This is a genomic window from Spirosoma spitsbergense DSM 19989 (genome assembly GCF_000374085.1).
Lineage (GTDB): Bacteria > Bacteroidota > Bacteroidia > Cytophagales > Spirosomataceae > Spirosoma > Spirosoma spitsbergense.
Genome location: NZ_KB893466.1, coordinates 1 through 57,671 on the forward strand (window position 1 = coordinate 1; position 57,671 = coordinate 57,671).

The 57,671-nt window shown below is 52.2% G+C and carries 48 protein-coding genes and 2 tRNA genes (1 of these 50 running past the window's edge); 25 read left to right on the forward strand and 25 right to left on the reverse strand.

The annotated features are described in order from the left end of the window. The first annotated feature begins 818 nt into the window (after positions 1-818). From B157_RS0109360 to B157_RS0109375, 4 genes are all read left to right on the forward strand, one after another. Positions 819-1,541, forward strand: coding sequence for a 2Fe-2S iron-sulfur cluster-binding protein (locus B157_RS0109360; RefSeq protein WP_020603081.1), 723 nt, complete (start codon positions 819-821; stop codon positions 1,539-1,541). Positions 1,542-1,606: 65 nt separating this feature from the next. Further along, positions 1,607-2,593 (forward strand): FAD binding domain-containing protein, encoded by a 987-nt coding sequence (locus B157_RS0109365; protein WP_020603082.1) that lies wholly within the window; start codon positions 1,607-1,609, stop codon positions 2,591-2,593. A gap of 17 nt (positions 2,594-2,610) precedes the next feature. After that, on the forward strand, positions 2,611-4,791 hold the full coding sequence (locus B157_RS0109370; RefSeq protein ID WP_020603083.1) for a xanthine dehydrogenase family protein molybdopterin-binding subunit: 2,181 nt from the start codon (positions 2,611-2,613) through the stop codon (positions 4,789-4,791). A gap of 420 nt (positions 4,792-5,211) precedes the next feature. Further along, positions 5,212-7,503, forward strand: coding sequence for a DUF5916 domain-containing protein (locus B157_RS0109375; RefSeq protein WP_020603084.1), 2,292 nt, complete (start codon positions 5,212-5,214; stop codon positions 7,501-7,503). 143 nt (positions 7,504-7,646) lie between these two features. Here the strand turns inward: B157_RS0109375 and B157_RS0109385 are convergent, their stop codons facing one another. After that, a complete protein-coding gene (locus tag B157_RS0109385; protein WP_026308606.1) occupies positions 7,647-10,346 on the reverse strand; it encodes a TonB-dependent receptor in 2,700 nt (899 codons plus the stop codon). 185 nt (positions 10,347-10,531) lie between these two features. Further along, positions 10,532-11,758, reverse strand: coding sequence for an aspartate aminotransferase family protein (locus tag B157_RS0109390; protein WP_020603086.1), 1,227 nt, complete (start codon positions 11,756-11,758; stop codon positions 10,532-10,534). A gap of 55 nt (positions 11,759-11,813) precedes the next feature. Between B157_RS0109390 and B157_RS0109395 the strand changes: the two genes are divergently transcribed. Further along, complete coding sequence (locus B157_RS0109395; protein ID WP_020603087.1) at positions 11,814-13,028, forward strand: hypothetical protein; 1,215 nt, start codon at positions 11,814-11,816, stop codon at positions 13,026-13,028. Positions 13,029-13,243: 215 nt separating this feature from the next. Continuing rightward, positions 13,244-18,700 carry an ExeM/NucH family extracellular endonuclease gene (locus B157_RS0109400; RefSeq protein ID WP_020603088.1) on the forward strand — a complete coding sequence of 1,819 codons (5,457 nt, stop codon included), beginning with the start codon at positions 13,244-13,246 and terminating at the stop codon, positions 18,698-18,700. A gap of 76 nt (positions 18,701-18,776) precedes the next feature. On the opposite strand, the gene B157_RS0109405 is transcribed toward B157_RS0109400, so the two are convergent. After that, positions 18,777-19,442 carry an SGNH/GDSL hydrolase family protein gene (locus B157_RS0109405; RefSeq protein ID WP_020603089.1) on the reverse strand — a complete coding sequence of 222 codons (666 nt, stop codon included), beginning with the start codon at positions 19,440-19,442 and terminating at the stop codon, positions 18,777-18,779. Between the two features lie 100 nt (positions 19,443-19,542). On the opposite strand from B157_RS0109405, the gene B157_RS37370 reads away from it, so the two are divergent. Together B157_RS37370 and B157_RS0109410 are read left to right on the forward strand one after the other, a co-directional pair. After that, positions 19,543-19,791 carry a GDCCVxC domain-containing (seleno)protein gene (locus B157_RS37370; protein ID WP_084761787.1) on the forward strand — a complete coding sequence of 83 codons (249 nt, stop codon included), beginning with the start codon at positions 19,543-19,545 and terminating at the stop codon, positions 19,789-19,791. Positions 19,792-19,877: 86 nt separating this feature from the next. Then, positions 19,878-20,606 carry an SDR family oxidoreductase gene (locus B157_RS0109410; protein ID WP_020603090.1) on the forward strand — a complete coding sequence of 243 codons (729 nt, stop codon included), beginning with the start codon at positions 19,878-19,880 and terminating at the stop codon, positions 20,604-20,606. Positions 20,607-20,625: 19 nt separating this feature from the next. On the opposite strand, the gene B157_RS0109415 is transcribed toward B157_RS0109410, so the two are convergent. The 3 genes from B157_RS0109415 to B157_RS0109425 are packed head-to-tail and all read right to left on the reverse strand — an operon-like array spanning position 20,626 to position 24,016. Further along, on the reverse strand, positions 20,626-21,942 hold the full coding sequence (locus tag B157_RS0109415; protein ID WP_020603091.1) for a gluconate:H+ symporter: 1,317 nt from the start codon (positions 21,940-21,942) through the stop codon (positions 20,626-20,628). 4 nt (positions 21,943-21,946) lie between these two features. Further along, a complete protein-coding gene (locus B157_RS0109420; protein ID WP_020603092.1) occupies positions 21,947-23,248 on the reverse strand; it encodes an McrC family protein in 1,302 nt (433 codons plus the stop codon). 6 nt (positions 23,249-23,254) lie between these two features. Continuing rightward, positions 23,255-24,016: an HpcH/HpaI aldolase family protein gene (locus tag B157_RS0109425; protein ID WP_020603093.1), complete on the reverse strand. Its 762-nt coding sequence runs from the start codon at positions 24,014-24,016 to the stop codon at positions 23,255-23,257. 247 nt (positions 24,017-24,263) lie between these two features. Between B157_RS0109425 and B157_RS0109430 the strand changes: the two genes are divergently transcribed. From B157_RS0109430 to B157_RS0109470, 9 genes are all read left to right on the forward strand, one after another. Next, the gene (locus tag B157_RS0109430; protein WP_020603094.1) at positions 24,264-24,833 is read left to right on the forward strand and encodes a gluconate 2-dehydrogenase subunit 3 family protein; all 570 of its coding nucleotides are present in this window, start codon (positions 24,264-24,266) and stop codon (positions 24,831-24,833) included. Between the two features lie 33 nt (positions 24,834-24,866). Beyond that, entirely contained in the window at positions 24,867-26,600 is a 1,734-nt protein-coding gene (locus B157_RS0109435) for a GMC oxidoreductase (protein ID WP_020603095.1), read from the forward strand. A 52-nt stretch (positions 26,601-26,652) separates the two neighbouring features. Beyond that, positions 26,653-29,196 (forward strand): family 20 glycosylhydrolase, encoded by a 2,544-nt coding sequence (locus tag B157_RS0109440; protein WP_020603096.1) that lies wholly within the window; start codon positions 26,653-26,655, stop codon positions 29,194-29,196. Between the two features lie 88 nt (positions 29,197-29,284). Then, positions 29,285-30,457, forward strand: a complete 1,173-nt coding sequence (locus B157_RS0109445; RefSeq protein ID WP_245565051.1) for an acyltransferase family protein — start codon at positions 29,285-29,287, stop codon at positions 30,455-30,457. Positions 30,458-30,740: 283 nt separating this feature from the next. Beyond that, positions 30,741-32,234 (forward strand): putative Ig domain-containing protein, encoded by a 1,494-nt coding sequence (locus B157_RS34865; RefSeq protein WP_020603098.1) that lies wholly within the window; start codon positions 30,741-30,743, stop codon positions 32,232-32,234. A gap of 207 nt (positions 32,235-32,441) precedes the next feature. Continuing rightward, positions 32,442-32,567 carry a hypothetical protein gene (locus B157_RS40055; protein WP_020603099.1) on the forward strand — a complete coding sequence of 42 codons (126 nt, stop codon included), beginning with the start codon at positions 32,442-32,444 and terminating at the stop codon, positions 32,565-32,567. Then, complete coding sequence (locus B157_RS0109460) at positions 32,564-34,252, forward strand: sodium:solute symporter family protein (RefSeq protein WP_020603100.1); 1,689 nt, start codon at positions 32,564-32,566, stop codon at positions 34,250-34,252. The genes B157_RS40055 and B157_RS0109460 overlap by 4 nt, the downstream gene beginning before the upstream one ends. 138 nt (positions 34,253-34,390) lie before the next feature. Beyond that, positions 34,391-34,879 carry a GtrA family protein gene (locus B157_RS0109465; RefSeq protein WP_020603101.1) on the forward strand — a complete coding sequence of 163 codons (489 nt, stop codon included), beginning with the start codon at positions 34,391-34,393 and terminating at the stop codon, positions 34,877-34,879. Between the two features lie 67 nt (positions 34,880-34,946). Further along, positions 34,947-35,138 (forward strand): hypothetical protein, encoded by a 192-nt coding sequence (locus B157_RS0109470; RefSeq protein ID WP_020603102.1) that lies wholly within the window; start codon positions 34,947-34,949, stop codon positions 35,136-35,138. A gap of 208 nt (positions 35,139-35,346) precedes the next feature. Here the strand turns inward: B157_RS0109470 and B157_RS0109475 are convergent, their stop codons facing one another. After that, complete coding sequence (locus B157_RS0109475; RefSeq protein WP_020603103.1) at positions 35,347-36,105, reverse strand: bacteriorhodopsin-like; 759 nt, start codon at positions 36,103-36,105, stop codon at positions 35,347-35,349. Between the two features lie 211 nt (positions 36,106-36,316). Next, a complete protein-coding gene (locus B157_RS0109480) occupies positions 36,317-37,276 on the reverse strand; it encodes a Brp/Blh family beta-carotene 15,15'-dioxygenase (protein WP_020603104.1) in 960 nt (319 codons plus the stop codon). Between the two features lie 630 nt (positions 37,277-37,906). Here B157_RS0109480 and B157_RS0109490 point away from each other — a divergent pair. After that, positions 37,907-39,307, forward strand: a complete 1,401-nt coding sequence (locus B157_RS0109490) for a PQQ-dependent sugar dehydrogenase (protein WP_020603106.1) — start codon at positions 37,907-37,909, stop codon at positions 39,305-39,307. 110 nt (positions 39,308-39,417) lie between these two features. Here B157_RS0109490 and B157_RS0109495 read toward each other — a convergent pair whose 3' ends face one another. Next, a complete protein-coding gene (locus B157_RS0109495; RefSeq protein WP_020603107.1) occupies positions 39,418-40,317 on the reverse strand; it encodes a DUF2911 domain-containing protein in 900 nt (299 codons plus the stop codon). 76 nt (positions 40,318-40,393) lie between these two features. Here B157_RS0109495 and B157_RS0109500 point away from each other — a divergent pair, with 76 nt between their 5' ends. Both B157_RS0109500 and B157_RS0109505 read left to right on the forward strand, forming a co-directional pair. Further along, positions 40,394-40,966, forward strand: a complete 573-nt coding sequence (locus B157_RS0109500; protein WP_020603108.1) for an NUDIX hydrolase — start codon at positions 40,394-40,396, stop codon at positions 40,964-40,966. 85 nt (positions 40,967-41,051) lie between these two features. Then, positions 41,052-41,465, forward strand: coding sequence for a hypothetical protein (locus B157_RS0109505; protein ID WP_020603109.1), 414 nt, complete (start codon positions 41,052-41,054; stop codon positions 41,463-41,465). Between the two features lie 127 nt (positions 41,466-41,592). Here B157_RS0109505 and B157_RS0109510 read toward each other — a convergent pair whose 3' ends face one another. Further along, complete coding sequence (locus B157_RS0109510; protein ID WP_020603110.1) at positions 41,593-42,105, reverse strand: O-acetyl-ADP-ribose deacetylase; 513 nt, start codon at positions 42,103-42,105, stop codon at positions 41,593-41,595. A gap of 114 nt (positions 42,106-42,219) precedes the next feature. Here B157_RS0109510 and B157_RS0109515 point away from each other — a divergent pair, with 114 nt between their 5' ends. The 5 genes from B157_RS0109515 to B157_RS0109535 all read left to right on the forward strand — a co-directional run bounded on the left by B157_RS0109515 (position 42,220) and on the right by B157_RS0109535 (position 46,412). Further along, the gene (locus B157_RS0109515) at positions 42,220-43,338 is read left to right on the forward strand and encodes an asparaginase (RefSeq protein WP_026308607.1); all 1,119 of its coding nucleotides are present in this window, start codon (positions 42,220-42,222) and stop codon (positions 43,336-43,338) included. Between the two features lie 173 nt (positions 43,339-43,511). Then, positions 43,512-44,594, forward strand: coding sequence for an alpha/beta fold hydrolase (locus B157_RS0109520; protein ID WP_020603112.1), 1,083 nt, complete (start codon positions 43,512-43,514; stop codon positions 44,592-44,594). Positions 44,595-44,691: 97 nt separating this feature from the next. Continuing rightward, a tRNA-Ser gene (locus tag B157_RS0109525) sits at positions 44,692-44,781 on the forward strand. 28 nt (positions 44,782-44,809) lie between these two features. Beyond that, positions 44,810-44,899, forward strand: a tRNA-Ser gene (locus tag B157_RS0109530). A 268-nt stretch (positions 44,900-45,167) separates the two neighbouring features. Then, positions 45,168-46,412, forward strand: coding sequence for a phage integrase SAM-like domain-containing protein (locus B157_RS0109535; RefSeq protein WP_169521701.1), 1,245 nt, complete (start codon positions 45,168-45,170; stop codon positions 46,410-46,412). A gap of 39 nt (positions 46,413-46,451) precedes the next feature. Here B157_RS0109535 and B157_RS0109540 read toward each other — a convergent pair whose 3' ends face one another. The 15 genes from B157_RS0109540 to B157_RS0109615 form a co-directional block, all read right to left on the reverse strand. Next, positions 46,452-46,676, reverse strand: coding sequence for a hypothetical protein (locus B157_RS0109540; RefSeq protein WP_020603114.1), 225 nt, complete (start codon positions 46,674-46,676; stop codon positions 46,452-46,454). Positions 46,677-47,036: 360 nt separating this feature from the next. Then, positions 47,037-48,557: a terminase large subunit domain-containing protein gene (locus B157_RS0109550; protein WP_020603116.1), complete on the reverse strand. Its 1,521-nt coding sequence runs from the start codon at positions 48,555-48,557 to the stop codon at positions 47,037-47,039. Beyond that, on the reverse strand, positions 48,541-49,083 hold the full coding sequence (locus B157_RS0109555; protein ID WP_020603117.1) for a hypothetical protein: 543 nt from the start codon (positions 49,081-49,083) through the stop codon (positions 48,541-48,543). Before B157_RS0109555 ends, B157_RS0109550 begins: the two co-directional genes overlap by 17 nt. Then, on the reverse strand, positions 49,061-49,510 hold the full coding sequence (locus B157_RS0109560) for a hypothetical protein (protein WP_020603118.1): 450 nt from the start codon (positions 49,508-49,510) through the stop codon (positions 49,061-49,063). The genes B157_RS0109555 and B157_RS0109560 overlap by 23 nt, the downstream gene beginning before the upstream one ends. 14 nt (positions 49,511-49,524) lie before the next feature. Then, a complete protein-coding gene (locus B157_RS0109565) occupies positions 49,525-50,034 on the reverse strand; it encodes a hypothetical protein (protein WP_020603119.1) in 510 nt (169 codons plus the stop codon). An 83-nt stretch (positions 50,035-50,117) separates the two neighbouring features. Continuing rightward, the gene (locus B157_RS0109570; RefSeq protein WP_020603120.1) at positions 50,118-50,318 is read right to left on the reverse strand and encodes a hypothetical protein; all 201 of its coding nucleotides are present in this window, start codon (positions 50,316-50,318) and stop codon (positions 50,118-50,120) included. A 77-nt stretch (positions 50,319-50,395) separates the two neighbouring features. Next, a complete protein-coding gene (locus B157_RS0109575) occupies positions 50,396-51,103 on the reverse strand; it encodes a hypothetical protein (protein ID WP_020603121.1) in 708 nt (235 codons plus the stop codon). Positions 51,104-51,206: 103 nt separating this feature from the next. Then, positions 51,207-52,184 carry a hypothetical protein gene (locus B157_RS0109580; protein WP_020603122.1) on the reverse strand — a complete coding sequence of 326 codons (978 nt, stop codon included), beginning with the start codon at positions 52,182-52,184 and terminating at the stop codon, positions 51,207-51,209. A 62-nt stretch (positions 52,185-52,246) separates the two neighbouring features. Then, positions 52,247-52,678 (reverse strand): hypothetical protein, encoded by a 432-nt coding sequence (locus B157_RS0109585; RefSeq protein ID WP_020603123.1) that lies wholly within the window; start codon positions 52,676-52,678, stop codon positions 52,247-52,249. A 43-nt stretch (positions 52,679-52,721) separates the two neighbouring features. Beyond that, positions 52,722-53,600 carry a S49 family peptidase gene (locus B157_RS34870; protein WP_020603124.1) on the reverse strand — a complete coding sequence of 293 codons (879 nt, stop codon included), beginning with the start codon at positions 53,598-53,600 and terminating at the stop codon, positions 52,722-52,724. Between the two features lie 240 nt (positions 53,601-53,840). After that, entirely contained in the window at positions 53,841-54,290 is a 450-nt protein-coding gene (locus B157_RS0109595; RefSeq protein ID WP_020603125.1) for a DUF1353 domain-containing protein, read from the reverse strand. Positions 54,291-54,297: 7 nt separating this feature from the next. Continuing rightward, positions 54,298-54,744, reverse strand: coding sequence for a hypothetical protein (locus tag B157_RS0109600; protein ID WP_020603126.1), 447 nt, complete (start codon positions 54,742-54,744; stop codon positions 54,298-54,300). Positions 54,745-54,768: 24 nt separating this feature from the next. Beyond that, complete coding sequence (locus B157_RS0109605) at positions 54,769-56,463, reverse strand: hypothetical protein (protein ID WP_020603127.1); 1,695 nt, start codon at positions 56,461-56,463, stop codon at positions 54,769-54,771. A gap of 8 nt (positions 56,464-56,471) precedes the next feature. Beyond that, a complete protein-coding gene (locus B157_RS0109610) occupies positions 56,472-57,035 on the reverse strand; it encodes a hypothetical protein (protein WP_020603128.1) in 564 nt (187 codons plus the stop codon). 196 nt (positions 57,036-57,231) lie between these two features. Further along, on the reverse strand, positions 57,232-57,671 hold the 3' portion of the coding sequence (locus tag B157_RS0109615; RefSeq protein WP_020603129.1) for a hypothetical protein. 34 nt of this gene lie beyond the right edge of the window; the window shows 440 of its 474 coding nt (coding positions 35-474); its start codon lies off the right edge, out of view; the stop codon is at positions 57,232-57,234.

The window sequence follows — 57,671 nt, forward strand, 5'->3', positions numbered from 1 at the left end:
TTACTTTGCATAGGGAGTAGTTGGAGGGGTTTACGTTTAGCGACACAAAACTACCTCAACATCAGCTACTCCCTACTTTTGTCCTGTACTTAGGAGTGTAAGAAGAAAGAGCAAGCCTTGCTCCGGCAGCGGAGTGACGGTTCTCAAGCACCACCTTCGGAATTCTGAGCGGGCCATTGCGGCTACTTTTTCGGGGAATGAGCCCTTCGGGGGTTAGGCGTCTCAGGCGGAGAACTCTGTTGATGGCTATTGACACAGGGTACCGGTTCTTGCCTGCCTATCCGTACAAAACGGCCCAATCCTAACACTTTCTGACTCCCGAAAATGACTCGTCAGCCGGCATTTTAGGGAAGAAGTTAAGGTCTGTCATAACATACATGTTGCTGTTTCAGAACCGCGAAGGAAGAAGCAGCAGATTGATCGGCTTAGCTATTATGGGGTTGAGGTGTGGACGAACAAGAGGTGATTTTCCTCAACGCAACGGAAATTCATTGTCAAGGCAGAAAACAAACTATTTAGTCAGCAGGTTTATAGAAATACATGTAGCTAATGGCATATGATAGTCGGGTGAGGTCTTCGTTTATAATTCCTTCTCTGAATCTCATCCGGGTAATGTTTTTACTGATTTACTGATGGATAGTGCACTACCTACTCAAATCAGTTCCTCTTGTCTGCAATCTTCGTTGTTGAACAAAACGTAAGATTATCTATACTAACTGGTTATCTCTAAAATATACGTTATGACAGAAGATGAAAATTGGCAACACACAGCCGGGGGAGATAGTTTAAGCGAGGACGAAGAAAGGATATTAGTGCAAATGGGCTTAACCGGAAGCAACAGGCGCTCATTTCTGAAACAGGTTTCTGCCGCCAGTCTAAGCATTTTGGCTTCCACTTATTTTACCGCCGAAGTAATGGCCGATTCTATTGATAACCTGCCCGAAAACCCGGCGGCATTGCTCAATGCGGTGAAGGTAAACCTGCGGGTGAATGACACGGTAAAACCATTAACACTCGATAGCCGCACTTCCCTGCTGGATGCCCTCCGGGAGCGATTGGGGCTCACCGGTTCCAAAAAAGGCTGCGATCATGGACAGTGTGGCGCCTGTACGGTCATGATTGACGGCAAAAGGCATCTGTCCTGCCTTACCCTGGCTGCCACCTGCGAAAATAAGGAGATCACCACCATTGAGGGGTTGGCCAAGAACGGCAAGATGCACCCCATGCAACGGGCTTTTTTGACCCACGACGGGTTTCAGTGCGGATACTGCACGCCGGGGCAAATCTGTTCGTCGGTAGCGTTGCTGGAAGAGGCAAAAAATGGAGAAGCGAGTTACGTGACGGAAGATTTAAGGGACATAAAAGCAAACTTAAAACTGTCTGAAGAAGAGATCCGGGAAAGAATGTCGGGAAACATTTGCCGGTGCGGTGCTTACAATAATATTGTTCAGGCATTTAAACAGGTTCATTCGGGCAACGATAAGATGCCCACCTGGGAATTTGCCACTGCTGAACAAATGCAAAAGGCGAAAAACGCCTGATTGTCCCCCTGGTTTTACAAACAGTCCCTGTTTTTTCGCAAACCAGGGTTTTAAAACGATACACTATGAGACCCTTCACCTACACCAGCGCTACGACCAAAGAACAGGCGTTGCAGGCATTTCATCCGAACGCACACTACCTGGGTGGGGGCACCAACCTCGTTGACCTGATGAAGGAAGACGTAGAGCGGCCCGACCAGTTGATTAATATCAATAACCTTAGCTACTCGAAAATTACGGCCGGGGCCAACGGCGGATTGACGCTCGGTGCTATGGCGCGCAACGCTGAAACGGCAAACCACCGTGACGTGCGAACCAACTATCCCCTGCTTTCGATGGCAATGCTGTCGGCCGCCACGGCGCAGATACGAAACATGGCGAGCAACGGCGGTAACCTGCTACAGCGTACCCGTTGTCCTTACTTTTTTGAAACCTCCATGCCCTGCAACAAACGGGAACCGGGTAGCGGTTGCGGGGCCAAAAATGGGATGAATGCCGTACACGCCATTTTTGGGTATAGTGATAAATGCGTGGCGGTGCATCCCTCCGATATGTGTGTGGCACTGGCGGCCATTGGCGCAACGGTAGAAGTACAGCAGCCCGGCGGCTCATCCCGCCTGATTGACTTCAACGATTTTCACCGCTTACCGGGAGACCAGCCCGAAAAAGACACCACGCTACAGCCGGGCGAATTGATTACGGCTATTCATCTGGCACCACCCTCGTTTGCCGACCATTACTATTACCTCAAAATCCGGGAACGTTCCAGCTATGCCTTTGCCCTGGTATCCGTTGCCGCCGGTTTGCAGATAAACAACGGTACCATCACCAAAGCCGGGCTGGCAATGGGGTGTGTAGCGCACAAACCCTGGAAGCTGATAAAAGCAGAAGCCTACCTGGCGGGTAAGCAACCAACTCAGGCCAATTTTGACGCGGCTGCCGACCTGGAGATGAACGATGCGAAGCCGCTTCAGGAAAACAAGTACAAGGTTGAAATGGGAAGAAATGCTATTGTTAGAGCACTTACACAGGCTTTTGACCGAAAAGCCTAAGCTAACCGCAAAAAAATATGCCGAATATAAAAAATAAAACTGGCGTCGGGCAGGCGATTGACCGGGTAGAAGGTCACCTGAAAGTGATGGGAATGGCTAAGTATTCTACCGAATTTCCGGTGAAAAATAAGGTGTATGGTCAGGGTATCAACAGCACGATAGCAAAAGGAGAAATTGTTTCGATAGATACGTCGGAAGCGGAAAAGCTACCGGGTGTTTTAAAGGTGATCACGTATAAAAATGCGGAGAAACTAAACACCTTCGATCAGGTTCCAACGGCCATTTCCACCACCACCATAGCGCCTGTTCTGCAAAGTAATAAAGTGCATTATTACGGTGAGTACATAGGGCTCGTGGTGGCCGAAACGTTTGAACAGGCACAACATGCCGCCCGACTGGTTAAGTTTGAATACCGGAAAGACCCCAATCCTGCCATTCACCTCGACAAACACGAGGGTAAGGCGTATAAACCGAAGGATATGGAGGATTATGTGCTTGGCAATCTGGAGGCAGGTCTTTCGGCCGCCGACGAAGTGGTAGATGTTACCTACACCACGCCCATCGAGCACCAGCATCCGATGGAATTGCACGCCATCATTGCCACCTGGGACAATGGCAAGGTGATGGCGTATGCCACCCAGCAAATGGTAAACGACGCTACCATCGCCATATCCGACACGTTCCAGATTCCAAAAAAGAATGTGAGAATTATATCGGCGTTTGTAGGCGGTGGCTTTGGCTCCAAACTAAATACCGAACGACATGTAATCATGGCGGTGATGGCGGCTAAAATGGTAGGTAAACCGGTGCAGGTTACCGTGACCCGGCACCAGATGTTTACCAACACCGGACTGCGGCAGTTTAACATTCAGAAAATGAAGGTAGGCGCCAAAAAAGATGGTACACTTACGGCCCTTGCCCACGAAACACTCTCTCATACGTCGCCCACGCAGGAGTTTCAGGAACCCTGTGGGCAGGTAACAAAAATGCTGTACAAGGTACCCAACAATCGGGTAACCTACCGATTGGTGCCGCTGAACATACAAACGCCTTTTGCCATGCGGGCACCTGGTGAAGCCACCGGAAGTTTCGCGCTGGAATCGGCAATGGATGAGATGGCATGGAAGCTTAAAATGGACCCGATCGACTTCCGCATTAAAAATGATACGCAGGTTGATTTGAGCGAAAAGAAACCTTTTTCTTCCCGGCTTCTGGTAGAATGCTTGCGTATAGGGGCCGAAAAGTTTGGCTGGAAAGAGCGCTCAATGGAGCCGCGCACCAAAAGAAACGGCAACTGGCTGATTGGCTACGGCGTTAGTGCGGCTTCACGGCAGGCGCCGTATCAAAAAACGAATGCCAAAGTGATTCTGGCCCTGGAGGGCAATAAAGTGAACGCTACCGTGCGGATGGATGGAACGGACATAGGCACGGGAAGTTATACCATTATCGCACAAACCGCTTCCGAATACCTCAAGATTCCGGTGGAGCAGGTAACCGTCGAGTTAGGCGACTCGGAATTTCCAGTAACACCCGGTTCCGGCGGTTCGTGGGGTGCGGCATCGTACTGTAATGCGGTCATGGCTGCCTGCGAAAATGCGGTCAAAACCCTCAGGGAAAACCGAAACATTAAAGAAGAAGAGGAGGTGCCCCTGGCTAAGTTGTTGAAGCGAAATCAACTGAAGCAATTTGAGGCAGATGGTAGCGCCGAACCTTCGAAAGAATTCAACGACCATTCTGTGTATTCTTTCGGGGCTAATTTTTCTGAAGTATGGGTGGATAAAGACACCGGGATGTACCGTATCAAACGAATGGTAAACGTAGGGGCTGCGGGTAAGATATTAAACCCCAAAACGGCTTACGGGCAGATCATCGGTGGCCTGACTATGGGAGCCGGCATGGTCATCGCTGAACAATCCAGGATAGAACCGAACTTCGGTAATTTTATCACCCGTTCCTTCGCGGATTACCATGTACCCGTAAACCTGGATATGGCCAATATTGAGGTGGTATTTCTACCGGAAGATGATAAAATTGCCAATAAAATGGGCGTAAAGGGAATCGGAGAACTGGGTATCACCAGCGTGGCAGCTTCCATTGCCAATGCCATCTTCAATGCCACCGGAAAGCGAATGAGGGAACTGCCCATCACCCCCGAAAAACTGATCAGTGCGGCCGTAGAACCGAACGTAGCGAGTTGATTTTGGATTAACGGTAGTTACCGGGTCGCTAACGGGGCAGGTGCCGCTTAAATTAACGTGAATACGGGATTGATTTTTGCCCCATACGGGCTATTTCTAATCCCGTATTCACGTTAATTTAAGCGGCACTTTTTGGTGGTAAACAGCCAACGGTTTTTGTCGATCCTGATACGGTTTCGGTGCCTGTACAAGCGGATATGAACCGTTCCCTGATAGGCTTTGAGCAGTCTGATTCAGACCCAGAAATGCGGGTAAAATCAATGAAACCATACCCACCTGACTGGCTGGTAGGGCGAATTAAAGTCGGCGTTTTCTGAGCGTAAATACCGGACTGATTGTTCGACGGAGGCAATGGCTCGTAGCAAAGCCTCTTTTCCGGAAGCCTGCAATCGAAAATAATTCGGCTTTTGTAGCAACCCTGTGGCCTTAATTTGTGTCTTTACGGTAGCCCCCGGCAACCGGGACCTGTTTGGCCTGTTGTTTGCTGCCGCACAAACCAATGCATTTCCGCTGAATTTACCCGATTTTATGACCCTTCGTTTACGCTTACTCGGTTCGTTACTCCTGGTTATTAGTTCCGTCCTCACTGCCCGTTCGCAATCCCTGACCGTAATGCCCACCGACTCCCTCGTGGTGGTGGATGGGGAACTGACCGAAGCCGTCTGGCAACGTGCTACTGTGGCCAGCGACTTTATCCAGAATTACCCGAACGACACGCTCCCGGCTTATAACCGTACCGATGTCCGGATGACCTACGACCATGGTAACCTGTACATTGCGGTTGTCTGTTTCGATAAGGACCGGGCCAAACCGTTCATTGCCTCCTCCCTGAAACGGGATTTCGAGTGGGACCAGAACGACAATTTTACGGTGTACCTGGACCCGTTCGGCGACCGGATTAACGGGTTTACGTTCAATATAACCCCACTCGGCGTAGAGCGCGAAGGGCAGATGTACAACGGCGAACGGGTGGCGTCGGAATGGGATAACAAATGGCGCTCGGCCGTGAAAGTGTACCGCGACCGCTGGCAGGCGGAGTTGATGATTCCCCTGAAAACCATCCGGTACCGGAAAGATACCCGGTATTTTCTGATGAATTTTGCCCGCCATGACCTGAAAAATAACCAGCGGACGGCCTGGCGACGGGTGCCGGTGGCCATGCGGATTTCGGCGATGGCCTTTGCCGATACGGTTCGTTTCAGTACGCCACTCCCCAATCCGGGCCCCAATATTTCACTGATTCCGTACGTTAGCGGTCGGTTCGTGGATGGTCGGAATGAGGGTGGTTCGAGTGCGTTTAAAGGCGGCATCGGGTTCGATGCTAAAATTGGCATTACCCCGTCCCTGAATCTGGATTTGACCGTAAATCCCGATTTCTCGCAGGTTGAAGCCGACCAGCAGGTAACGAACCTGAGCCGGTTTGAACTCTTTTATCCCGAACGGCGGCAGTTTTTTATCGAGAACCAGGACCTGTTTGCCAACTTCGGTTCTGACCGAACCCGCCCTTTCTTTAGTCGGCGCATCGGTATTGCCCGCGATACCAGCACCGGCGTTATCGTACAGAATCCGCTGCTCTATGGTGCGCGGCTCAGTGGGAAAGTGGGTCGGGACTGGCGCGTGGGGCTGCTTAATACCCAAACGGCAAGCCAGGTATCGGAGGGGATAAATAGCCAGAATTACACGGTGGCGGTGGTGCAGCGGCAGGTGTTTGGCCGCTCCAACATCGGGGCTATTCTGGTGAACCGGCAGCGCGTCGGTGGCCCGGCCGACAGTAGTCAGTTTACCCGCATCGGTGGCCTGGAATACAACCTCCAAACGGCCAATAACCGCTGGAGTGGCAAGGTGTTTTATCAGCAGGCCATCAAACCATACGCCTTGGCCGATGCCCGGTCGCACGGGGCCAACCTGTTGTATACCAGTCGGAATTTTTCCCTTGAGGGGGCGTACGAATACATTGGCAAAAACTACCTCATCAACGATGTCGGCTTTGTTCCCCGAACGGGCTACTGGCGGTATCGCGTCGAAAATAATACCACGTTCTACGTGAGTGGTGAGCGGTCGGTCGTGTCGCACGGGTCCTACTTTGGGGGGCTGCTCATTCGTAATATCGGTGGGCAGGTAACCGACCGTTCGGCCGACTATGGGTATGGGCTGACCTTTCGAAACACGGCGGAAGGCTACGCCGGTTACTCGACGGGTTATACGTACCTATTCTTTGCCTATGACCCCACTAACTCCGATGGATTGGCTTTGCCGCAGAATACCGCGTACCGAACGGGAGGGGCCTTCGCGCATTTTGCCACCGATAAACGTAAACGGCTGAATGGGCAGATTGATGGCTATTCGGGTGGTTATTTCAACGGTGAAAACACGAACCTGTCGGCTAAAGCGCAATACCGTTTCCAGCCCTACGGTACGTTTAGTATTGCGGCTGAGTATAATAATATCCGTTTGCCGGAACCCTATAAGTCGGCCGAATACCTGCTGCTTGGCCCCCGGGCCGACATAACCTTCTCGCGAAAAGTATTCCTGACAACGTTCATGCAGTTTAATAACCAGACGGACAATGTCAACCTGAATGCCCGGCTACAGTGGCGATACGCGCCCGTGTCGGATTTGTTCGTTGTGTATCAGGAAAATTACCTGCCCGGCTCGTTTGCCAGTAAAAACCGGGCGCTGGTGCTTAAACTATCGTACTGGCTAAACGTCTGAATCCCTATGCCCAATTCATCGCCTAAAAAGTCAGGCAGTTTAGTGAAAACCGTCCTGATTGGTCTGGCCATTATTTTCGGTATTGCGCTCTTACTGGGAACATTAACGGTCTTGTTTCCGTAGGCAGGAAAGAACACGGCCGGTTAGTTATTCATGCCGCCACCGCCACCACCTATGTCATCCGACTGGCGGTCGCTGTCCCGGCCTTTACTTTTCTGGCTACCCAGGCGGTAGGTGAAACCGATAAAGCCGATCCGGCTTTCGCGTTTGCCGATAGTATTGGCCACGAAGTTCGATCCGAAACTGTCGATCTGAAACCGCAGGGTATTGAAAATATCACTCATCCGGAAACTAAGCGTACCCTTCCCTTTCAGCACATCCTGTTTAACCCCCACGTTGACGTTGAAAAATTCCTGAATCGTGCCCTGCGCCACAATAAACGGCGACCGGTAGTTGACCGCTACCTGAATGGATGTACTGCGCAACGGACGGAAATTGGAGGTGATGCGGCTCGTCCAGCTTTTGTTGGTACGCGTCAGCAGGCCCGGTATGTCGGCACTGGCCTGAATGGTTCGCTGAAAAAATGTGGCTGTCCCGTTAATTTTCCACCAGCGTGTCAGTTCCTGCTCCAGCACCAGCTCCAGCCCGTAATTCTGCGACCGGTTCAGGTTCAGGTAGGTTTGCTCGGTAATACCGTCGTCGCGCAGGGTCCGGTAGCGGGTAATCTCATTATTCGTCTGCCGGTAAAAAAGGGAGGACGTCAGTGAGGTCGATTTGCCCGTCCAGAGGTGACTGAGTTCAAACGAATTGATCAGTTCCGGATTCAGGAATGGGTTACCGTAGCGTATATTCAGTGGGTCCTGTAGGTCGAAGAAGGGATTGAGCGACCGCACCGACGGGCGGTTGATTCGCCGGGTGTAGTTCACCTGCATCTTCTGGGCCTGGCTCAGGTTGTAGTTGAAGAACGCGCTGGGAAAGAGGTAGATGTACTGCTGGTTGTTCTGCTGACCGGTTGTTCGCTGGTCTGTGCTGATGGTTGTATACTCCGTTCGCAACCCCACCTGATAGCTGAACTTTTTGAGTTCGTTGCCATAGTTGGCGTAGGCAGCACTGGTGCGCTCATTGTAAATGAAATTGTTGCTGATGGCCGTATTGAGTATCCATTCGTCATCCTGACGGTTTTCGAAAACATAATTGGCTCCTAACCGGCGATAGGTGTATTTGAGGCCTGCCTCCAGCTTTTGTTTTTCTTTCAACGGTTCCACATAATCGGTCTGGAGCACCGCCACCCGGTTATTCTGGTCGTTGGTTGCCCGCTGGTCACCAATCAGAAAACTGGAGGCCAGCAGGTTCGGGGGCAACGTGGTGGTGTTCGTGAAATTCTGGTATTCGGTACCTTTGTTGGTCGACAGGGTAGCATCGGCTGTTAGTTCGCGCCCTTCTTTGTCGAACGTACGCCGATAGCCAAATTTGTAATCCAGTCCCCGCTGAGGCTCCCGTTCTTCATTGGTACGAAACGTTTTTCCGAGGGATATACGGTTGGCATCCAGCGTATTGAAGGTTTCGGCTTCTGAGTCGTAGCTGTAGCCGGGTCGGTAGAGGGCCGATGCGGTGATGTTGTCGTGGTCGGTCAGGGCGTAATCGAATCCCAGACGCAGGTTATTATTGACCCTGCGCCGAATGGCGTCGTTGCGCTGGGCGAGGTAGCTAACGGAATCGGTAAACAGATTCTGCCGCTCCGAAACCCGGTACTGGAACCGGTGATCTTCGCGGAAATTGTAACTGCCAAACAGGTTCAGTTTTTTGAACCGGGCATTCGCATTGATTGACCCATTGTATTTGTCGCGGGTACCTACGTTGAGCTGTACACTACCGTTGAAACCGTTGGCCTGTTCTTTCTTCAGCACGATATTGATGATACCCGCCCCCCCGTCGGCATCGAATTTGGAGGAGGGGTTCGTGATTACTTCAATCCGCTCGATGTTGCTGGCGGGAATCTGGTCCAGTACCGCCTGGCGGTCAAGCCCCGTAAGGCCCGACGGTTTGCCATCGACCAGCACGATTACGTTGCTGCTGCCGCGCAGACTGAGTGCCCCATCCACATCGACCGTCACGGAAGGTACGTTTTGCAGAATGTCGATAGCCGAACCGCCCTGCGCAATGGGTAGTTGATCGACGTTCACTATTTTGCGGTCGAGGGTGTATTCGTAGGCGGGCTTTTCGCCCTGTACGACTACTTCGGCTAGCTGGCGGGTGGCCTGTTTGAGCGTAATTGTACCCAGGTCGATGGTGGGTTTGCTTTGGGTAATAACGATACGGGGCAGGGTTTTCTGTTCGAAACCGATGCTTTGCACCAGCGCGTAGTACCGGCCGGGTGCCAGATTGGGAATAGAAAATAAACCCTTCTCATCCGTCAGGCCACCGCCTGCCGAGCTGGAATCCTTGGCCATAAACAGCCCGATACTGGCAAAGGGAACGGCTTTCGTCTTCCCTTCCTGAACGGCCATCAGCCGACCGCTCAGCTTACCGGTCTTCGGCGCATTTGCATCGTCGGTTTCGGCAGAATAATACGTTTCAGGGACAAAATCTTCGTCGGGTTGTCGGGCATTCAGTACGTTGTCGGCTGCCGGGGCATTCGTTGCGGGAACGGCCAGCCCCGGAGAGCCGGACTGCGCCCGGTTCAACCGCATCGAGTCAGGCCTCGACAGGGGAGCCACCGTGTCCGGTTTCATACCGATTGCCTGGAGCAACCCATTCGATTGGGTAGCCGGCTGCTGAGCGGCAACGGTGCAAATAGGTAGAAGGGAGACGGGTAAGGCATAAAGGAAGGAAGAAAAGGTCATTAGTAAACGGTTGAGTTAGAAATACTTATATAGTACCAACTAATCATTTTACGGTGCTGTTCCCTTTTGCTCCTTAGAATTTCATTAGAATTTAATTTCAGATGTTTATAGATAGATTGTACAAACCGGTTTTCGTTGTTGCCGGATAGGGCGGAAATAAGAGTACGTTTTGGAATTTTAAACCATTAGACAGCTACGACCATACTGGCGTCAATCGCTTCCAGAATTACCGCGCAGGCTTCCCGAATCTGGGCCTCGGTAATGATGAGCGGGGGCGCAATCCGCATGGAATTATCGCAGAATAAGAACCAGTCGGTGATGATTCCCTTTAGGATGGCCCGGTCGATAATGGGTTTCAGCACGGCGAAGGAGTCGAACTCTACGGCCAGCATGAGCCCTTTTCCCCGTATAGCCTTGATAGCCGGATGCACCAGTAATTGCCGGAACAACTGCCCTTTGGCTTCGGCCTGCTCGTACAATTTCCCCGTGTCGACGGACCGCGCACCGGCGGACTGTCCCTGAATTACCTGCAGCGTAGCCAGCGAAGCCGCGCACGAAACCGGGTGCCCGCCAAAGGTGGTGATGTGGCCCAGAATAGGATTATTCCGGAATACCTGCATGATGTCAGCCGAACTGATAAACGCCCCAATGGGCATACCGCCCCCCATACCTTTGGCGCACAGGAGGATATCCGGCACCGCGCCGAACCCCTCAAACGCCCAGAACGTACCTGTCCGGCCGAAGCCCGTCTGAATCTCGTCGAAAATCAACAGCGCACCCACGTCCGTACAGCGTTGGCGCACGGCCTGCAGGTAGGCCGCGTCCGGCACCCGAACGCCCGCTTCGGCGGCAATGACTTCCATCACGACGGCGGCCGTTTGGTGGGTAATCTGCTCAATGTGGGTCGGGTTGCCGTGTTGAATGTGCCGGATGCCGGGTAGGAGGGGGCGGTAGTTACGCTTAAAATTCTCGTCGCCCGACAGCGACAGGGCACCCTGACTGGAGCCGTGATAGGCTTTGAAACAACTGATAATCTCCAGTCGACCGGTGTAGCGTTTGGCCAGTTTCATGGCACCCTCCACGGCTTCGGTGCCGGAGTTGGTGAAGTACACCGTGTTCAGCGTATCGGGCAGGGTTTGGGTCAGGGCGTGGGCCAGCTGGGTCTGGGGCGTCTGGACATATTCGCCGTACACCATCAGGTGCAGGTACTTGTCCAGCTGGTTCTGAATGGCTCTGAGTACGTGCGGATGTCGGTGCCCGACATTGCTCACGCCGATGCCCGAAATCAGGTCCATGTAGGATTTACCGTCCTGTCCAAAAATAAATACGCCTTCGGCCCGCTCGATTTCCAACCCTAACGGGAAATCGGAGGTCTGTGCTATATGCTGTAGGAATAACTGCCGGTCTGTCACCGTATAGAGGATAAACTTGTCAATACTGCTTTACTAAACGTCAACATAGCCAACCATGAAAACAGTTCTACTTTTCCTGTTACTCAGCCCCGGTATGCTGCTGGCCCAGATGATCAGGATCTCTCCTTCCGACGTACAGCGACGCCATTCTTACCTGATCATGCGCGATGGTTCGGTGGTAAAGGGCCAGGTCATTCGGCAGGATAGCACCATCATTACGATTAAACGGCGGGATGGCGACCTGTCCTTCGTGGAGGCCGACCAGGTGTTGCGGATTCTGCCCAATCGCCCTACGGAGACGGAAAGACAGCAAGCCTCCGGGGCACTGACCGACCAGCAGACCGTATTTGTTTTCAAAGACGGCACCCGGATAGGAGGGACGTTTGTCTGGCGGGACAGTACGATGATGACCGTTCGGAAGCGGAACGGGCAACTGACCTATTTTGAGCCGGAACTACTGTTGCGGGTCGATACAGTTCGGGCTGGCCTTGAAACGGGTGATGCGGAAGACGGTAGCGAACGCGTGTTCACGAATCGGTTTCCGATCTGGCTGTTGACCGGGCAAACGGCCTTCAACGCCGAAAAGGGCCGGTTTTATTACCGGAACACCCTGGCAGTGCTGAATGAATTCGATTATGGGATAACCCGAAACTGGAGTATCGGGGCCAGCTTTATCACGCCCGTCACGTATCTGGCACTCGTTAATTTTTACGCCCTGAATGGGTTCCTGCCGAACAACTCCCGCCTGTTTACGAAAGTCAGCGTACCCCTCGGTGACGGCTTCCGGCTGGGGATTAATGTAGATTATCAGGACCGGCCCTACAGTAGTATTAATCGGGGTACGCTCACGTATCAGGTACTGGCTACCATCGGCAGCAGCCAGCGAAACGTTACGGTAGGGGCCGGGTTGATTGACCGGGGTAACCGACGCTATTACGTAGCCCAGCCACCTTACTCCTCAACGTTGCCCGCGTATGTAGATGAGCACATCCCCAATCAACTGTTTCTGACCCTGGGCATCATGCAGAAAGTAGGACCGGGCCTGACACTCATCAGCGATAACCGAATCAATCCGGGACCTTATAATTCCTTTTATTATGATAATAGCGAACGGGTTTCTTTATCGTTTGCTTTCCGGATTGATCGTCGTCGTCATGCGTTCGATCTGGGTTTGTATAGTCTGGTGTACCGCAACGACGCATCGTTGTATAACGCTCAGGTACGTTTTCTGCCGTATCTCGGCTACAACCTGCTTATAGGTCGTGACTGAGGGGGGATACCCACAACTCGCAAAGCAACAACGTTTTCAGTGTGGGCTGTGCCCCGGCAGACCGAAAATGAAAACAGCCAACGGGCTAAGCTTTTCTAAATGGCAGGAAGCCAAGAGTATATTGTCAATTTACTTATGAACTTGTTAACATTTACACAATCTTAATACCTATACTTTTACGTACTTTTACACGAATTCTAACAAACTCATTTCTTATGAATCAACAGCTACGTGCAGTGAGCCGATTATGGCTCTTATTTGCTGCTTTTCTCTTCGCACAGGGTACCTGGGCGCAGGTATCCCTTACCACAATAAATTCACCCTATACGCAGGATTTTAACACCTTATCAAACACCGCTGGTAGTACAACCAACACTACCTTGCCGACTGGTTTTTTTCTTACTGAAACCGGTGGAGGTGCCAGAGATAATGAGCAGTATGCCGTTGATACGGGTAGTAGTACAACAGGGGATACCTATAGTTATGGAGCTGCAGCCGCAACAGACCGGGCATTTGGAGGTCTACGTAGTGGAACACTTATCCCAGTTATTGGTGCTGCCTTTACCAATAATACGGGGACCACGATTACTTCATTGAGCATTACATACACGGGCGAAGAATGGCGGTTGGGAACGGCCAGTCGGTCTGACCGATTAGATTTTCAGTACAGCACGAATGCTACGGATTTGACAACGGGTACTTATGTAGATGTTGATGAACTTGATTTTAGTACGCCAAACCAAACGACTACGGGAGCAAAAGATGGTAATGCTGCTTCTAACCGTACGGTTATTACGAATACGATAACTAGCCTTTCTATTGCACCAGGTGCCACGTTCTGGATTCGCTTTAATGATCTTGATGCAACGGGTGCTGATGATGGACTGGCCATCGACGATTTTTCGATAACACCCATATCCGCCACACCCGTTGCCACCTTTACGGCCAGCCCAACTGCCTTAACGGGTTTCGTCGCTACGCAGGGTGCTGTTTCGCCCGCGCAGACATACACCATAACGGGAAGTAATCTGGATGGCAATCCCGTTTCGGTATCAGCGACAGCTAATATTGAACTGAGCACTACGATGGGTGGTACGTATACGCCTACCCTATCTATTCCGGCTACGACCAGTGCCATTTCGCAGGAAATATTTGCGCGCTTAACGGCTACTGCTCCAGTAGGGCCATTGAGCGGTACGATCACGAACACGGCGAATACGACCCTGACGGCGGCCGTTACGGTGAGCGGTCAGGTCAATGATCCGGCCGCGCCAGCCTTATCGGCATCACCTACAACACTTTCGGGCTTTTCAACGCCACAGGGTACCCCTTCGGCTGAACAAAGCTATACATTGACGGCGGCTAATCTGACGGCCGCTATTTCGGTATCGGCCCCGGCTGGTGTGGAGGTTAGTTCAACGACGGGTAGTGGCTTCGGGCCAACATTCACGTTGCCCGCTTCAACAACGTCGGCTGTTGTCTATGTGCGACTTAATAGTGCTGCTGCAACGACGATAAATGGTATCATCACCAATGTATCGGGTAGCCAGACCGCCAATGTAGCGGTGAGCGGTACGGTTAGTTCTACGGCTCCGGTCAGCTACACACTCATCAGCCAGATTCAGGGTAGTGGTTCTACAGCCGCGCTGACGGGTACACAAACTATTGAAGCAATCGTTACCCGCACGTTTCTTGGAGCCACCCAGTTGAACGGTTTTTATGTACAGGAAGAAGATACGGACTCGGATGGTAACCCACTAACGTCTGAAGGTATCTATGTCTATGACCCTTCCGGCGCATTTGCCGGTAATCCCGGGGATAAGGTCCGTATTACGGGAGCGGTAACAGAATTTACTACTACGGTTACTGGATTTCCCACCAGCAGCCTGACGGAAATCACACTGACAGGCGCGGCTAATCTGACCACCGTTTCTACGGGGAACCCCCTGCCAGCCATCGTAAATGTTCAGTTACCCGTTGCGAACGTATCGGATCTGGAACGGTATGAAGGGATGCTGATCAACGTGAGTGCTGCCAGTGGTAACCTCGCCGTTACGGAATATTTCCAGTTAGGTCGTTATGGTCAGGTCGTGCTTTCGGCTACGGGTGCCACCGATCAACCCGGCACAGATGCCCGTCTGGACCAGTACACGCAGTTCTTTGCGCCCAGCGTAAGTGGTTATGCAACTTACCTGGCGGAGGTGGCCAAACGCCGGATCTACCTCGACGATGGCCGGTCGTCGCAGAATCCTGACCCCATCATCTTTGGCCGGGGTGGTCAGCCACTTAGTGCCTCGAACACCCTGCGCGGAGGTGACCAACTTACCAGTATTACCGCCATCCTGGATGAGCGGTCTGAAGGGTACCGGCTACAAACGGCCAACGGAACTGACGCCAATTTTATCCCTTCGAATCCCCGTCCAGCTACCCCACCGGTAGTAGGTGGCTCGCTCAAAGCGGGTAGCTTCAACGTGCTGAACTACTTCAACACGTTTGGCACGACCAGCTTTAGCACTTGTTCTGGTAACTCCATTGCGGGACGCGGAGCCGACAACCAGACGGAATTTACCCGTCAGCGCGACAAAATCATTGGCGCCATCATTAACTCCGGGGTCGATGTGATGGGGCTGAACGAGATGCAGAATAATGGTTTTGGTACTAGCAGTGCCATCCAGGATCTGGTCAACGGATTGAACGCCGTTGCTGGGGCAAATTCCTATACCTACGTCAATTCGGGTTGTATCTCAACGGATGCCATTACGGTGGCCATGATTTATAAACCCGCCAAAGTAACGCCCGTCGGTTCATCAACGGCCATTCCGTTCAGTTACGGAACGGGGTCGTTTACGGATGTTGGTCGGCGGGCACTGGCCCAGACGTTCCAGGATAACACCACCAACGGCGTATTTACGTTAGTGGCCAACCACTGGAAGTCTAAAGGGTCAAGCGCGGGCGGAGCTGGCGATACCGACATTAATGATGGGCAATCCGCTTCTAACGGAACCCGTACGCGGCAGGCTCAGGATCTGGTTTCCTGGTTAGCCACCAACCCAACGGGAACCACTGATCCTGATTACCTGATTGTTGGTGACCTCAACGCCTACGCCAAGGAAGATCCACTGACAGCGCTGGAATCAGGCGGCTATACGAACCTGGTTCCTAACACGACGTACTCCTACGTATTTGACGGCTTTGTTGGCGCACTCGACCATGCCCTGCGTTCGTCCAGCTTACAGAGTCAGATTGCCGGTGCCGACAAATGGCACATCAATTCAGACGAACCCAGTGTGCTGGATTATAACACGAATTTCAAAACGGCGGGTCAGATTGCCAGTCTCTACAGTGCTGAACCATACCGTGCCTCCGATCACGATCCGGTCATTGTTGGCCTTAATCTGACGCCACCGACTGGTCCATTGGCCCTGACGTTCACCGCCAGTCCGACAATGCTGACCACTTCGGGTACGACCACCCTGTCGGCAACAGTTTCGGGTGGTACTTCTCCGTACAGCTACACCTTCACCGGACCGGGCACCATCACCCCTTCGGGTAACACCGCGTCGGTGTCGGGCATACCAGCCGGGGTGCAGACCTTCACGGTCGTAGCCAGCGATGCCACCGCCCCCACCAGCCAGACCATCAGCGGCACGGTGAGCGTGACGGTGACCCAGGCCAACACGGCACCCGTCGCAACGGCCAACGCCAACCAGACGGCCACCGTGGGCGTAGCCTTTAGTTATACGGTCAACGCCTTCACCGATGCCGAGACGCCCAACAGCCTGACCTACACCGCCAGTATCAACCCTGCCAACGGGCTGAGCTTCGATGCCAACAGCCGGGTTATTTCGGGTACGCCTTCGATGTCGGGCGTGAGTAGTGTGACCGTCACGGCCACCGATCCGGGTAGCCTCTCCGCCAGCACTAGCTTCACCATCACGGTCAGTCCGGCCGGTACTCCGCCCCCAACGGCGACCTTCAGCATTACGGGCGTGACGACGGTCAGCTGTGAGACCATTTCGGCCGGTCAGCGCCGGGTCACCTTCACCCCCCGGTACGCCGGGCTGAACGGCAGTCCGGTGAGTTTCTCGGTGGTCAATGAGCTGCTGCCGACGACCAATCCGGGTCCCTACACGCTGAACCTGTACACCGATAATTCGGTCATTACGCTTCAGGCGGTGCAGAGTGGAGCTTCCAGTAGCTTTGCCTACAACTGGCTGGCGGCCTGTAGTTCCTCAACGGCCAACACCCCGCCAACGGTGGCTAATCCGGTCTCGCCCCAGTCGGCCACGGTAGGTATTGCCTACACCCTCTCGCTGGCCAATGTGTTCACCGATGCCGAGACGCCTAACGCCCTGGTGTTGTCGGTAACGGGGCTGCCCGCGGGGCTGAACTTCGTGGCTCCCTCGACTATCTCTGGTACGCCGTCGATGTCGGGCGTAAGCACGGTGACCGTCACGGCGACCGATCCGGGTTCACTCTCCGCCAGCACCAGCTTCACCATTACGGTGAGTCCGGCAGCGGGTACGCCCCCCCCACCAACGGGTGCCTTCAGCATCACCAGCGTTCAAACCATCAGCTGCGAGGTGCTCTCAGCGGGTCAGCGCAGACTGACCTTCAATCCCCGGTACGCGGGCCTAAACGGCAGTCCGGTGAGTTTCTCGGTGGTCAATGAGCTGCTGCCGACGACCAATCCGGGTCCTTACACCCTGGACCTGTACACTGATAATTCGGTCATTACGCTTCAGGCGGTGCAGAGTGGCATCAGCAGCAGCTTTGCCTACAACTGGCTGGCGGTTTGCAGCAGCACGACGGCCAACACTGCTCCTACGGTGGCCAATCCGGTGAGTCCGCAGTCGGCTACGGTGGGCGTGGCTTACACGCTCTCGCTGGCCAATGTGTTTACCGATGCCGAGACGCCCAACCAGTTGACGCTGGCGGTGAGTGGTCTGCCCGCGGGTCTGAGTTTCACGGCCCCTTCAACCATCTCGGGTACGCCTTCGATGAGTGGTGTCACGAGTGTGCTGGTGACGGCTACCGATCCGGGCAGCATGAGTGCCAGCACCAGCTTCAGCATCACGGTGAATCCGGCGGGTGGTACTCCTCCTCCGCCCACGGGCACGTTCAGCATCACGGGCGTGACGACGGTAAGTTGTGAGGTGCTTTCAGCCGGTCAGCGTCGGGTAAGTTTCACACCCCGTTACGCGGGTGTAGACGGCAGTCCGGTGAGTTTCTCGGTGGTCAATGAGCTGCTGCCGACGACCAATCCGGGTCCTTACACGCTCCAATTGTACACCGATAACCCAACGATCACCCTAAGTGCGGTACAGAGCGGAGTGAGCAGCAGTTTTGCTTACAACTGGCTGGCGGCCTGCACACCTGCTGCCCCGGGTGCGCGGGTGAGCGGGGAGCCGGTTTCGGGCTTGCAGCTTCAGGTGCTAGGCAACCCGGTACGTCAAGTGCTGGAAGTAGCCGTCACGGGAGCGACCGGTAGTTCGCTGAATCTGACGCTGACTGACGGTCAGGGCCGGGTTGTCGGTCAGCAGGCTGTAGAAAAGGCTACTGCTTCGGAGCGGGTACGCTTTGACGTGAATCAGCTACCAGCGGGTGTGCTGATTCTACGGGCCAATACCTCAACACAGTCGCAAACCGTCAAGGTCATTAAAGCGGAATAAGCCTTCCTGTTACCTTTAAAACCAGAAACGACCTGCTTGTTGAAGCAGGTCGTTTCTGGTTTTAAAGGTAATGGATCTATTTCCCCGCCATCAGTACCTGCTGCATCTGCTCGGCTACAAACTGGTTGCCTGTATCGTTCAGGTGAACCCGGTCGGTGGTTAGAGTACCCCGATCCTTGTTGTCCGTATTATGTTGAAGATCGTACGCCTGAAACGCTTTACGCAGGTCGACCAGGGGGAGGTTTTGCCGTTTGGCAATATCCCGGATAAACTGGCTATACTGGTTCAGGTCACCATCCTGCTGATTAGTCATATCTGTTTTTTCGCCAATGGCCGCGGGCGTGCAAAGCACCACGCGGATGTTAGCCGCCTGTAGTTTTTTCACAACGGCTTCGTAAAACTTTACGAACTTATCGGGGTCTGTACCCGTGCCCGATGTGGCTTTGTGCCACACATCATTCACTCCTACCCAGATAACCACTACATCGGGCTGTTTGGCCAGCACGTCATCGTCCATTCGCAGGAATAAATCGTAGATTTTGTTACCGCCGATACCGGCACCAATCAGTTCGTACTGATCGGAAGGCATCATTTTTTTCAGGCGGTCGATGTAGCCACCAGGATTCACACCCGCCTGGGTAATGGAGTCACCAAAGAAGATGACACGGGTTGGTTTTGCCGCGCTCATGGCAAGCAAACCGGCTGTTAACAGCACAAGGAGAAAACGAGAAATTTGAGTCATATCGCTAAAAGCAGTCAGAGGGTGGTGGTTACTGAGTAAAAGGTTACTTTTACCATTAGGATAACAGCGTGCTGATATTACTCTTATTCTGCCAAACAGCATGAACGAAATTCATAACACGTACGGGATCTACCAGGGTAAGACGGTTATCCTCAACTCACGCATAACCTGCCCCCGTTGTGGCTATCAGCAAGATGACCTCATGCCGATAGATGCCTGCGTTTATTTTTACGAGTGCCACCAGTGTCAGGCAATCCTAAAACCATTGCCCGGTCATTGCTGCGTGTATTGCAGTTACGGCACGGTAGCCTGTCCACCTATACAGGCCGGAACGAGCTGCTGTTCGTAAAACCAGCGTAGCCTGTTCAAACTTTTACCCGTCCTTTTTGTACTACTTTAACCATCCTGCTCAAAAATGGGCCGACACAATTAACCATGAACATTTCGAACAATAAAATGCTGATAACCGGGGGGGCATCCGGTATTGGCCTGGGCCTGACAGAACGCTTTCTACAGGAAAACAACACGGTGCTGGTTTGTGGCCGACGCGAATCGGTACTACAGGACCTGACCGACAGGTACCCATCGGTGATTACGCGTGTTTGTGATTTGGCGGAAGCGTCTGAGCGCGAAGCGTTGTTTAATTGGATCGTAGAAGAACATCCCGACCTCAATGTGCTGGTTAACAATGCCGGGATTCAGCAGTGGATGACCGTGACGGACACTGATTTTTTTGACCGGGCACAAACCGAACTGGCCGTTAATGTACAGGCTCCGCTTCACCTGACGGCCCTGTTCACCCAGTTACCGTCGCTAACGACCATTCTTAACGTAACGTCCGGCCTATCCTTCGTTCCCCTCACTAAAGTGCCCGTTTACTCAGCTACCAAAGCGTTTTTCCACTCCTTTACGCTATCATTGCGGCAATTGCTGGAGCCCAGAAACATTGAGGTTATCGAACTGATTCCACCCGCCCTGAACACGGATCTGGGTGGCAAGGGGTTACACGACGCGGCTCCCCCCGTGGCCGATTTTATTGCCACCGTATTTGAGCAGTTGAAAGCCGGCAAAACTGAAATAACCTTTGGATTTAGCGAAGCGATGGCAAAAGCCGGAGCGGAGGATTTAAAAAACGCCTTCGCCCGAATGAACGGAGCATCCTGATAAGAAAGGGAGTTACCGGCTACACGACCATATTCAGCAGTAGCACACCAATCAGTCCGACAACGGATACGATGGTTTCCATTACGGACCAGGTTCGAATGGTTTGCCCGATGGTCAGGTTAAAGTACTCTTTGAACAGCCAGAACCCCCCGTCGTTGATGTGGGAGAACATAAGGCTACCGGAGCCAATAGCCAGCACCATCAGTTCGGGTTTAATCGCCTGCGACTGAATCAGGGGCAAAATGATGCCCACCGTTGTCAGACCCGCTACCGTTGCCGACCCCACGCAAACCCGGATGAAGGCGGCAATACCCCAGGCCAGCAGCAGGGGGGGTATGGCAGCATCGGCGAGTAGACTACCGATATATGTGCTGGTGCCACTGTCGCTGAATACCTGCTTCAGCGCACCGGCACCGGCAATGACCAGCAAAATCGGGGCGATGGCTTTAACGGCTTCTTCCAGGTCTTTCGTGATCGCTTTCAGGTTTTGCCCCTGCCGGATGCCCAACGCATAAATAGCGATCAGCACCGACAGGAGCATGCCGATATATGGCTCGGCCAGCAGGGTAACGACCGTTTTGAGGAAAGACTCGTCGGGCATAACACTTTTCAGTGGGCCGAATGTTGTTAGCAGCAGCACGGGCAGTAAGGCGACGAAGAAACTGATACCCGCACCCGGCAAATCATGATCGGGGACTTCGCGAATGTTAAACAACTCCTTGTTGGGTGTAGCCTTTACCTTCGTGAGCGTTCGGCCAAACAGCGGCCCGGCAATAACGATAGCCGGAATAGCCACAATGATACCATAAATCAGCGTTTGGCCGATGTTGGCGTTGAGCTGACCAGCCACGGCTGATGGCGACGGATGCGGAGGCAGGTAGCCGTGCGCTACGGACAGGGATGCCAGCATCGGCACGGCTACCGACATTAAGGGAAGTCCGGACGAGGCCGCAATGGTGAAAATCAGCGGGACAACGATGATGAATCCTGCATTATAGAACAAAGGAATACCGATTACGAAGCCCGCTACGGCCAGCCCCCAGCGTATATTCTTGATACCAAACCAGCCAATTAGTACATTGGTAATGCGTCGGGCAGCTCCGCTTTCGGCCACTAACCGACCCAGCATGGCACCAAAGCCAATAATCAGTACTAACTCACCGAGGGTGCCACCAATTCCAATCTGGATTGATTTACCAACATCCACTACGTTCATGCCTGCTGCCAGACCAATGCCAAGGGCAACGATCACAAATGAGATAAAGGTATCGAGATGGACAAAAGCAACCAGGACAACAAGGACCAGAATACCGATTAAGGTTAGAATAAGGGGCATGAGGTTACGGAAGTGTTTGGAACGTTAAAGCGTACCTCGTCAGCCTTTCTACTTCATGCGCCAGCGAATTGGTCACATCAAAGGGCACAACGTGCAATCGGGTGGTGGCATCGTAATCAAACACAGCCAGTGGCTGACGGAAGGTTTCGTTGGCGGGGTAAATCAGAAACAGATCACTGGCAGCGTATTTTTTGCCGTAGGCGTATAACTGATACAGATCGGCCTGTTCGATGCCGTATGTGCCGGGGTCTGCCCCGGTACCCAACTCACGCCCCCGGATGGTTTTCCATTTTGTATCGAATACCAGCGTCCGGTCGCTATGCCGGATCACGATATCGGGCCGAAGCCGAAACTTAGGCGTACCTACGTGTTCATCCACCAGATGCGCCGATGATTCCTGGACGCGCACGTCATCGGCATCGGGCCAGTATGCCTTGATGCCATGGGCCACGTAATTCTCAAAAACCCGTTCCATCGGAAAAAGCAATGCCATGCTTGGCGACGGTCCCGTTCTGATGCCAAAACCCCGCCCGTGCAACAGCGCTTCGGCCCAGTGGAGTGCCTGCTCATACCGCCTGAACAACTGACTCGACCGGCGTACAATCCGCAAATCGTCCGGTATTGAATCGGATAGGGGTACGTCATCCATAGCCCAGGCCAATTGGCTGATACGATGCTGGATACGCGGGTTCGCGGTTGCGCTGGCAAGGTACGTCAGCGTTGTTTTCAGGATACGGTTGGCGGCTACATCAGCGGTCAGGCGTTCATACCGAACAGCCAGTCGTTCGGCATGCCAGGCATTCTCCCGCTGCTGCCGGACGTACTGAAATTTTCCTTTCCAGAATCGCTCATTGCCCTCAACCGTTACGTAGGCCCGCTGGATTCCCTGCTGCACCAGTGGTGCCACCGAATCCAGAAAAGTGGTGATAAAGGTTTCCCACAAGGGTAATCGACTAGCCTGCGTGTAGGCTGCCGGGAGCATTCGAAAAGGGCTTTGGCGCAGATACCGTACCATGTTGAGCAATACGGGACGAGCCTCATCCGGTTGCCCTGCTTTGGGCAGAATTTCAAGCTGTGTCCGATTGGTCAGCGGCAGTAGCCCGACGTAATTTCGCAGTTTAACCAGTTCCCGTCCCTTTTGCACCGAAAAGGCGAGTAGCCCATCGGCCTGTTCATTGTCGAAGGCAAACTGCCGCAGTAGCTGAAAAACGGAATCGGGTACACGTAAACCGCCAAAGGGTGGCTCGGTCCACTGTTTATCAGAACCGATGGCGCTGTTTTCCTGTACAGACAGGGTGGTAATCATAGGCTACTAACTCCTTCCTTTCATGAAATCACCGGCAGCTGATTTGAGCAAACCAGCGAAGGAGTTCAGGCAGAACAGCACACCCCGGTCAATCAACGCTCTGGCCTGATCGCCGGTGGCAGCTGTCGTGCCTGCAATGAGACCGGCTTTTCTGATTTTTTCGACAACGCCCGCAATGGTCCGTTTTACCTCATCGTGGCCGGGTCCGTCGTAGTAACCCATACTCATGGCCAGGTCACGCGGCCCAATTACGAAACCATCGACGCCTTCAACCTGTAATAAATCGTCGAGATTAGCAATGGCTTCGGTATCTTCGATCTGGGGTAATACCAGCGTTTGTTCGTTGGCAAATACAACGGCTTCGCCCTGATTCATGCTTCCCAGCAGATAATCATTGGCCCGTACCGGTCCGAAGCCACGTTCGCCCAGGGGTGGGTATTTCACGGCTTTTACCAGTGCTTCGGCCTCGGCCACCGTCCGCACACCCGGCATCATAATCCCCATAACCCCGGCATCCAGAAACTGTAAAATGAGTTTGGCGTCGTTGCTCCGAACGCGGGCCAGGGGGGTAATACCAGCCACGTCGCAGGCCCGCACAATGTCCTGCACCTGAGCGGTAGTGACGGGGCTATGTTCGCCATCGATCATGTAAAAATCAAGGCCCGACAGGCCACAGAGTTCGGCAACGGTGGGGTCAGTACTGTTAGACAAAACGCCCAGCACGGGCTGGCTGTTTTTGAGCCGGGTTTTAACGATATTTTGTTTCATGTAAAGAAAATAAAGCAGATGTCAAACTGAGTAGTAAGCGAATCATCCTCCGTTTATAACCCAGTGGGCTTGCGTGGGATTATGAGCAAATTGAGGCTAAAATTACGTAATTTACGCTACGGTAACGCAGGGGAATACTATGTAAGCAGTAGTATAATGTTGCGATGCCGTTGACCGTTTCTTAGGAAGAATCTGTTCAGTACTATACCTGCCGTACCCAAGGGCAGGATTTATTTGCTCCATTCTTATGCAACGAAGAACTGTATTACAAGGCCTGGCCGTAACCTTCGGCGGTCTGATGAGTCTGCCGGCCTGGGCATCCGGCTGGACGGCCGACTCCCTGAAATCCGCTTCTACCCTCCCCCTCGCCGAAGAAGCCCTGCTGGCCGAAATCGTGGAGACGTTCATCCCGCAAACCACTATGCCCGGCGTGGGATCGCCCGGCGTGGGATCGCCCGGCGCAAAATCACTTGGTGTTCACCAGTTTGCCATGCGGATGATTCAGGATTGCTACGGCCCACCTGCTCAAACGGTCCTGCAACAGGGGTTGGCCCTAACTGAATCGACGGCGCAGCAAACGGCGGGCCAGTCGTTCGTGAACTGCACCACCCAGCAACGGCTGGCCATCCTGACCGCCCTGACCACCAATACCGACCCGGTTGGCAAAGCCTTCGTCGACCTGGTGAAAGGACTTACCATTCAGGGGTATACCAACTCCGAGTATTACCTGGTGAACGTAAAAAAGTACGTTATGGCTCCGGGCTATTACCACGGCTGCGTGGAGGTTCCTGAAGTGGCCCTTAAAGGCAGTCGGTAGTTTTCATTTATCCTTTTTTTATCTTCTGAATACATGGCTTATTTAAACATAGATTCCGTTAAAGACCGTACGTTCGATGCCATCGTTATCGGTTCCGGCATCAGTGGCGGCTGGGCGGCCAAAGAGTTGACCGGCAAAGGATTACGCACCCTCGTACTGGAGCGGGGCCGCGACGTAAAACACATTACGGATTACCCGACCACGATGATGCCGCCCTGGGAGTTTGCGCATGCTGGTCAGCTGTCCAAAGAGTACCGCGATGCCAACCCCATTGCCAGTCGCTGTTACGCCAATCGGGAGGATGCAAAGCACTTTTTCGTTAAAGATGCCGAACATCCCTACGTACAGGAAAAGCCCTTCGACTGGATTCGGGGGTATCAGGTAGGGGGTAAATCGCTGATGTGGGCGCGGGGAACCCAACGCTGGTCGCAGTTCGATTTTGACGGGCCCGCCCGCGACGGGTTTGCCGTGGAGTGGCCCATTGGTTATGCCGATATAGCACCCTGGTACAGCTACGTAGAGAAATTTGCCGGTATATCAGGCAACAAAGATGGTCTGGCTCAACTACCCGACGGTGAGTTCCTGCCCCCGCACGAGCAGTCCTGCGTGGAGAAACACTTCTCCGAGCAGATGGCAAAGCGGTACAATGGGCAGCGGCCTGTTATCATCGGGCGTTGTGCGCACCTGACCAAACCCCAGCCGATTCACTACCAGCAAGGCCGAGCCCAGTGCCAGAACCGCGACCTGTGCCAGCGGGGTTGCCCCTACGGCGGGTATTTCAGTAGTAATTCCAGCACACTGCCCTGGGCCGCCAAAACCGGCAAAATGACCCTACAGCCCGATTCGGTGGTGCATTCGATTATTTTCGACGAGAAGAAAAATAAAGCGACGGGCGTGCGGGTCATTGACGCGCATACCAGCCAGATGACCGAGTACTACGCCCGCATCATTTTTGTTAACGCAGCCTGCCTGAACAGCAACCTGATTCTGCTGAACTCCATCTCGACGCGGTTTCCGCGCGGACTGGGTAACGACAACGGCCTGCTAGGTAAGTACGTAGCGTTCCATAATTTCCGCACCACGATTTCGGCAGAATACGAAGGATTCCTGGACAAAACGACCGATGGCATCCGGCCAAACGGCAGCTACATTCCCCGGTTTCGCAACGTACAAAAACAGGAAACGAGCGGTCCGGCGTCCCGGTTTTTGCGCGGCTACGCAGCTGGTTTCAGCGGTAGCCGTATGACGCATGTCGACATGGCCGGTATGGGTGCGGATTTGAAAGCGAATCTGATGCAGCCCCAATACGGCAACTGGCGGGTAGGTTCTCACATGATGGGCGAAACCATTCCCAAAGAAACCAACTACGTGAGGCTGGATAAGACCCTGAAAGATGCCTGGGGCATTCCGCAGTTGAACATATCGGTGGGGTACGATGATAATGATGAGAAGATGATTGTGGACTTTCACGAACAGATGACCGAAATGCTCACCGGGGCCGGATTTATCAATATCCAGACCCACGACAAACCCGATAAGGCACCGGGCCTGGATATTCACGAAATGGGTGGAGTACGGATGGGGAAAGACCCTAAAACGTCACTGCTCAACAAGTGGAATCAACTGCATACCTGTAAAAACGTGTTCGTGACCGATGGGGCCTGTATGACCTCTACCTCGACTCAGAATCCGTCGCTTACGTTCATGGCGATCACGGCGCGGGCCGCTAACCATGCGGTTGAGGAATTGAAGAGGGGGACTCTGTAGGCCCTTTCACTTATTCCAGAAAATTCTATTACCCATCTCTTTTTCGTTCTCTATGAAGATTCCGTTCACCGGTCTGTTATTCCTGAACCTGTTATCGTTCGCCAGTTGCGCCCAGAATAAGGCGGATACCAACGCGGCAACGGGTACATCACCAACAAAAGCTACCATCAAACCCCTGACCATCAACCTGGCACTGGCCGACAATACCGGCCGCTCGCGACTGGCCCTGACGCTTACCAATACGGGCAATAATTCCCTGCCTGCCAGCGGCTGGACGATGTACTTCAATAGCGGGTCCGCAACCAGTACCGATTCGAACGTGGCCCAGGTGACGCCGGTAAATGGTGATTTTTATTCGCTCAAACCCGGCCCGGCGTTTAAGGCGATAGCGCCCGGACAGTCGGAAACGATAACCATTCAGGACCGGCACATTCGGAACATTACCGACTTCCCGATTGGGTTTTACCTGGTGTTCGACAGCAATTTGGAGGAAGCTTTTCCGGTAGGGCTGACGGTGAACAAAGGAAATCAGTTTGACAAAGCCGACCAGCAACTGGCCGAAAAAATCTACGATCAGAATGCCACGATTCAGTCAATTCAGGCGGATAAAGTGACGAGGATTTTTCCAACGCCCGTTTCGTATCAGGAAACGGGACAATCCTTTGTGCTGGATAAGCAGGTCGTTATTGTAGCGGACAAAGCCTTTACCGCCGAATCAGAAGTGCTGGCTAACGCACTGGCAACGGTAGTAGGCACAAAGCCTGCCATCCGTACGCAGGCTTCGGGCAAAAGTATTTCGCTCCGTAAAAAAGCCGGTATTGCTCCGGAAGGGTATGAGCTACAGATCAATCAGACTGGTATTACACTAACTGCTTCGGAGGGGGCGGGTTTGTTCTACGGCATTCAGTCGCTGCAAACGCTGATGCCGCCGGGTGCGGTAAAATCGGGGTCGGTAAGTCTGCCGGGTTTAGTCGTTAACGATGCACCCCGGTTTCCGTACCGCGCCTTCATGATGGACGTAGCCCGGAATTTTCAGCCCAAATCGGAAGTATTGAAAGTGCTGGATCTGCTGGCACTGTACAAATTCAACACCCTGCACCTGCACTTCAGCGATGATGAAGGCTGGCGGGTAGAAATGCCCTCCCTGCCCGAACTAACTACCGTAGGTGGCAAACGGGCGTACTCGGCCAATCAAAAAGAGAGCATCGTATCGTCCTACGGCTCTGGTCCATCCGCCGATAACACGTCTGGCACCGGTTTTTACAGCAAAGCCGATTTTGTGGAAATCCTCCGGTACGCTCACGAACGGCACATCAACGTAATTCCTGAAATTGAGTCACCCGGCCACGCCCGTGCCGCCCTGCGGGCTATGGATGCCCGCTACGAGCGGTTAATGAAAATGGGCAACAAAGCCGAGGCCGAACGGTATCTGCTCCGCGACCTGACCGACCAATCCGTCTACCGGTCGGTACAGGGGTGGAATGATAACGTGATCGACGTGTCGCTGCCGTCGGTTTATGCCTTCATGGAGCGCGTGGCCGATGATTTACGGGCTATGTATACCGAAGCAGGTGCGCCCCTGAACACGATCCATTACGGGGGCGATGAAGTACCGAAAGGCGTATGGCAAAAGTCACCCTCCGCACAGCGGCTGATGGCTCAGAACGCAGCCATCAAAACGACGCAGGATTTATGGGAGTATTACTTCGGCAAACTGGACAAGGCACTCAAAAGCCGTGGTTTGTATTTGTCAGGATGGGAAGAAATCGGGCTGACAAGAGCCGTAAAAAACGGTCGGTCGATATGGGTACCGAACCCGGTATTTGCCGGTAAGAATTTTCACGTGAACGTCTGGCAAAATAGTCCGGGGTCCGGGGCGGAGGACCTCGCCTACCGCCTTGCCAACGCGGGCTATAAAGTTATTCTGACGCCTGTTACGCACCTGTATCTGGATTTGGCGTACAATACTTCGTCAGAAGAGCCCGGTCAGTATTGGGGTGGCTACGTGGACATCGACAAGCCGTTTTATTTCATTCCGTACGATTACCTGCGAAACTTTAAGGATGACAAGACCGGCAAACTCTTTCCGCCTTCGGTTATCAAAAGTCGGGAACCGCTAACGGCAGCGGGCCGGGCAAATATCGTGGGCATCGAAGCCCCACTCTGGTCAGAAAAGATTTTGAGTCCCGACCAACTGGAGTACAAACTGTTACCCAAGCTACTATCCGTAGCCGAACGGGCGTGGGCCAAAGACCCCGCCTGGGCTACCGGGACCAACACGGCCCAGAGCGACCAGCTATACACTCGGGCCTGGTCTGAATTTATCCATACGTTATCGGAACGGGAGTTACCCCGGCTGGATACCTACGCGGGTGGCTTTCAATACCGCATTCCCACGGCGGGCGCTAAAATCGTATCGGGCAAACTGGCGGCTAATGTGCAGCTCCCCGGCATGACCATCCGCTATACAACGGACGGCACCGAACCCACGGCATCCAGCCCGATGTATACAGAGCCGATTGCCGCCACGGGCACTATCAAACTAAAAGTGTTCAACAAAACCGGCCGGTCAGGGCAAACGGTGACGATACAATGAATGAATAATGGATAATGTACAATGGATAATGAATTAGCCGCTACCTTTCTATCTCTTTCATTAGACATTATCCATTCATCCTCAAACCATGGAAAATTCCGCAAGCTCCCAAACCCGCCCCATGCTGGCCGATACCGGCAACCGCTTTCTATCGCTGGACGTGTTCCGGGGGCTGACGGTTTGTTTTATGATTGTGGTGAACACGCCCGGCAGCGGGGCCGTGCCTTTTGCCCCGTTGCTACACGCCAAATGGCACGGCTTTACCCCTACAGACCTGGTGTTTCCGTCGTTTCTATTTGCGGTGGGCAACGCCATGAGTTTTGCCATGAAAAAATACAGCGCGTTGGGAACCGGAGCGGTGCTCACCAAAATTGCCAAACGAACGGCCCTGATTTTCCTGCTCGGCTACCTGATGTACTGGTTTCCATTTTTCCGGCTCGATGAAGCCGGTAACGTGACAGGATTCCCCATCAGCGAAACCCGCGTCTGGGGCGTTTTGCAGCGGATTGGCGTGTGCTACGGCCTCGCGTCGCTGCTGGTCTATTTCTTCTCCACCCGAACGGTTATCTGGTTAAGTATCGGTTTTTTAGTAGGTTACTGGCTGATTTCACTGGGCTGGGGCGACCCCAGCGACCCGCTGAGTCTGACGGGCAACGCCGTCCTGCGGCTCGACCGCTTTCTGGTGGGCGATGCTCATTTGTATCATGGTGAGGGCGTAGCGTTTGACCCGGAAAGACTGCTGAGTACGCTGCCCGCCATTGTCAACGTTATTATTGGCTATTACGCCGGGCAGTATGTGCAGCGGGCGGGCAAAAACTACGAGAGTGTAGCCAAATTACTATTGGCCGGGGCCGCGCTGATTTTCCTGGCCCTTTGCTGGAACATGGTGTTTCCCATCAACAAAAAGCTGTGGACCAGTTCATTCGTGCTGGTGACAACGGGCCTTGATTTGGTCATTTTGGCCAGCCTGATGTACGGTATCGAAATCCGAAACTGGAAACGCGCCAACTGGCCGCAGTTTTTTGTCATTCCCGGCAAGAATCCGCTGTTCATTTACCTGCTGTCGGAACTGGTGGTCATCATCCTGTACATGGTTCCGGCGGGCGGTGGCCAAAGCGCGTTTGACTGGATTGGCATTCACGTTTTTCAGGGACTCGTGCCGGGGGCGTTTGGTTCGCTGCTATTCGCGCTTACGTTTATGCTGTTTTGCTGGAGCGTAGGCTGGCTCCTCGACCGGCGCAGGATTTACGTGCGGGTATAACAGCAATAAAAAGTCGAATGACGGCTTCGGTTCGCTATTGTACTGCATATTTTGGCTGGACGTTATTTATTTACGTTATTTATTTACTGAAGTTACGCAGGGTCAATGTTTAACAAGAGATTCTTTTGTTGGAGAAACCGGAGTTCAGCTAAAGCTGCCTGAATGGCTTTGATATACAGTCGACCTTTCAAGGCGAACTGATTCGTTGATTCAGCAAGTTTTAAGCCCTCTAACTTGACAAAAGCACAGACTGAANGATAATTCGGTCATTACGCTTCAGGCGGTGCAGAGTGGAGCTTCCAGTAGCTTTGCCTACAACTGGCTGGCGGCCTGTAGTTCCTCAACGGCCAATACCCCGCCAACGGTGGCTAATCCGGTTTCGCCCCAGTCGGCTACGGTTAACATCGGTTACACGCTCTCGCTGGCCAATGTGTTCACCGATGCCGAGACGCCTAATGCCCTGGTATTGTCGGTAACGGGGCTGCCCGCGGGGCTGAACTTCGTGGCTCCCTCGACTATCTCGGGTACGCCGTCGATGAGTGGGGTGAGCAATGTGACCGTCACGGCCACCGATCCGGGTAGCCTGTCGGCCAGCACCAGCTTCACCATCACGGTGAGTCCGGCAGCGGGTACGCCCCCCCCACCAACGGGTGCCTTCAGCATCACCAGCGTTCAGACTATTAGTTGCGAAGTGCTCTCGGCGGGTCAGCGGAGACTGACCTTCAATCCCCGGTACGCGGGCCTGAACGGCAGTCCGGTGAGTTTCTCGGTGGTCAATGAGCTGCTGCCGACGACCAATCCGGGTCCTTACACCCTGGACCTGTACACTGATAATTCGGTGGTGACGCTCCAGGCGGTGCAGAGTGGTATCAGCAGCAGCTTTGCCTACAACTGGCTGGCGGTTTGCAGCAGCACGACGGCCAACACCCCGCCCACGGTGGCCAATCCAGTGTCGCCCCAGTCGGCTACGGTGGGCGTGGCTTACACGCTCTCGCTGGCCAATGTGTTTACCGATGCCGAGACGCCCAACCAGTTGACGCTGGCGGTTTCGAGTCTGCCCGCGGGTCTGAGTTTCACGGCTCCTTCGACCATCTCGGGTACGCCTTCGATGTCGGGTGTGAGCAATGTGACCGTCACGGCGACTGATCCGGGCAGTCTGTCGGCCAGTACCAGTTTCAGCATCACGGTGAATCCGGCGGGTGGTACTCCTCCGCCCACGGGTACGTTCAGCATCACGGGCGTGACGACGGTGAATTGTGGGGTGATCTCGTCGGGCGTACGGAGTGTCACGTTCACACCCCGTTACGCGGGTGTAGACGGCAGTCCGGTGAGTTTCTCGGTGGTCAATGAGCTACTGCCGACGACCAATCCGGGTCCTTACACGCTCCGGTTGTACACCGATAACCCGACGATCACCCTGAGTGCGGTACAGAGCGGAGTGAGCAGCAGTTTTGCTTACAACTGGCTGGCGGCCTGTGCGCCGGGTGCGCCGGGTGCGCGGGTGAGCGGGGAGCCGGTTTCGGGCTTGCAGCTTCAGGTGCTGGGCAACCCGGTACGTCAAGTGCTGGAAGTAGCCGTCACAGGAGCGACCGGTAGTTCGCTGAATCTGACGCTGACTGACGGTCAGGGCCGGATTGTCGGTCAGCAGGCTGTAGAAAAGGCTACTGCTTCGGAGCGGGTTGAGTTCCGTGTGCATCATCTGCCATCGGGTGTGCTGATTCTACGGGCTAATACCTCAACACAGTCGCAAACCGTCAAGGTGATTAAAGCGGAATAGTCTGATTCATCTGCTATCAGAAAGAATGATTATACTAACCGGGCCAGGATTTCCTGGCCCGGTTATTTTTTGCCGACTCCCTATTTGCTGGTTAGTAAAGAAAGCTACCCATCCACCCGCTAAAAACATCCATTTGTCGTTATTATCATATTCGATACGCGGATTTCACCTATTTTCGCCGTTATAGTAATACAACCCACTTCATTCATGACCGAAAATAATACCGGACTACCCTCTTTTATTCGTTCCTGGAATCAGCTCTACGCCATTGTGATGGGGAGCCTAGCCGTTGAAATTATCCTGTTTTATCTGCTAATGCGCTGGCTGTCATGAGTATTGTTGACTGGAGTGTGTTGGTGTTGACACTGACTGGTATTGTTGCCTATGGTATTGTGCGAAGTCGGGGTAGCCGTAGCATGGACGATTATCTGCTGGCCGGTCAGTCGTTGCCCTGGTATCACGTTGGCCTATCCGTGATGGCTACCCAGGCCAGTGCCATTACCTTTTTGTCGGCACCGGGGCAGGGGTTTACCGATGGAATGCGGTTCGTTCAGTTTTATTTCGGGCTTCCCCTGGCGATGGTCGTGCTGTCGATCACCTTTGTGCCCATTTTTCACCGGCTTAAGATTTTTACGGCCTACGAATTTCTTGAGGACCGCTTCGATACGCGGGTGCGGACGCTTACGGCGGGACTGTTCCTGCTCCAGCGCGGCCTGTCGACCGGCCTTTCCATTTACGCCCCGGCGATTATTCTTTCGACAATTCTGGGCTGGAATATTTACTGGACTAATCTGCTGATGGGGGGTATCGTTCTGCTGTACACCGTAACGGGGGGCACCAAAGCGATATCATACACCCACCTGCAACAAATGGCTGTGGTGACCTTTGCTATGGGACTGGCGGGGTATCTGACGGTGAAAATGCTGCCCGAAGGGGTTGGCTTTGTCGATGCGTTACACGTAGCGGGTGAAGCCGGGCGTATGAACCTGATCGACCTTAAATTCGACCCGGAAAGCCGGTACAATCTATGGTCGGGCCTGATTGGGGGGTTCTTCCTGCAACTGTCTTATTTCGGTACCGACCAGTCGCAGGTAGGACGATACCTGACGGGGCAATCCATTGGGCAAAGTCGACTGGGGTTGTTGATGAACGGCTTACTGAAAGTGCCTATGCAGTTTTTGATTCTGCTGGTTGGGGTGCTGGTGTTCGTTTTTTATCAATTCAATCCGGCGCCTACTTTTTTCAATAAACAGGAAACCGAAAGTCTGAAAAACAGCCGGTACGCATCGCAGTATCAGCTAGCCGAAATCAAGCATCAGAACCTGACTACCCAGCGGCAGCGGGCCGTTCTCGATATGCAGGCAGCGTTGCAGACGGATGATGAAGCAGGGCAGACCGCAGCAGGTACGATACTACGTGAAACCGACGAAGCCCTGAAAGTGGTGAAAACGGACGTGACCAAACTGATCCGGCAAAATAACCCGGCGGCCGATACCAACGATGTGAACTATATATTTCTGCGCTTTGTGCTGGACTACCTGCCACACGGACTGATAGGCCTGCTGATTGCCGTTATTTTCAGTGCCTCCATGGGGTCCATTGCCTCGGCCTATAACTCCCTGGCTTCTACAACGGTGGTGGATGTGTACAAACGGCTGATAAACAAAGCAGGTAGTGATGCCGACTACCTGAATGCGTCGCGCTGGGCCACCATTGGCTGGGGTATATTCTGCATTGCGGTGGCGCAGTTTGCCAACCAGTTAGGGAGTATGATCGAGGCCGTCAACATCCTGGGTTCGTTGTTTTACGGGGTTATCCTGGGCGTGTTCGTGGTGGCTTTTTACGTAAAATCTATCGGTGGTCGGGCTACTTTCTGGGCCGCTATCATCTCCGAAGTGCTGGTGGTCATAAGCTGGATACTCAATCTGACGGCCTTCCTGTGGCTCAATGCCATTGGGTGTTTGCTGGTTGTGAGTATCGCCTGGGTATTGCAGCGCACGGTGTTCAGGGATCGTTGAACCAGTAAAAGATATCCGTCTGCTTCCGTGATTTTTTACCAGAGAGTATCTATTTTTTAACTTTAAGGCAACGTCATTGCCCTTGTCCGTCAACTATGTTAGTTCGTTTTTTACTCACTTGTCCTGAACCGGTACGCTATGGCAAGTGAATTATTTAATCGCCGGGATGTCATCGCTTACTTTATTGTGGCGGCCATTGGGGCTTCGCTGCAACTGATTGCGGGTAGTTTGTTGCAGGACTGGTTTCTTATTACCTATGAGCAGGCATTGCTGGCAGGTTACCTGATTGCTTTTCTCGCCGGTTTCTTTTTAACCAAACTGTTTGCGTTCAACGCCCGAAATTCAGCCCAAACCAAGCGCGAAGCCGTTAAGTTTACGATGGTTTCCGTCCTCTCCTGTATTATTACCGTCTATGGTTCGTCGATTGCTTACCAGTATTTAGCCAGCGAGTTCGAGCAACTGACTTTTCTGATCCCGTTTTCAGTAAAAGAGGTTAACGTGACCAAACTCATTTCTCAACTAACCGGTATGGGTCTCAGCTTTGTCAGCAATTATATCCTGCATAAGCAGTTTACCTTTCGGAACACCGGATTTTACGAGAAGCTCAAAAATCTGCTGGGTTTATAGAGCGGGTTAGACGCAGAAAGGCCCTCCTGAACATTCAGGAGGGCCTTTCTGTAAATGATATACTGATATGCCTTTATTTCATTTTGTCCCCTTCCCCACGAGCATGATCGAAGCCGATAATATCCTGAGTTCGTTGTCTTACGGGGTTATCCTGGGCGTGTTCGTGGTGGCTTTTTACGTAAAATCCGTCGGGTGTTTGCTGGTTGTGAGTATCGCCTGGGTATTGCAGCGCACGGTGTTAAGGGATCGGATTAGGTAAAAGCGCCCGTTGCGTAAGGTCGGCACGGGTCACGACCGGGATTAACTGGGGACGAAACGCTGGTCGGGTATTAAGAGACCAACGTGCATCAAATGACGAATAGTGTCACCTGTTGCACGTTGGTCGGTTCGTGATGAAGTAGAAAAGAAAATTAATCGATAACGAAGGTGTCCAGTTCAGTAACCGTTGTGTAGCGGTAAAGCATACACTACATGTCGGCCGTGGTTAATGCCGCCGACGTTTTTGGCTCATTCTTGGTAGAAGCTACGGCAGCACTATAGATGACCAGTCCGAAACCGATTTTGTTAACGGCATCACCAATGTTATAAATCAGGTCAAGGTTAAGGCCCAGCCCGCTCAGTAAACCACCGGACATGGTCATGTATCCAATAGGATAAATACCCCAGCCGACCAGAACGAAATTGCGCAGCAACCGAACGGCTTTGGCTACTTCAGGATTTGGCGATAGATCGGCCACCTGTTTTACGCTACCCATCGTTGCTTCGTATACAATACCCAGGTAACCCAGGGTCGAAACGGCTCCCCACAGTATAGTCCGGGTAGGGTCAATCGACTCACCAATGTAACCCGTAACCAGCATGAATACCGAATACCCAATCAAACGCCATAAAGTAGACGTTTTGCCGCCGTAAGGTTTGATCAGGAGATAAAACTCAACGCACATGAGCGGAACGGTCAGTGTCCAGTCGATGTAGCGAAACTCGGTTGGTGAGGTTTTCGTCTCAAGCCAGACACCCCGCATGTAGAAGTAGTGAACAGCTGCAATCATGGTGATGAGTCCCGAAATCAACAGGGAAGTTCTCCATTTGCCTGCCACCTCACCGCGTTCCAGAAAAAAGAACACAGAAGCGGCAAACATGGACATGTAGCCCGTAAAGAAAGTAAACCCAATAACGTCACCTGGCTGGAGTGTTTCCAGTAAAATGGAAGTGATTTGATTAAACATTGTTGAAGAGAGTTTATTGTGTATATGAAGGTGTTGTCTAATTCGTCCATAGAATTGTACAACGGGTCAAATGTATTTTGTTTAACGTTCATAAAAAAATATTAAACAAAAAATATTTTTTCAGGCCTGTCCATTTGTTTCAGGATGTGTTCAGTGGGCGGTTTTCTCCCTGAAAGGGTACCGTCGGGGATGGTAAGAAACTGGAAACGACTTATTTGCGCAGCAAGTCTAACTGGTGCATTACCTGAATATGGGGTAACGTAATGGTTGACAGTAGGATAAAGAGGTAGGGCAACGGGTCGAACTGGGGCGTGTAACTGGTCCAGATGCCAGCCCCGGCCAGTAAAAAGCCAACTGCCAGGAGTGTGAGTGGAATAGACTGGCGCCAGAGTTTCCAGACCGACTGGGCTGGCGAGGTCGGTCGCTGCAGAAAGGTCCGTATGTTGCCGAACGAACTTAACGAATGCCAGCCACCAAAGTAAAGCATGAAAGCCGGGAGCAGAGGCAGCACGTAAGTCAGGATAAGCACGATCCCCAGCCGGGCCAGTCGCCAGCCATTGACGGTCATAGGCCGGTGGCCAAACGAGAGCATAGCCAGCACGATCCCCAGCGTAGCCCAGCCACGCAGCAGCGCACCGGTTTGACCCGAAACCCAGCTCAGGAACTGGAGGGTGGTGGGGTCATTCTGAACAATTCGGGCTACGATGGGTGCTACATCTGCGTAATGGGTCAGCAGAATAAACCCCAGCACAAAGCCTCCCGATACGAACCTCGTTACTGACCAGTACACATCATCGGGGGCATTCTCAATGTCGGTTTCGCCGAAATGCCAGGCCGAAATCAGTAAAAACAGGACTAAACTCAGTACGGGAAAAAATAGCCAGGCCAGACCGTAAGCCGCCATCGTGATAACGTACTTGATAATGAACCGGGTGAGCGAAAAAGGCCGCGACTGCCGGAGACTACCCTCCTGTTCAATAACATGGTCGAGCGCGCCGTGTGGAATGCCCACCAGCACTAATAAGCTGAAGCAGAAAATAAGTTGAACCGGTACCGATAACGGCCCCACCCAGTACTGATAGCCCGCCAGCATAAAGCCCGCCAATATAGTCAGGCTGGTGGGTATGCGTTGAATAAAGGTACTGAGCCTTTGTAAGAAGGTAGCGATCATGGCAGAAAGAAAGGCGGTAGCTGGTCGCCCTGTTAACTGACTGGGCCTGTAAGGAGTTCAACACGCAGGCAAAACTTACGGCTGCTGAATGGCGGGAGATGCAAATTCAGGCAGTCGGACGGATTTTCGGCCTCTTTCATGAAGACTTACTGTCTTTTAAGAAGCTGTTTGAGTTAATCTTTTCGCCTGTAAACTGCGCTTTTTCGCCAGATTGGGCCCTGAAAAATCCTCATTTAGCTGGGCTAAACCACCGGGCGGCCCCGTCCGGTTTTCAGGGCCCAATCTGACAAAAAACTACTCTTTTCTATCACTAAAATTTAACTCAAACAGCTTTTAAGAACTGAGATAGTAAATAACTGAAATGATAATTAGCTGTAACCAATTCGCTATTTTCTTTACAGTAATGATGAATTGACGATTCATTGGTACAAGGATGATTTTTGGTGATTATTATCCAGGTTTATTGAATTAAAGCTCTGATAATAAACTTATTAGTACTATTTTCTGCACGCCTGTTTGCTCCCCTTTTTGCATTAAAAGAAGTTATTTCTTTACTTAAAATCGATCAATTTGAATTCTTGTTACTACAGTTCCGACTAAGTCAATCCGAGTATCCATAAGCCTAGTTCCATGCTTTACACAACGCATGTTCACAGCCCGCGCCCGCTGATCACTCGGCTGGCCTATCTTGGTATTTGTCTGCTGCTTGCTGGTGAATCCCTGGCTCAAACGCCCCAACTCCAACTAGCACTGGTAACCACAGGATTGATTCGCCCTACGGATGTAGCTGGTATTGGCCCTGGTGAATTTCTGGTTGGCCAGACGGACGGGAAAATTCGGCTGATTCGGCAGGGAACCATACTGACCACGCCTTTTCTGGATCTGACAGACCTGATTAGTGATCCAACTTACGAAGGCATATTCGGTATCACCATTCACCCTGATTACACCAGTAATGGGTTTATCTACGTGCATTACGCCCGCAAAAACGACCGCTCGTCGGTTTTTGCCCGTTTCACCCGGAAAAGTACCAATCCCGATCAGGCTGATTTGACCTCGCAACTGATTTACTTTACCGTTCCCTACACGAATCCATTGGGTGGGCACCGGTCAGGCCGGATCGGGTTTGGACCAGACGGTTACCTGTATATGACAACGGGTGACTCCTCGCCCGGTGCACGGGACAGTATTGGTGACCCCGACAGACTGGCGCAGGATATATACGGCCCTTATGGCAAGCTATTCCGTATCGATGTAAATCAGGGGAGTCCGTACGCCATTCCGCCCGATAATCCTTATGCTGATCCCAACGACGGGGTGCCGGATGAGTTGTATGCCCTGGGAATGCGTAACCCCTGGCGCTGGAGTTTTGACCGGCAAACCGGCGACTTCTGGATGGCCGATGTTGGGCAGGATGGCTGGGAAGAACTGAACTTTACGGCGGCCAATGCTCCTGCGCTCCAAAATTATGGCTGGCCTTGTTTTGAAGGAAACCATCCGTACAACCCGTGTTGTACACCCGGTACGGCGTTCCATATGCCTTTGCTGGAGTACGAAGGGTATTCGTCGGGGATCAGGGCATCCATTACGGGTGGGTTCGTATACCGGGGTAACACCTATCCTGATTTGAAGGGCTGGTATGTGTACGGCGATTTTGAGCGGGGAACCTACTGGACCCTCAAACGGGCTGCCGACAATACGTATCAGCAAATTCAGCAATCCATTGCCCTGATTACCAGTCCAGTCTCATTCGGTGAGGGGACCGATGGCGAGTTGTACGTTCTATCCTTCAATGAGGGAGCATTGTATCAAATCATCACCCAGTTCGTTGGTCCTCAGACCATTGCCAGCATTCAGAGTGGAAACTGGCTCAGTCCAGCTACCTGGAATTGCCAGTGTGTACCGGGTACTTCAGACGAGGTGACCATCTCGACGGGTCATACAATTCTGGTAGATCAGTCTGTATCTGTCAAAAAACTGGTGCTGGGGGGTAAATTATCCTGCCTGGATGGGGGCCGGGTTTCGTTTTGACGTTTCTGAATCACGTTGTTCATGTTCTGGTCAATTATCGGGAGTAAACGTAAAAAAGAAGGCCGTCCTGATTCGTCAGGACGGCCTTCACCGGTACGGGAACAACGTATCTATTTCATCTTCTTTCCCTTGCCTTTTACCACAGGCATGGCAGGCATTTTGGCGGTGTACTCCGAAAGACTTTTCTCGATGCCGTCCTTGAAGAACGGGAAAGCCGCGTCGTTGGATGACTGACCTACCGACAGGGCTTTTTGTGCCAGCGGAACAGCTTCGGTATACTTACCCATTTTAGCCAGAATCTGCGACTTCACGTATAGATTGCGGTACGTTTCTTTCATGGCAATCGACTTGTCGATCCAGGTCAGCGACTGCTCCAGATTGCGGCCCTTCGATACGTTGTAGCTGGCTGCGGCCTGCAATACAGCCGCATCCTCCGGCTTCTCGGCCACTGCCTTGTCTACATTGGCGGCTGTATTGGCATTGACATCCACTTTCAGGTTAGCGGCAGCTTTGGCATTGGCCCACATGAAATTCATCGTAGCGGTGCTGTCCGTCAGGTCACCAAAACCAATGGTAAATGTTTCGATGGTTTCGCTGTTTTCCGCTGGCGTCAGGTTGACGCGCAGGGCATCCTCTTCCTGCTTGTAGGTAGCCTCGGTAACCCCCTTGTTTTTGTTGAAGATCAGCGTGAAATTACCCTGTTCAGGAATCGACATGATCGCGTAGGTGCCAGCGGCCAGCGTCTTGCCATTCACCATCAGGTCGGTGGAGGTCGTAAACAGCGTGGCAGCATTGGCACCCGTCCGCCAGACTTTTCCGACTGGAACAAAATCACCCGAAAATGGCTGACGGCCTTTCAGGCTGGGGCGTGAATAAACAACGGTCAAATCGGTGGTACCAACGGTTTGCATGACCGTAGCACCGGGACTAGGCGAAGGAAGCTTAATTTGAGCGGTGGCTAACTGGGCCGCCAGGCAGAACGTAACACCACTCAGTACGAGTTTACGCATGATTGTAAAGTAAATTAGTTTAGTTGTTTGTGAAAAACGATGCCAAATTGCGGCTTTTTACCTGAAAACCCAACTCATGCACCGGCAACCCTTACTAAAACTACTCCGCCAGCACCGGCCCGTCGATCCGGATGAACAGGCAATGACGCAGGCCACCATCGACTTTGTGGAGCAATACCCCAACTGTTTTGACCGCTCCCTGCTGAGTGGCCACATAACCGGTTCCGCCTGGATTGTTTCCCCCGACCGGCAACAAACCCTGTTGATTCACCACCGGAAACTTGACCGGTGGCTCCAGCCCGGTGGCCATGCCGATGGCGACCCGGATGTGGCAGCGGTTGCCCTGCGGGAAGCGCAGGAAGAAACGGGGTTGACCACCCTGACAGTAGTAGCTCCCCCTGGTGATAATTCTAATTCAGATATCAGCCAGACAGTAGCCATTCTTGATGTGGACATACACCCGATTCCGGCCCGGAACGAGGTGCCGGAGCATCTGCATTATGACATTCGTTTTCTGGTTGAGGCCGACCCGACTGAGCCACTGGGATTTTCGGACGAAATCAATAATATCCAGTGGTTTACCCTCGAAACTGCTTCTAACTACACAGATTCGGAGTCAATTATAAGATTAATCCGTAAAATGAAGTAAAAACTAAAAATATAGTTATTTTTTTAATGGTTTTTTAATTCAAAGAATTTGTATCTTTGTTACACAACAAAACCATTAAAAAGCTATGAAAACGGAACTCTTTTTAATCGTCTTTTTGAGTTTGTTCGTTGGGATAACGGGCGTCTACTCACAGAACAGGCGGGATGTTCAGCCGGTTAAACCGCTTAACAATCCGCTCTTTTCACCCCATAATTATAAACATCCTCAGGCGGCAGCAGCTGCTCGCAGCTGGGAAAACAAGCCCGGCGTAGGCGTCAACAGTCCCGTATCTACGGAGACACAACTGGCAAATTATAAGCGGCAGATGCCGAACAAAAAGCCCGTTGGTGGTGTAGTGATACCACATACACCATCGACTAGTCTGGCTGACCGGAATTATAAAATTCAGCGTCTGAGCGTACCCCAGCGTTCGACTAATCCGGGGGAATATTATGTCGAACAACCCGCCAAAGTAGTTAAAGACACCCTTGTTGATTGAACACCAAAGTCATCAGCCCGGGCCATCAAATTTCTGTATGGTCCGGGCTGATGATTACCACTGACAAACGTATTTTGGGGAACGATGTGGGCCAGATGGCCCATCGTTAACAACCGCACGTACGGAGCTAGGTGCTCTGAGGAAGTAAGTGCTGGTATAGGGTAAAATTGTCCATATCGAAGCATACAAACCTGATTTCCTGTAGGGAAGAGGATTCTTTAAGAAACAGGTTAACACTGTTAACCGCCACCAAAGCCGCCTTATCTTTCGGGTAGCCATATACACCGGTACTGATATTCGGGAAGGCAATGCTGCTCAGGTTATAGGCTGCTGCCAGCTCCAGCGACCGACGGTAGCAACTCGCCAGCAGGTCCGGTTCACCATGATTTCCATTCCGCCAGACGGGGCCAACGGTATGGATAACGTACGGAGCCGGTAGCCGGTACCCCTTCGTTAGTTTGGCATCGCCGGTCGGGCAACCGTGCAGCGTTCGGCACTCGGTCAGTAGCTGTGGACCGGCCGCCCGGTGAATGGCCCTGTCGACACCCCCGCCCCCCAGTAAACTGGTATTCGCTGCGTTGACGATAGCGTCGACCGTTTGTCTGGTGATATCACCCTGAATAACCCGAAGCGTTGTCATATAACCTGCCTTGTCTGGTACAGTTTACTAACCACCAATACCTGCCCGGTGTTCGACACCCGGTGTTATCGACAAATGAAGCGCGGGTGGCGACGTTCTGCCTTACCTTTGCGTATGGCTTATAAAACGGTACGGATTAATTTAACGCTAACTCAGTCTCTCCGACAGTCTGTACTGGTTATTTACACCGGTGGTACCTTCGGAATGGTGTACGAACCGCAGACTGGTCAGCTTGTTCCCTTTGATTTTGATCAGGTTGTTGACCGACTCCCCGAACTCAAGCGACTCACGTTTGATATTACCCTGCTTACCCTGCCGAATATTATTGACTCATCGAACATGAAGCCCGCCATATGGGTCGAACTGGCGCAGATTATTCAGGATAACTACCGGCAATACGACAGCTTTGTGATTTTGCACGGTACTGATACGATGGCTTACACCGCATCGGCATTGAGTTTCATCCTGGTTGGCCTGAACAAACCTGTTATCCTGACCGGCGCACAGCTACCCATTGGCGTAGCCCGCAGCGACGCCCGGGAAAACTTCATCACCGCCCTCGAAATTGCTGCCGCAGTGGACACTGCCGCCGTGGATTCGGCCGCATTGGACGCTGCCGCCGTGGAGGAAGGCTTTCGGCCTATTGTACCCGAAGTATGTGTGTATTTCAACTCGTTGTTGCTGCGGGGCAATCGATCGACCAAGCGGGAGAGTGTCCAGTTTAACGCGTTTGCGTCGGAAAATTACCCGCATCTGGCCACGGCTGGCGTTAGTATCGATTACAACCGACCGTTTATCCGGCCCTGGCAACCCGATCAGCCATTGACTCTTCGTACCGTTCTGGACCCAAACGTAACCATCCTAAAATTGTTTCCGGGCATTACCCAGCCGGTTGTGGAGTCGATTGTGAACATACCCAATCTTCGGGGAATTGTTCTTGAAACCTTCGGAGCCGGTAACGCACCGACGGACGAGTGGTTTCTGGATACCCTGAAACGGGCTATTGATCGGGGGGTGTCGGTGTTCAACGTATCGCAGTGCGAAGGAGGGCGCGTAACGCAGGGCCATTACCAGACCAGCCAGCAATTGTTGCAGATTGGCGTCGTGAGCGGAGCCGACATCACAACCGAAGCGGCCATTACCAAACTGATGGTACTGCTTGGGCAGGAACGTGACCCAGCGCGACTGCGTACGTTACTGGCACAGCCACTCTGCGGAGAAATGAATGACTAACAGTCAGAAAACACTACCTTAGTCAGGCAAGCTGGTAACCCACTCAGTCACGACCCGTATTTACGTGAATACGGGATTAGTTTTGCCCCGTATGGTCGGACGGCCGATGCCGGCTAAACAGCGCAGGGTCGGTAGATAGATTAACTGATTGCTCTTAAAAAGTCTCATCAACAATGAAAAAACTTTTCCTGCTGCTTCTGGTCGCCCAGCATGTGCTGGCTCAGTCAACGACTCCGGCTGGTCGTACTGAGTTTGTGATTGATAATTTCCCAACCGAAAACGGGGTTACCTTACCCAAAGCCCGCGTGGTATACGGCACATACGGGCATCTGAATAAAGACCGTGACAATGCCATCCTGCTGCCCTCGCATTATATGGCTACCGCCCGCGGCTACGAATGGCTGATCGGACCGGGAAAAGCCCTGGATACCACCCGGTATTTTCTGGTAGCGACCGAACTCTTCGGCAACGGCCGGTCCTCGTCGCCCAGCAATACGCCCGAACCCTTTCACGGCCCCCGCTTCCCGGTCATGACCATTCGGGATAATGTAGCGGCCGTCCATCGGTTGTTGCGTGAGCAGTTTTCCATCACGCACCTGCGGGCCATTATCGGTTTTTCGATGGGCGCACAGCAGGCTTTTCAGTGGGCGGTAAGTTATCCTGCGTTTGCCGACCGAATTGTGGCGACAGCGGGTACGGCCAAAAACTATCCGCACGGTGTCGTCCGGCTGGAAGGACAGATTGCTGCTCTCACCGCCGACGCTGCCTTTATGAACGGAGACTATACCGAACCACCCATTAAAGGCATTCAGGCTTTCTCGGTGGTCTGGACGGGTTGGTTATACTCGCAGGAATGGTGGCGGAAGGAACTCTGGCGCGAACGGGCCAAGCCGGGTACCACCTTCGAGCAGGTGCTGACCAATTACCGCACCCACTTTATTGAGGGGGCGGATGCCAACGACCTGATTCTGCAAATGCGTACCTGGGAGTATCACGACGTGGGCAGTACCAAAGGGTTCGATGGAAACGTGGAAAAAGCCCTGCGCTCCATACAGGTGCCTTTGTTATACATGCCCTCCGAAACCGATCTTTACTTCCCACTGGGCGATGCGAAATACGAGGCTGCTTTTATTCCCAATGTTGTGCTGAAGCCCATTCCTTCCCTGTGGGGGCACACCGCTGGGGCCGCCAGTAATCCGGCCGATGCCAAATTCCTGAATGAACACATTCGTGCTTTTCTGACCGGGACCAAATAGGAATGGGTATCGTAGCCTTCTTTTTTTAGGGACATATTGCGTTTCTGGCATCAATCCTGCATCTTTGCACTCCGATTCGTCGGGGCATGAGTGACACAGAGAGGTGTCCGAGTGGTTGAAGGAGCACGCCTGGAAAGTGTGTATGCGGGTAACCGTATCGAGAGTTCGAATCTCTTCCTCTCTGCCAGTACGTTAAGACAGGAAATACGACTAATAGAGAGCTGCCGGAGTGGTCGAACGGGTCTGATTCGAAATCAGAAGTACTCGTAAGGGTACCGGGGGTTCGAATCCCTCGCTCTCTGCCATTACAATTTGAGTACCACCGAAGCCTCCCGAAAAAGGAGGCTTTTTTTGTTCCATAGGTCTGTAAATCACTCTTTTCCAGGCTTAACTCTTTATCCTTAACAGGAGGTTGTTACGGTGGCACCATTAAAATGGAGGTGGCACCGTCGCATTTGGCTTTTACCGTTGAACTGTATCCACCCACTGGCTGTAAGTTTGTTATCCCGTTGATTTTTTAACCTCTTTTTAACGGAGAGAAACTTATAACCCGTAGTAATGATAAGTCAGAGAATGGAACTCCTTTTTTGGGCTCATACGTCTAAATCAAATCCGGAATTAGTTACAATTTATTTCCGATTAACGTTATCGAAAACCAGAGTAGAGTTAGGCTCTACCGGCATTAAAGTGCACCGTAAACATTGGAGTTCGGAGGCCCAACGGATAACGGCGCGTACTCCGGTGGCACAACAACAAAACCACACACTAGAAATATGGCGCTCCAGAGGCATGGCCATCCATAACGAGCTCATGCTAAAAAGAGAGCCATTCTCTGCCAGCTACTTTAAAAAGCTATTCCAGCAAAATGGCCGTGGCTTTACTTTCCTTCAGCTCTTTACCACTTACCTGGCTGGAGTAAAAAAGGATCCGGATATTACGGCAGGCACCTACGAAACGTATTCAGCGGTATTTAAAAAAGTGGATGGCTGGCTGGTGGCCAAAAAACAGGCAGATCTGCCAGCGGAAAAATTCAGCCTGGCAGTTATTGAGCAGTACCGTGGCTTTATGCGAATAACCGAGAAACGAGCCAGCGCCACCATTCGCAAACATACCCAAACCATTAAACAGGTTCTTTCATGGGGTTTACTAAATGATTATACGGTAAAGGATCCGCTCCAGGGTTATAGGGTGGCCAGGGAAAAAACAAAGCCTCCGGTTTTCTTGCTGCCGTTTGAATTAATGCAGCTCCTGGAGTTTTCATTTGCCCCGCATGAAACGGTACTTTCTCAAATAAGAGATAATTTTTTAATCCAGTGTTTTACTGGTTTCGCCTATGCCGATTTAAAAACCTTTACCTCCAGCGATATTCTAAGTAAAGAGCAGAGAGCTCCGGATGGCTCCACCATTAAGTTTTTGCCGTGGGTGGAGAAAGACCGTAAAAAAACGGGTAATACGGCTATGCAGCCACTCCACCCGATTGTTAGCCAGATATTAGCGGCCAGGTATGATGGCAGGCCGGAAAAGCTCCGGATCCGGCCAAACCAGAAAACTAATCTTTATCTAAAAGTTATCGGGCTAAAACTTGACTTTATTAAGGTGTTAACCACCCACGTAGGCCGTAGGACGTTTGCCAACTTATGCCTAAACGGTGGGTTATTTTCCCCCCTTTTTGCCTCAATAGCTCCGGAGGTTCTTGAGTTTAAGGATGGCCATTTTTCAAAGGAGGCCACTATAACAATGATGGGCAGAACGTCGGATAAAGGCCTGGAGGCATACGTAAAAGTAGACGAACGGCGAATAATGAGCGAACTCCAGTAAAACCGGCCTGGAGCTCTCGTTTGAGTTCCAGGCCGGTGATTAATCCTTAATGCTGGAAAACGCTCTAGTGAGTGCCTCCTGGTAATTGTTTATTTTATATTGCTCCCAAAGTGCCAGTAAATCGTTTGTGGTGAATGTTTCCCCCTGCCGGAGCTCATCCATAAAGCCATCAAGGCCAGCCATTAAGTGGGTGCCTGCCTCTTTTGCGGCCTGGACTTTGAGCGTATAATTCTCTATCTGGTTTATAGCCTGCTGAATATTCATTCTGTGTTTATGTTAATTTTGGTGAATAATAGAAAACGGATTTGGTGCCATTTTTCGCCTAAATATGCGTCTGGAGCCCTAATTATTAATTTAGAAAGGTCAAAAAATCCTATGTTTTTAAAAGTTGCACCCCTTAAACGTCTTATAGAGCTAATATTGAGCCATTTACGCAAAAACACCCCCCTAAAAGTGGTGTTTTTTCCTTTATCGACCCCGCCCTTTATCATTTTGGAACTTTCCAGTTTTCCACTTTCCGAATATATGAAAGCCATCCAGCCAAAACTGGAAAGTGGAAAATTGGAAAGTAAAACAACTTAGTGCACTCCAAGCCAGCGCCACAAGCGCCTTACCACTCCAAAGTTAAAAGTAGTCCAGGTCAAAATCTCCACCGCCCTGGAGACTCCTGCCGCCTTTTAGTTTCCAGAGTATATAGTAGTCGACCGTATCAGATAGGTGAGTGGCCAGCTCTTGGTCTACCTTGCTGCTCTCACTCCGTTTGCTCTTGGTGTAGTCGGTATTGAGTGGACTGTTATCCATACTTATCACCGTGGCCTTACATCGGATCCCGTCCACCCGTACCCGTATCAGATCCGTATTACGCTCTGCAAAGACGTTGTTAAGGTCTTTAAACTTGTCAATGTGGGGAGGGTTAAAATTTAGCGCCTGCGTAGAAACGTGCCATCCAGAGGCCTCTAAAATTTCGGCCACTTGGTCAAACATGGACTTTGTAGAGCCAGCGCTTTTATTCTTACCGTTCCGGTCTCCGGTTAGGGTTATCTGCTTAGTCTTATGGCTCACGTACTCGGTGGCTATAAGGGTGGCCAGCGTCTGCGCCATTGTCATAGCTACGCCATCGGCATCAATTCCCGGTTCTTTGCAGTAAAGGTTATCGATAAGCCTGGCCTCTGTGTAATCGCTTTGCCATAGGGTGGCGCTAGTAAAGTGTGCGTTAAAGTCCAGGCTGGCCTCTATTCGGTGGCTGGTGTTATAGAGCAGCTCACCACTCCAGGCCGCTCTGGCCTCGTATTCGTCGCTTTCCTCTTTTATAACGTGGATGTGGTGCTGGAATGACGGATAAAAATTGTGTGGCATCTTGGAGAGCCGCTTTCCCTCCACCTCCACCTCATACTCCAGCTTAGTAAGGTTTTTCTGGAGCGTGTCCAGGTAGTCATCTGGCAGAAAGGCCAAATTATCCCGCGTCTTTACTTCTAGGAAAAAATACCGGCCTGGCTCGGTTTTAGAAAGTGCCTCAATGTCATACATCCACTGGCCTGCCAGATCCCAGGGAGGTGAGGAAAATACGGCCAGCATCTGGTGGAATGTAGAGCTAAACTTTCCCACGTTGGCCCGTAAGGTAGGCAGTACCACCTTAAGCCATTCCTTTTTAAAGTTTAGCCCCTCATCGATAACATATAGATCATAGTTAGCGCCACGGTTTTCCGCTGCCGCCATCTTAAAGCTCTCAAATTCAATTACAAACCCGTTTGGAAAGCTTATGCAGTTCTCCCAAATATCCGGAGCCTCAAATGGCCGCTCAAAATGTGCCGGTGGCTCCCTCCAGAGCACAAAGCACCCCGCTCCGGTCTTAAAATCATACTCCGTAATGCCGTGCCGTTTCCACCCCGCTTTTAAGCCGCTGGTGAGCTTGGATTTAGCTTTTTTAATCGTTGGTACACCCCACCCACATTTGGCGCGTGGCAGATCGTCCGAGGCCAGTAAAAGGAAATCGGAGAGCGTTACGGATTTACCGGAGCCACGGCCTCCAATCATGGCCGCAATTTTAAACCGGCTGTTATAAACGGCCTCCAAAAAAATGGCCTGTTTTTCGTTTACCTCCACCTCCAGCTCATCCTCTGGGCGGTCGTTAGTCTCCAATTTCATAGGTAGCATTTTGGATGGTTTTAGGCTCCTGGCCAGCGTTATTGTTTACGGTGAGTTGCTTTACTTTAAACACCACTTTCGATGGCTTTTTGTAGGTGTCGGAATCCAGAATTTTGCCACTTTCGTAGGCTCCATCTATTTTGGCCGCTTTATCCAGTAGGATGCCGTAATTATAAAAATCTCCGGCCTCCTTTGCCTCTTTGGCAGCGCTCCGGAAAAGTTCGGCGTATAGGTCTTTAATTCCCTCTTTGTCTCTGGCCTGCCGGAGCTCCACAAATACCGAGTAGGCCAGCGCCATTATCTCCCTGGCTCTCCGCTCCTGGAGCTTACTGGAGTTTTTCAGCATGGCCAGTACCTGGCTATCAGTATGCCCCTGTTTTAGCCAGGCTCTGGCAGAGTCTATTTTATCCCAGGTCTCCCACTGGATAGGGGAGAGCTCCGTACCATTAAGGAGGTAATCCTGGAAAACATCCAGTTCCCCCCGTACTTTGTCTAAATAGCGGTTATTGCCCTTTAATTGCTTCATAGTTTAAAAGTCTTAGCTCATCCTCATACTGTTCTTTAATAGCCTTAAGCCTGGCCAGCTCCTGGCTCCAGGTGGCCGCTTTGGCGTGGTCTGGTCTCTCGGAAATCTTGGTTTCGTACTTGTAAATATTTACTCTAGTTTTCTGGAGCTCCACTTTAATCTCTGCCGAACGGAGCCCACTGGTGGCCGTGGTTGGTTTGGCCTCTTTCTCCGGTCTCCGTACCTGGCCGGTGGCCAGTTCGTGCCTGGCATCTTTCCAGAGCTCCCTGGTGGCCAGGATCTGCTCCACCACTGGCCTCCGGCCCTCCACATCGTTATCCGCAAAATCGGCCAGGGTATTAGACAAAAGAGCAGCCTCTTTATGGAGCCGTTCGGCCTCCAGAATGAGCTGCTCTTTTCGTTGATCCGGAGCGGATCCGCTGGCCACCTCCGTGGCTGGAGTTAACTGTTTTTTTTTGCTTCGTCTGCCGCTGCCTGTGCCAGCGCTGCCGCTTTTTTTTCGGCTGCTACTTTTGCGGCCCCCGTTAGTGGTTTGGGCGCTGCCGGAGCGGCCTCCGGAGTTGTTACCGGAGTAGTCTCCGGAGCGGTCGGTTTTGCAGAAAGTGCCAATTTTTTGAGGTTCTCAATTTCCAGTTCTTTCTCAATTAGCTGGCTATTGAGAAAAGAATTTTGTGTTTTGAGTGCCTCGTTTACTTCGTTGAGTGCCTGGTTTTGGGTGGCCAGCTCGGTGTTATTGTCCAGAACTTGCGCCAAAAAATCCGCGTCTTTCTGGCCATCGGTTTCCGTTGGATCCGGAGCCACTGGCTGCTCCAGTCGGTAAGCCTCTGCCTCCTGCTCATAGTCGGCCAGTGCCTTTTCCCAGGTGTGTTTTTTGTGCTCGGTTTGGTCTGCCTGGTAGTTCATCTCTGCCAGTTGAGCCGCTGCTAAAAGTTGGCTAATTGCTGCTTTCATTGATCTAGTTTAAAAAGAGAATAAAATTTTGTTTTCGTCGATACCTGGCGCGGCCTTTTCGGTAGATTATTTGGCCGGTTGGCCTATTTGTTGGCCTTTTCCGTGGTGGCCGCTGGTGTGGTGGCCGCTGGTTGATCTGTTACTTTGCAGTAAACACCAGGATAAAGCGCTTGGATGCTTTCCGCGTCGGCCACGGCCATTTTATCACTTACCACCACCGTCCGCTCACCAAAGCCAAATTTTATGCCGGTGGCGCTGTTTAAAACTGTTACTGTTTTTGCCATTGTCTGGATGAATAAAATAAAGGCCTCACTGCCTGCCGCTGTGAGGCCTTTATTTAGATTAGAGTGTAAGAGGAAAATTAAGAGAGAGAAACGCCTGGAATGGCCAGAGCGGCCCCGATTGGAACATAACCAAACATATAGCCATCATTTTTGGCCTTTAGCGTCCACTCTCTCCGGTCGCCACCTTTGGCTCCGGTGGTGTGTACCACCTCAAACTGGAGACCCATGAGAGTAGTACCTAAAACAATCCGCTGGCCATCGGTCAAAATGACCACGGCCACCACCTCCGTGTTTATGAGCTTTTCAATAGCGGCCACCTGATCCTTATTAAATCCGGCCACCTTTACCTCCAGCATCTGCTCCCAGGACTGGTATCCGGTGGAGCCCTTTAATGCTTCGTCTGCTTTTAGGCTGTTGTCAGAAACTTGCACCTCCGTAAATGTCCCAACGGGTGGCCCTACCACCATAGCAGGAGCCACGGCCAGCTCACCGGCCAGAATGTCGGCCCGTTTAGGCCATTCGGCTGTAAATTGATCCGTAGGACAAAGGAATAGTTTACGGCCACCTCCAGGGTTTACGGTTTGTTGTGGAGTGCGTGGAATTGCGGCCAGGGTGGCCAGAGCCAGGCCGTGGCTATCAAAAAGGGAGATGCCGGTGGCCGCTGTAAACACCTGGCTGGAGAGCGGCATGGCCACCACTCCGGCCAGTACGCTGCCGGTCTCGGTGGCCACAAATGCCCCGATGGCCACCACCAGGAAACTCATTAGAATTTTTGCAAACTTCATGCTGATTTGTTGTTTTTGTTTTGGTTGAAAAAAAGAGGAAAGTAAAAACCGGAGCACATTTGTAAACCGGCCACCGAGTGCTCCAGGTGGCCGGTTTATGGTATTAAACTTTGTCGTTTAGGAATGTGAACTTACCAAACCCGTAATCAAAGCCCACGCTCATCCGGATGTTGATTTTTGTGGCTTTTACGTCTTTTACTACGGTTAACGTATAAGCGGCCACATCCTCATTACAAACAAAGTTCATGTTTGAGGCTGGAGTAATTACGGTGGTAGATTTGCCGGAAAGGCCTACATCTGCCACCAGAGTAATGTTTTCGTAACCGTCTAGCGTGGCCATAGTCTCACCTGGCCGAACGGTGGCCGGAAATTTAGCCTGCCGTCTGCGGTTGATACTCCGAACCATTCCAGGAGAGCAGCGGAATTGCAAAGGAATTTCCAGCATGGCCTGGTTAGCGGCCTCTACTACTTTGCAGAGCTCCAGAGCTTGCTCGTAGCTGTTAGAGTCGTCTATAACCGTGGCCGCTGCCAGTACGTTAGAGGCTGGAATGTCACCACCGGCAGCGCGGCCAATGGTCGTTTTTGCCAGGAGGCCGGTAATGGCGTAAGCGCTGCCAGTGCTGGCTGCATTCTTAACCGCTTTCCAGCTCGCACGCTCCACCAAGTTAGCCCGTGCCGTGCGTAGGATCTGCTCCAAAAAGAACACCTCAAACGGATTCTCCAGTACGGCCTTTTCCGAGCTTAAGCCCTTTACATACTGCAAATAAGAGCGGTAAAGCGTTTGAATTTCGCCCGTTGTAAATTGTAGATCAATGTCCACATCTTCAAAGGTCGGAATCCGAGCGCCAAACTGGAGCGCTCCGGCGCTTGGCGTAAAGTCGTCAGATGCCGCCCGTAGTATGTCCATAATCTGGAGGTTAATAAGTGGGCTCTTATTATCCGTAACCAGGAGCTGGTAAAGCTCCCGAATCTTTGCCTCGCCATCCACTAATACATCCGTGATAATTTCCTTTTTACCGTCGAATACTTGCATTAATGCGGCAGGCAGTTTACTAAAATCGTAACCCGTTGTTTGTGCCATTCTTTACTGTTTGATTAAAAAAAGAGGTGGTTAAAAAAAGTTGATTGATTGCTTTCCTGGATTTAAGCCAGGCCTTTGCTTTTGCGGAATACGGCCAGCGCTTGCTGGTTGTAGCTGGTTAGGTTGTTGTCTACTTTGCTGGTGGCATCTCCCTCCGGCATCTGTGCACCGGCCCCGGCCTGCTTCTCAAACCAGCCTTTGTATTTGTCCCGGTCGGCCTCTGCCGTGGTGAGTGAGCTCTGGAGCGTGGTCTTATCGCTTTCCAGTGCCGTTACTTTCGTGTCCAGGCCATCCGCTTTACTCTGGAGTGTTCCCTTTTCGGCCTCCAGGCTCGTTACTTGCGTTTCCAGGCCAGTAACTTTATTCTGGAGCTCCTGGACTTCGCTCGTAAATTGGTTGTGCTCATCGGTGGTTAATTTCTCCGAAACGGCTTTTCCGGATTTTCCGAAAAATGAGGCCATAAACGTGGCCAGCGTCTGCTTTTCCTGTGCCATAGGCTTTTAGTGGTTTACTGGTTAAAAAATTGATTGATTGATTTTAAGCGGCCATTTGAGCGGCCCGTTTGATAGCTTGCTGGAGCGTTCCCTTTTTATCTGCCAGGCCTAAACTTATCCCCTTATCCGTGCCATACATCCTGGCCGTTGTCCATTCGTCGGACTTTAGCAGGCCAGCGCGGCCCCGCCGAACAAACCCCACAAACTCCTTTTGGCAGTTGTCCAGCATGGCCTGGATTTCCGTCCGTAGCTCATCGGTGAGCGGTTCAATGCCATTTACTCTGGCCTTGTCTACGCTCTCGGTAGCTCGGAAAATTTCAACCTCCAGCCCTTGCTGCTTTAGCGCTTTGCTCTGGTCGGTGTAAACCATGAGCGTACCCACCGAGCCAATGACTGGTAAAGGTGAATCCTCCAGCCAGATCTCCGTGGCCTGGCTCCCGATGAAATAGGCAGCGCTGGCCATGAAATTAGACCAAACCAGTATTGGCTTTTTAATGAGTCTCATGGCATCGGCCAGCGCCCGTAAACCATCCACCGCCCCGCCCCCCGAATCAATCCGGAGTACGATGGCCTTAATATCCTCCATCCGGTCGGCCACGGCCAAAAGGCCAGCCAAATCCTCATACCCCCAGGAGCAAAGGCCGTACCTGGAGAGCGTTCCAATAATCGGAATAACACAAACGCCCCCCGTAGTGTATTGCGTGGCCACATACTCAAAATAGGAGATTGTACCGGCCATTACGTTAAGGCCTGCCGTGGCCAGGTGTGCCTGGATGTTCCTGGCAGGATGTTCTGCAAACATGGCAGCGGCCACCGGCTCCTTACCCGCCTGGAGCCGTGGCCTTACTATGGACTCCATCCGGCTGGCCAGCCCCTCCTCTAAATACCAGAGCCCCGAAATAGATAAAAACCCCCCTCTCATACTGTCGTTAAAATGTTGTTTACTGCCAGTGCCTGGCCTTGAAAGGTGTAAAAGTGGCCGCTGCCTGGCCAAATCAAAAGGACGTAAAAAAGCCAGCCCTGGAGAGAGCTGGCTGGTGGCGTAAAACAGTAGAATCTTTGGCCGGTGAGCTGCCGGTGGTGGCCGCTCCGGCCAGGATCCGGAGCAGATCCGGCCCCGATTGGCAAAAAATGGCCTGGCCTGGCCAAAGATTATACTGTTTTAGGCCGTTGGTGTTTGTTGCCTGAACTTGCGCCAATTCCAGCCACCAAACGCCCGAACGGCCCCAAAGTACAAACGGTTGCGCCACTGGCCAGGATTAAACCGCTGCATAAGCTCCAGATAAATGCCATCGGCATAAGAGCGGCCATCTACATCCATAAGCTCCGGATAGTGCTCCAGGTGTTGCTCCCAATTCATATACAAATAATCGTGTACAATAGCGGCCAGGTTAGTACGGTTATTGTAGGCAGGCAGTAAGCTCTGGCTCCAGGGTGGCGTACTATGGCAGTCCGTTAGAAAGTTGGCCGGTAGCAATACCCGCCTATAATCCACCAGCTCCACCAGTACATCCTGCTCCACTCGCATTTGGTCGGGTTTAGGTAGTCGACTATCGATAATTACCGGCAGGCTGTAAAACGTATCTGACCACTCAATAAAGCGTTTACTCATGGTTGCATTACAGTGCTTTCCGTTTGTCCAGGTTGGTTATCTCCTGGCCAATGAGTGCGTAAATGAGCGTAGTAACCGGCGTTTTGTCGCCAATAGGTAGGCCCATTTTTTTAAGGTCTCCCAGGGTAATGTTTTGAAAAAAATCCCGCTGGCTTATGGCTCCCTCTGTTCCCTCATCCACTATCTGGCCGGTAATGTCTACAAATGCCCCGCTGGTTTGTCGTGTTACCAGTTGATCCTGGTAGCGCTGGAGTGTTGCCATTCGCTGGCTATCGGTTAGGCCTTTGTCTGTCTGTATTCGCTCCAGGAGTGGCTGGCCGGTTTCGTCGGTGGTAATTATTCGCACCTGTTGCACCATGTTTAAATCTGGGCCTATTATAAAGTTTTCATGTTTGGCCACTCGTTTAAAGCCTGTAACGGCCTCCGAGGTGATTGGTGTTTTTATAGTGTCCATTAAAAGAATGAGTTAACTGGTGAATTAAAATGATTGTAGTGCTGATCTTCTCCAGCCACCGGCTACTTTGACATAAAAGAAATTTTGATCCCAGGCAATTTGGCCGGTTTGGCCGTTTGGGTCTCCTGTGCCGGTTGGTGTATATGCCTGCTCCAGTCGGAGCTGTTGGTGGCCGGTGGCTCCGTTGATGTGTAGCCTGGAGGTTGGCCCGGTTGTTCCTATTCCCATACTTCCGTTTGCCCCCTCTATTCTAACCCGTTCGACTAACGCCCCCGCTCCATTCCAACCCCTAATAATAAAGCTATTTGTGTTAGTCGGCCCAACGTCCCAAAATCCCGCGTCAGTCTGTGACAGACGGATAAAGCCACCCCCTCCGGCAGATTGCATATTGATAAATTGAGCTAATACGCCATCTGTTGGAGAGTCTCCCACCTCAAAGCGGCAAACTGGATTTGGTCGATTGATCCCCACTTTGCCATCTCCCTGGACTCTCATTATCTCTCTACTGGTAACAGGAGATAAACCCGCGTAAAATATGTGGCTATCTGATACGCTGTTAACTTGATAGCGTAATGTGCCACCATCCACCCCGAACCCGTAAAACTGCATATCCGTACCCGTTGCGGATCCGTAGAGTACAATTTTTCGGCTGTTAATGACTGACGGAAAACGGAGCACCCCCGTTAAATAGGCGTTTCCCTCTACGGTGAGCCGCTCCGCTGCGTTCCCCGCTCCCAGGATAAAATCCCCGTTTCCGGTTAGCCAGGCCAGCCTCCGCTTTGCGGCTGCTGCCGTTAGTTGCCAAAAGGTAAATCCATTGCCTGCTATATTGGAGCTAATTAAAGCCAAATCGCTGGAGCCAGGTATCCAGTTTGCGGCCAGGCTTAACTGGCCAGTGCCTGGAGTTGCTAACGGATTTAACGGAAAGGAGCCATCTCCATTACCAGCGATAAAGGAGGTAAAGCGTGAATCCAGCGCCATGAGTGGCGAATAATTGGCCATGTCCAACGAGTTAAATACCAACGTGCCAGGAGGTGCCAGTATGGTGGTAATGCTAGGGAAAACAGTGGCCTGCGCGTGTCGAATAACTTTAAAGGCTAATGCCTGAAAAGTGTTATCTGTCCGAGCGTAAATAATAGTACTATTGTCTGCCTGCTGATAGGCCACAATACCTACGGCATAGCCAAAACCTTGTGTAGTGTATTGGTATGTAAACCCGCCCCGGTTGGCCACGTAAAGGTTAATGTGGATGTGGCTACCGCTGGCATTATCCCAGGGTTTAGCGGTTAGTGTAATGTCCGCAAAATCATACGTGCCTCCAGTGGTGGCAGGCAGTTGACAGATAGGGTAATACCGTATATTTATGGCATCGGCTCCGGATGTAAGGGAAAATAAACCACCGGCAGGCTGGCCGTTTATGGTATCAAACCAGGCCTCCGGCGCTTGGAGTTGCGCCCCTGTTCCGTTCTCCGTTGTTCGGCCTGCCACCACTTTGCCAATGTGGTAAATGGTATCGGCCTGGTTTCCGCTCGGTTGTCCGTCTGTCGTTCGGAGCCAGGAGTAAGTGGCTCCAGTTACGGCAGACTTTACCCAGTCAATCAGTGCGAAAATAACAGCGCGTAAGGTGGTGGCCGTGTTTCGGCGTGGTTGGCCTGGTGGTGAGTCCACCAGGTTAGAGTTAATGATGTTTTTTAAAAATGCGTCGTCTGGTGCTGCCATTTTAGTAGTTAGGCGTTAAAAGAAAAATCAAAACTTAAATCAAAATCTACATCTGCGAAAAGTTCGGCAGAGTCGAACGTTTCAATAAACCAGGCCGGATGGCAAAAGCGGCCTTTGAGGGTTAGGCTCATGGAATTGGTGGCGTTTACTGTCCGGCTCATCTCCATCCGGAGGCCGTTCCCTGGCTCACCGGCCAGATAGGCCTGGCCGTTTCTGTCCAGCCATAAGGCCAGCCAGCGCCTGGCTCTGTTCAGGTGAATCCAATCCAGGAGCCCCGCCTGGTTTCGTGGCACCGTGGCCACCAGCTCTGGCCTGTAAACCGTTCCGGCCTGGCCAGTCTCCTGGAGCTCCTGGAAAGAGCAGCCACCCACCGGAAAAATTAACTCCGTGGCCACCGAGCCACCGGCCACGGCCAGGCCGAAACGGGAGACCGTTCCCGGTGTGGTGGCTGGCCATTCCCCCGGTGGTGAGATGGCCAGTACGGCATCCACTGGCAAGAGCTTAAGCCTGGCCACCTGGCCAGCGTTGGGCGTTTGCTGGTAGCTGCCAAAAGATTGCTCTGTTAGTACCATAGTAAGCCAAAAGTAATGGCCTGGCACCCCGCTGGAAAGGACGAAAGTTTTGGCCTATTAAAAAGCAAAAGAGGCCTCCATTTAAAATGGAGGCCTCTTTTGCCCGGCCTAAATTGCACACATCCGGCCTAAATTGCACATATCCGGCCCAAACTGCACCAGGCCGGACTTTTTAACGCAAACTTTTTATTTATTCTTAGGAGGCCATTACCAGCTCTCTGTTTGACTTATCCACCCGCTCCAGGTAATCCCGGTATATTTTCCGCACCGTATCAAAATCAATGTCCACATCTGGCTCTATGCCGTACCTGGCCAGAAAGTTCCGGATAAACTTGGAGTAGTCTCCACCACATAGCTCATGGAGCGCCCTCACCTCACAAATTAACGAGCGCCTAAACTGCTCATCCAATGATTTAACCAGGCTGGCCAGTTTCTCCGGTGGTACTTCGTGTGTCCGTTCCCGGCAGCTATACCAGATAACTAACTTTGTGCCGGATAGATCCGGCCTCGGCATAACAAACGGTATAGGCCTGGCCACCGATGAAATATAAGAGCCAATAAAGGAGCGGCCACCCACGTACAAAGCGCCATCCACTAACTGGCCAAATTCGGCATTTAAGAGGTATCTTTTTAGAT

Bases quoted from the DNA above. Each gene is read 5' to 3' on its own strand.
- B157_RS0109580 (WP_020603122.1), bottom strand. From the start codon at position 52,184: ATGGCACAAACAACGGGTTACGATTTTAGTAAACTGCCTGCCGCATTA.
- B157_RS0109540 (WP_020603114.1), bottom strand. From the start codon at position 46,676: ATGAATATTCAGCAGGCTATAAACCAGATAGAGAATTATACGCTCAAA.
- B157_RS0109395 (WP_020603087.1), top strand. From the start codon at position 11,814: ATGAAAACAGTTCTACTTTTCCTGTTACTCAGCCCCGGTATGCTGCTG.
- B157_RS0109535 (WP_169521701.1), top strand. From the start codon at position 45,168: ATGGAACTCCTTTTTTGGGCTCATACGTCTAAATCAAATCCGGAATTA.
- B157_RS0109480 (WP_020603104.1), bottom strand. From the start codon at position 37,276: ATGATCGCTACCTTCTTACAAAGGCTCAGTACCTTTATTCAACGCATA.
- B157_RS0109520 (WP_020603112.1), top strand. From the start codon at position 43,512: ATGAAAAAACTTTTCCTGCTGCTTCTGGTCGCCCAGCATGTGCTGGCT.
- B157_RS0109465 (WP_020603101.1), top strand. From the start codon at position 34,391: ATGGCAAGTGAATTATTTAATCGCCGGGATGTCATCGCTTACTTTATT.
- B157_RS0109495 (WP_020603107.1), bottom strand. From the start codon at position 40,317: ATGCGTAAACTCGTACTGAGTGGTGTTACGTTCTGCCTGGCGGCCCAG.
- B157_RS0109585 (WP_020603123.1), bottom strand. From the start codon at position 52,678: ATGGCACAGGAAAAGCAGACGCTGGCCACGTTTATGGCCTCATTTTTC.
- B157_RS0109565 (WP_020603119.1), bottom strand. From the start codon at position 50,034: ATGAAAGCAGCAATTAGCCAACTTTTAGCAGCGGCTCAACTGGCAGAG.
- B157_RS0109405 (WP_020603089.1), bottom strand. From the start codon at position 19,442: ATGACTCAAATTTCTCGTTTTCTCCTTGTGCTGTTAACAGCCGGTTTG.
- B157_RS0109595 (WP_020603125.1), bottom strand. From the start codon at position 54,290: ATGAGTAAACGCTTTATTGAGTGGTCAGATACGTTTTACAGCCTGCCG.
- B157_RS0109415 (WP_020603091.1), bottom strand. From the start codon at position 21,942: ATGCCCCTTATTCTAACCTTAATCGGTATTCTGGTCCTTGTTGTCCTG.
- B157_RS0109400 (WP_020603088.1), top strand. From the start codon at position 13,244: ATGAATCAACAGCTACGTGCAGTGAGCCGATTATGGCTCTTATTTGCT.
- B157_RS0109435 (WP_020603095.1), top strand. From the start codon at position 24,867: ATGGCTTATTTAAACATAGATTCCGTTAAAGACCGTACGTTCGATGCC.
- B157_RS0109385 (WP_026308606.1), bottom strand. From the start codon at position 10,346: ATGACCTTTTCTTCCTTCCTTTATGCCTTACCCGTCTCCCTTCTACCT.
- B157_RS0109515 (WP_026308607.1), top strand. From the start codon at position 42,220: ATGGCTTATAAAACGGTACGGATTAATTTAACGCTAACTCAGTCTCTC.
- B157_RS0109500 (WP_020603108.1), top strand. From the start codon at position 40,394: ATGCACCGGCAACCCTTACTAAAACTACTCCGCCAGCACCGGCCCGTC.
- B157_RS0109420 (WP_020603092.1), bottom strand. From the start codon at position 23,248: ATGATTACCACCCTGTCTGTACAGGAAAACAGCGCCATCGGTTCTGAT.
- B157_RS0109475 (WP_020603103.1), bottom strand. From the start codon at position 36,105: ATGTTTAATCAAATCACTTCCATTTTACTGGAAACACTCCAGCCAGGT.
- B157_RS0109575 (WP_020603121.1), bottom strand. From the start codon at position 51,103: ATGAAGTTTGCAAAAATTCTAATGAGTTTCCTGGTGGTGGCCATCGGG.
- B157_RS0109600 (WP_020603126.1), bottom strand. From the start codon at position 54,744: ATGGACACTATAAAAACACCAATCACCTCGGAGGCCGTTACAGGCTTT.
- B157_RS0109550 (WP_020603116.1), bottom strand. From the start codon at position 48,557: ATGAAATTGGAGACTAACGACCGCCCAGAGGATGAGCTGGAGGTGGAG.
- B157_RS0109365 (WP_020603082.1), top strand. From the start codon at position 1,607: ATGAGACCCTTCACCTACACCAGCGCTACGACCAAAGAACAGGCGTTG.
- B157_RS0109445 (WP_245565051.1), top strand. From the start codon at position 29,285: ATGGAAAATTCCGCAAGCTCCCAAACCCGCCCCATGCTGGCCGATACC.
- B157_RS0109410 (WP_020603090.1), top strand. From the start codon at position 19,878: ATGAACATTTCGAACAATAAAATGCTGATAACCGGGGGGGCATCCGGT.
- B157_RS37370 (WP_084761787.1), top strand. From the start codon at position 19,543: ATGAACGAAATTCATAACACGTACGGGATCTACCAGGGTAAGACGGTT.
- B157_RS0109510 (WP_020603110.1), bottom strand. From the start codon at position 42,105: ATGACAACGCTTCGGGTTATTCAGGGTGATATCACCAGACAAACGGTC.
- B157_RS0109605 (WP_020603127.1), bottom strand. From the start codon at position 56,463: ATGGCAGCACCAGACGACGCATTTTTAAAAAACATCATTAACTCTAAC.
- B157_RS0109360 (WP_020603081.1), top strand. From the start codon at position 819: ATGGGCTTAACCGGAAGCAACAGGCGCTCATTTCTGAAACAGGTTTCT.
- B157_RS34870 (WP_020603124.1), bottom strand. From the start codon at position 53,600: ATGAGAGGGGGGTTTTTATCTATTTCGGGGCTCTGGTATTTAGAGGAG.
- B157_RS0109460 (WP_020603100.1), top strand. From the start codon at position 32,564: ATGAGTATTGTTGACTGGAGTGTGTTGGTGTTGACACTGACTGGTATT.
- B157_RS40055 (WP_020603099.1), top strand. From the start codon at position 32,442: ATGACCGAAAATAATACCGGACTACCCTCTTTTATTCGTTCCTGGAAT.
- B157_RS0109555 (WP_020603117.1), bottom strand. From the start codon at position 49,083: ATGAAGCAATTAAAGGGCAATAACCGCTATTTAGACAAAGTACGGGGG.
- B157_RS0109470 (WP_020603102.1), top strand. From the start codon at position 34,947: ATGCCTTTATTTCATTTTGTCCCCTTCCCCACGAGCATGATCGAAGCC.
- B157_RS0109610 (WP_020603128.1), bottom strand. From the start codon at position 57,035: ATGGTACTAACAGAGCAATCTTTTGGCAGCTACCAGCAAACGCCCAAC.
- B157_RS0109370 (WP_020603083.1), top strand. From the start codon at position 2,611: ATGCCGAATATAAAAAATAAAACTGGCGTCGGGCAGGCGATTGACCGG.
- B157_RS0109425 (WP_020603093.1), bottom strand. From the start codon at position 24,016: ATGAAACAAAATATCGTTAAAACCCGGCTCAAAAACAGCCAGCCCGTG.
- B157_RS0109430 (WP_020603094.1), top strand. From the start codon at position 24,264: ATGCAACGAAGAACTGTATTACAAGGCCTGGCCGTAACCTTCGGCGGT.
- B157_RS0109505 (WP_020603109.1), top strand. From the start codon at position 41,052: ATGAAAACGGAACTCTTTTTAATCGTCTTTTTGAGTTTGTTCGTTGGG.
- B157_RS0109570 (WP_020603120.1), bottom strand. From the start codon at position 50,318: ATGGCAAAAACAGTAACAGTTTTAAACAGCGCCACCGGCATAAAATTT.
- B157_RS0109490 (WP_020603106.1), top strand. From the start codon at position 37,907: ATGCTTTACACAACGCATGTTCACAGCCCGCGCCCGCTGATCACTCGG.
- B157_RS0109440 (WP_020603096.1), top strand. From the start codon at position 26,653: ATGAAGATTCCGTTCACCGGTCTGTTATTCCTGAACCTGTTATCGTTC.